The organism is Streptomyces roseochromogenus subsp. oscitans DS 12.976 (assembly GCF_000497445.1).
GTDB classification, from domain to species: domain Bacteria; phylum Actinomycetota; class Actinomycetes; order Streptomycetales; family Streptomycetaceae; genus Streptomyces; species Streptomyces oscitans.
In genome coordinates this window covers 4,572,422-4,624,757 of the sequence record NZ_CM002285.1, presented here as the reverse complement: position 1 = coordinate 4,624,757, position 52,336 = coordinate 4,572,422, and the positions used below count along the sequence as shown (strand labels likewise).

Below are 52,336 nucleotides of genomic sequence, written 5' to 3'. Positions count from 1 at the left end.
GTCTGCGGGTCGGGGGCCGGGCGCTCATCGACCGGGTGCTCACGGCTTGCGCGGGCGCCGGCACCACCGTCGTGGTGGCCGGCCGGCGGCCCACCGCACGACCGGTGCGCTGGACGCGCGAGGAGCCGCCCGGCGCCGGACCGGTCGCCGCGCTGGACGCCGGCTTGCGGCTCACCACCGCCGAGCACACCGTCGTCCTCTCCGCCGACCTGCCCTTTCTCCAGCCGGCCACACTGCGGCGCCTGTTGACGGCCCTGCGCGAGACCGGAGGCGACGGCGCGCTGCTCACCGACGCCGACGGCCGTGACCAGCCGCTCGTGGCCGCCTACCGCACCGCCGCGCTCCGACGCGAGCTGGCCGCCCTCGCCGCCGGGCCCGACGGCCTGACCGGACTGCCCCTGCGCCGGCTGACCGGCGCCCTCAGTCTCACCCGCGTCCCGGACCCGCTCGCGTCCTTCGACTGCGACACCTGGGACGACCTCGTCAGCGCCAGGGCACGCATCAGGGAGCATGGGCACGTGTTGGATGAATGGATCTCCGCAGTCAAGAACGAGCTGGGCATCGACCTGGACGTCGACACCGGCGCGCTGCTCGACCTGGCACGTGACGCCGCACACGGCGTGGCCCGGCCCGCCGCCCCGCTGACCACCTTCCTCGTCGGCTATGCCGCGGCGCAGGGCAAGGGAGGCCCCGAGGCGGTCGCCGAGGCCACCCGCAAGGCGGCCGCGCTCGCGCTGCGCTGGGAGGAAGAGAACAACGGGGGCGGGAAAGAGAACAGCGGGAAAGAGAGCAGCGGGGGCCCGAGCGCCCCGGACGCCGGATGACCGCCCCCGGAACCCGGGCCGCAGCGCCCGCCGAGGACAGCGACGACCTCGACGTCGAGGAGGCCCTGGCCCTCGTGAGGGAAGCCAACGACGACCAACCGGGACAGGTGCCCGCACCGGCGCCCGAAGCACACGGTGAGGAGCACCGGGCCGTCCCATGGCGCCAGGCCCGTGAGATCGCCGCCCGCGCCGCCCGCACCCGCGTCCGTCGTGCCCCCGTCACCGTGCCGCTCGGCGACGCCCTCGGTCTCGTCCTGGCCGCCCCTCTCGACGCGCTGACCGACCTGCCCTCCTTCGACACCTCCGCGATGGACGGCTGGGCGGTCGCCGGGCCCGGCCCCTGGGACGTACGGGACGAGGGCGTGCTCGCCGGACACGCACAGCCGGAGCCGCTCACCGACGGCGAAGCGGTCCGCATCGCCACCGGCGCCCGCATCCCCGCCGACACCACTGCCGTGCTGCGCAGTGAGCACGGCCGCACCGATGCACAGGGCCGGCTCCACACCACCCGGGAGCTGGCACAAGGCCAGGACATCCGCCCACGTGCCCAGGAGTGCCGAGGTGGTGACCAGTTGCTGCCCATCGGCACCGTGGTCACCCCCGCCGTCCTGGGTCTCGCCGCGGCGGCCGGATACGACAGCGTCACCGCCGTACCGCGGCCACGCGCCGAAGTCCTCGTCCTCGGCGACGAATTGCTGACCGAGGGCCTGCCGCACGACGGGCTGATCCGGGACGCGCTCGGCCCCATGCTGCCGCCCTGGCTGCGCGCGCTCGGCGCCGAGGTCGTCGCCGTGCGCCGGATCGGCGACGACGCCGAGGCTCTGCACCAGGCCGTCACCGGCTCCGAAGCCGACCTCGTCGTCACCACCGGCGGCACCGCGGGCGGACCCGTCGACCATGTCCATCCCGTCCTGGAACGCATCGGCGCCGAACTCCTCGTCGACGGCGTCGAGGTGCGTCCCGGCCACCCCATGCTGCTCGCCCGTACCAAGGACGCCCAGCACGTCGTCGGCCTGCCCGGCAACCCCCTCGCCGCCGTCTCGGGTCTGCTCACGCTCGCCGAGCCGCTGCTGCGCACCCTGGCCGCCCACCCGGCCCCCGAGCCATACACGCTGCCGCTCAAGGAGGCGATCCAGGGACACCCGCACGACACCCGGCTTGTCCCGGTGGTACTGCGCGGCGACCGTGCCGCGCCGCTGCACTACAACGGTCCGGCCATGCTCCGCGGGATCGCCGCCGCCGACGCGCTCGCCGTCGTACCGCCCGGCGGGGCCGGGCAGGGTGAGGAGACCGAGCTGCTGGACCTGCCGTGGGCGGCCGCGGGGATCGGGGTGTGTTTCACGTGAAACTTCCGGGCCATGACGCCATCGCCCGCCAGGCGGGCGACCATCTGGTGACCCATCGGGTGAAACTCCCGAAGAAAGTGGTGGAGCGCCCGATCCGCCAGGTCGTCAAACGGCTGCTCATGGCCCTGCTCGTGCTGGTCGCCACCGCACTGGTCGTCTATGCCGACCACGACGGCTACCACGACAACGCGGATGACTCGGTCGATCTGCTCGACGCCTTCTACTACGCCACTGTGACGCTCTCCACCACCGGATACGGCGACATCACCCCGGTCAGCGACGGCGCCCGGCTCACCAACATCTTCGTCATCACACCCCTGCGCGTGCTGTTCCTGATCATCCTGGTCGGCACCACACTGGAGGTCCTCACCGAACGCACCCGGGAGGAATGGCGCCTGAACCGCTGGAGGTCGGCCTTGCGTGACCACACCGTCGTCATCGGCTTCGGCACCAAGGGGCGGTCCGCGATCCAGACCGTCTGTGCGACGGGGCTGAAGCAGGAGCAGGTGGTCGTGGTCGACCCGAGCGCCAAGGCCGTCGACGCGGCCACTGCCGAGGGCTATGCGGGGGTCATGGGCGATGCCACCCGCAGTGACGTGCTCAAACGGGCCGAACTGCACAAGGCCCGCCAGATCATCATCGCTCCCCAGCGCGACGACACCGCTGTCCTCGTCACGCTCACGGCCCGGCAGCTCAACCGGAGCGCGAAGATCGTGGCCGCCGTGCGCGAGGAGGAGAACGCGCCGCTGCTCAAGCAGTCCGGGGCCGACGCCGTCATCACCAGCGCCAGCGCGGCCGGCCGGCTGCTCGGCCTCTCCGTGCTCAGCCCCGCCGCCGGCATGGTCATGGAAGACCTGATCCAGCAGGGCAGCGGGCTGGGCCTTGTGGAACGCCCGGTGGTCCGCGCCGAGGTGGGCAAGCGGACGCGCGAGACCGACGACCTCGTGGTGAGCGTCGTACGTGGGCATCGGGTGCTCGGTTACGACGACCCGGCCGTCGGCACCCTCCAGTTGACCGACCGGCTCATCACGATCGTCCGCGCGTCCCACGGCGCCCAGGTCACCCTGGACAACCGGCCGTTGCCCCGCGACTGACGCGGCGTCCGGAAATCTGGGGTGAGCGGGTCTGCCCCAGACCCGTCATCTGCGGGGAGTAGCGTCACGGGCATGCATGCGATCACGATTCCCGAACCTGGTGGTCCCGAGGCGCTGGTGTGGGCGGAGGTTCCCGATCCGGTGCCCGGCGAGGGCGAGGTGCTGGTCGAGGTGGTGGCCAGCGCCGTCAACCGTGCCGACATCCTGCAGCGGCAGGGCTTCTACAACCCGCCGCCCGGCGCTTCCCCCTACCCCGGCCTGGAGTGTTCCGGCAGGATCGCCGCACTCGGCCCCGGGGTCTCCGGCTGGGCCGTCGGCGACGAGGTGTGCGCGCTGCTCGCGGGCGGCGGGTACGCCGAGAAGGTCGTCGTAGCGGCCGGGCAGTTGCTGCCCGTGCCCGAGGGCGTCGATCTGAAGCAGGCGGCCGCGCTGCCCGAGGTGGTGTGCACGGTCTGGTCCAACGTGTTCATGATCGCCCACCTGAGGCCCGGCGAGACGCTGCTCGTGCACGGGGGGTCCAGCGGCATCGGCACCATGGCGATCCAGCTCGCCAAGGCCGTCGGGGCCAAAGTCGCGGTGACGGCCGGCACGAAGGAGAAGCTGGAGCGCTGTGCCGAGCTGGGCGCGGACATCCTCATCAACTACCGCGAGCAGGACTTCGTCGCCGAGATCAAGCAGGGCACCGGAGGTGCGGGAGCCGATGTGATCCTCGACAACATGGGGGCGAAGTACCTGGACCGCAACATCCAGGCGCTCGCCGTCAGCGGGCGTCTCGCGATCATCGGAATGCAGGGCGGGGCCAAGGGCGAGCTGAACATCGGCACGCTGCTCGGCAAGCGGGCCGCGATCAGTGCGACCTCGCTGCGGGCACGGCCGCTGAGCGAGAAGGCGACGATCGTGGCGGCGGTGCGGGAGCATGTGTGGCCGCTGCTGGCCGGGGGGCATGTACGGCCGGTTGTGGACCGGGAGCTGCCGATGGCCGAGGCGGCCGAGGGGCATCGGGTGGTGGAGGCGAGCGGGCATGTGGGCAAGGTGCTGCTGGTGGCGCCGTAACGCCACAGTGGCGGTGCCCTGTGCTGTGGCTGGGCCCGGGGGCTTGCAGGCGCGTGCAGAGGGCCGCTTCTGTGGGACGGGCGCCGCCTGGGGGTCCCCCAGGCCCTTAAGGCACTGGGGTGGCACGACTGCCCGCAGCTGCGCAGGCTGCACGACGGCCGCTGCGGTTGCCGTTGTCAGTCTTTGCGGAGTTTCAAGCCCAGGAAGGCCAGGGCCAGGCCGAGGCCGATGAGGACCAGGCCGGTGCCCAGCGGGAGGATCTGCAGGACCGGCTCGGTGGCGGTCTCGCCCTGCCGGCCGCCGTTCCGGGCGGGGGGTTGGAGACCGGCCTGGCCGGGGGCGTCCGAGGGTGTCGGGGTCGCGGACGGGAGGTTCGCGGTCTCCGGCTCCTCCGGTCGGCCGGTGCCCCGAGCCTGGGTGGGTACGGGGTCGTCCTCCCCCTCCACCTCGGCCGCGGGCCCGTCCGGCCGACCCGGCCGCATCCGCCCCTCGCCGGCCCGGCTGCCCGCACGGGTCGGCTCGACGGTCGGCACCGGGCGGTACGAGGCGGAGGCCGAATCGGTGGGTATGGGGGTCAGCGAGGGGCTGGTGGCGGGGGAGTCCCAGGGATCGTGGTCGTGGTTGTGGCCGGGGGCTTGGTCATGGGCGTGATCGGCGGGGTCTGCGGGATCGGGGGCGAGGCCGTCCGGGGGGTCGCGGGGCGTGGCCTCGGCGTGGTCCGGGGGGTCCGGGCGGTGCAGGTGTTTCGGCTCGGCTCGGCTTCCGCGGGCGGGGCTTCCCGGGCCGGGGGCGGTGGCGTACGCGGTGGCGGTGTCGTACGCGGGCAGGGTCGTTGCGAGGACGAGGAGCAGCCGTATGCAGCGGAGTGTGATGCGCAGCCATGGAGTCACGTCGGTGACCTCCCGGAGCCCGGATGCCGTGATCGATGGATAACCGACGGAAATAAGCCTCACATTCCATGGCGAACAGGGCATTTCAGATTGCGCCGTAGGGTCTAAACGGTGGATCACCCCCATGAGGGGGCACCACGGTGATGAGGTGTACGGGTGCGAGAGAATGGCGGCATGGAGATGCCGAGGAACGAACGGACGACGGAGAATCCCCAGATCCTCGTCGTGGGCCAGGACGGAATGGCCCTCGGCGGTGGGAACGGGGACCAGGACTCCCGCGAGATCCCGGTGACGGAGCAGGTGGAACAGCCGGCCAAGGTCATGCGGATCGGCAGCATGATCAAGCAGCTCCTGGAGGAGGTGCGCGCGGCTCCTCTGGACGAGGCGAGCCGGGTGCGGCTGAAGGAAATCCACGCCAGCTCGGTGAAGGAGCTGGAGGACGGCCTCGCGCCGGAGCTGGTCGAGGAACTGGAGCGGCTCTCCCTGCCGTTCACCGACGAGGCCACCCCGAGCGACGCGGAACTGCGGATCGCGCAGGCGCAGTTGGTGGGCTGGCTGGAAGGCCTCTTCCACGGGATCCAGACCACACTGTTCGCCCAGCAGATGGCCGCGCGGGCCCAGCTGGAGCAGATGCGCCGCGCGCTCCCGCCGGGCGTGACCGGTCACGAGGGCGGCGACGACCACCGTGCCGCCGGCCGCTCGGGCGGGCCGTACCTGTAACCACCTGGCCGTACCTGTAACCAGCGGAGCAACGAACGGAGCCCGGCACGGAATCGTGCCGGGCTTCCTGTTGCCTGCGGAGGTTTCCTGCGGATGCCGATGGAGACGGCCGGTGTCAGGCGGGGTTGCCCGTCGAGACCGTGAGCTCGATCGTTCCCGGGTTCTTCTTGTCGACGGCCGTGCCCTCGGACGGGAACTGGTCCAGGACGGTGTCCTTGCCCCAGGTGTTGTCGTTCTGCGGCGTGATCTTGTACTGCCAGCCCGCGGCCTGGAAACACGCCTTCACGGAGTCGAGGTCCTTGTACCGGAAGTCGGGCAGCTCGATCTTGGTCTCGTCGTCCCAGGACTTCTCCGGCTCCGTGCACTTGGTCTTGTCGATCACCCGGGTCCGGTCCGGCCCGCGGTAGCCCGCGGGCTGGGAGGACGCCGAGGCGCTCGCGCCACCGCCACCGCCGCCCTGGGTGTCACTGCCGCCGTCGCTCATCGTCAACGCGAGGACCAGGGAGACGACCGCGACGAGCGACACCACGACCGAGCCGATGATCACCGGCTTGTTGCTCTTGCCGCCGCCGGCGCCCGGCCCGGGCTGCGGCGTGGCCGGCTGCGGCGCGACCGCGTACGGCGGCGGGGTCTGCACGCCCTGCGGGCCGTAGCCCACCGGAGGCGTCTGATAGCCGCCCTGCTGCGGGTAGCCGTAGGCCGCCGGGGCGGGCGTCTGCGGTGCGCCGTACGGGCCCGGCTGGTACGGCGTCTGGACCGGGCCCGGGGCCGGCTGGGCGGTCTGGTCGACCGGCGGGAACACCGCGGAGCCGACGCCCGAGCCGCTCTGCGTCGGCGCGGCGCCCGGCACGATGCTCGGCGCGGCCGCGTGGAAGGAGGCGGCGACGCGCAGGCACTCGTCGCGCATGGCCTCCGCGGTCGGAAAACGCTCGTTCGGGTTCTTCTTCAGCGCGCGGGCGACCAGTGCGTCCACTGCGGGCGGCAGGGACCGGTTGATCGACGAAGGAGCCACCGGCTCCTCCTGCACATGCGCGTACGCGATCGCGAGCGGTGAGTCCGCGTCGAACGGCAGCCGCCCGGTGACCAGCTGGAACAGCATGATGCCGACCGAGTACAGATCGGAGCGGGCGTCCACGCCACGGCCGAGGGCCTGCTCCGGCGAGAGGTACTGCGGGGTGCCGACGACCATGCCGGTCTGGGTCATCGACGTCACGCCGGACTGCATGGCGCGGGCGATGCCGAAGTCCATGACCTTGACCACGGCGCGCTTGGTCACCATCACGTTGCCCGGCTTGATGTCGCGGTGGACCAGCCCCATCTCGTGGCTGATCTCCAGCGCGGCCAGTACGTCCGCGGTGACCTTCAGCGCCTTGTCCGCGGGCATCGCGCCGTACTGCCGGATGTCCTCCTCGAGGACCGAGCCCAGCGGGCGGCCCTCGATGTACTCCATGACGATGTACGGCGTCGTCAGACCGCCCAGATCGTCCTCGCCGGTGTCGAAGACGGAGACGATGTTGGTGTGCGTGAGCTTGGCCACGGCCTGGGCCTCGCGGCGAAAGCGCTCACGGAAGGCCTGTTCCCGGCCGAGTTCCGTGTGGAGTGTCTTGATCGCGACCTGACGGTCGAGCACGGCGTCGTACGCCAGGTGCACCGAGGCCATGCCGCCCTCGCCGAGCAGGTCCCGCAGCTGGTAGCGACCGCCGGCCAGCGACTGCCCCGTATACCGGCCGTGTGCGCCGTCCTGGCTCATCTCTCCGTGTCCCCCACTGGCCGTCCGGCGTCTTCGCTCATCGCACGGGCCTTGATCGAATGCGTCATTCCCGGCCAAGTCTGCCCCAGGGCACTGACACGTCAAGCTCGGTGCCCGTTCCGTGACCGTACGCGCAAGAAGCGTCGCGCAAGCGTTACAGGGGGCGTACCAGCGGTCCACAGAATTTGCACGACAGCGCGTGCTAGAGGTTTCATGGCCGGTCTGGCTTCGGCCGGTCCCGGTTCCGGTTCCGAACCGGTGGCTCGCGCGGAGGCTGTAGCGTGGCCGACGGAGACCGTAACAACACCGCGCGCACCGCGGGCAGAAACGACGGCGAGGACTGATGGCACAGACGCAGCGCGCCCAGGGCCCGTCCGACCCCGAGGCGACTGGCGGCGGCATGTCGGACGCGCCGGAGATGTGGGGCAACGGAGGGCTCGTCGGCGACGGCCGGTACCGGCTGACCCACCGGCTCGGCCGGGGCGGCATGGCCGAGGTCTTCGCGGCCGAGGACGTCCGGCTGGGCCGTACCGTCGCGGTCAAACTGCTCCGTGCGGACCTCGCCGAGGACCCCGTCTCCAAGGCACGCTTCACGCGTGAGGCACAGTCGGTCGCCGGCCTCAACCACCACGCGATCGTCGCCGTGTACGACTCCGGCGAGGACTTCGTCGGCGGCCAGTCCGTGCCGTACATCGTGATGGAGCTGGTCGAGGGCCGCACCATCCGCGATCTGCTGATCAACGCCGAGGCGCCCGGCCCCGAGCAGGCCCTGATCATCGTCTCCGGCGTGCTGGAGGCACTCGCCTACTCGCACCAGCACGGCATCGTGCACCGCGACATCAAGCCCGCCAACGTGATCATCACCAACAGCGGTGCCGTCAAGGTGATGGACTTCGGCATCGCCCGCGCCCTGCACGGCGCCTCGACAACGATGACGCAGACCGGCATGGTCATGGGCACGCCGCAGTACCTCTCCCCGGAGCAGGCGCTCGGCAAGGCCGTGGACCACCGCTCCGACCTGTACGCGACCGGCTGCCTGCTGTACGAACTCCTCGCGCTGCGGCCCCCGTTCACCGGTGAGACCCCGCTGTCGGTCGTCTACCAGCACGTCCAGGACATCCCGACCCCGCCCTCCGAGTTCTCCGACGGCTGCCCGCCGGAGCTGGACGGCATGGTCATGCGCTCGCTCGCCAAGGAGCCGGACGACCGGTTCCAGACGGCCGAGGAGATGCGCGGCATGGTCCAGTACGGCCTGCAGATGCTGTACGAGCAGGGCGGCCACACCGGCACCTGGAACACCGGCCCGGTGGCCGCGCACGACGGCCGGCACACCCCGGCGGGCGGTTTCACGGGGACGACCGCGATGCAGCACCCGGGCGAGTACGGCGCCGGGACCGCGCAGATCCCGCAGTCGATCCTGCCGTCCGGTTACGGCAACGGCGACGACGGCGGTTTCGAGGGGCACGGCAACAAGGGCAGCGGCCGCGGCAAGCTGTGGATCCTCGCCGTTCTCGCGGTCATCGCGATCGCGGCGGGTGTCGCGCTGGCCCTCAAGGGCACGGGCGGCGGCACCGGCACCGGATCCGACACCAAGCCGCCGACGACCAGCTCGCAGTCCACGAAGGACGACTCGAATTCCCCGAGCCCGTCGGACAACACCACCGACCAGCCTTCGGACACCGCGACCGGCAACGGCTCGGGCTCGGATTCGGGCGGGTCCGGTTACACGCCGTCGGACCCGCAGACCTCGCCGTCGCAGTCCACAGGTCCGACCGACCAGCCGTCGGACCCGCAGCCCTCGCCGTCGCAGTCCTCGGACCCCACGAGCGGGGGCACGGACGCGGGCACCACGGACGGCGGCACGGACGCGGGCACCACGGACGGCGGTACGGACACCGGCACGACGAACGGCGGCACGAACGCGGGCACCACGAACGCCGGCACCAACGCGGGCACCGCGGCCGGTGCCACGGGTGCCCCGACCGGCTGAAGGACACCCACGCGCCGGTGACGGCCTCTCCCTGAGCCGATCCGCCGGCGCTCACTGTGCGAACGCGTCGCACACCGCGTCGTACTCGCGTGTCCACCACACCACGAGCGCCGACGCGGCCGGGAACTGGCAGTCCGCGCGAGTGTCACCGCGCTCGTAGTGCCAGCGCAGCATCCAGAAGTCGTTCAGGCGCTCCCACCACACCCGGTGCACGGCCGCCGCCAGCTCGGAGGGCGTGGCACCGGCCGCGCGCCGGTACGCGCGCGCGTAGGCGCGCACTTTCAGCAGGTCCAGGGCGCCCGCGGACCGTACGAAGAAGATCGCGGCGGCGCGTACGGCCTCCTCGGCGCGGGGCTGCACACCCAGCCGGTCCCAGTCCACGATGGCCGCCGGGGTGTCGTCCTTGTAGAGCACGTTGAACGGGTGGAAGTCGCCGTGCACCCAGCCCACCGAGCCGCCGGGCGGCGGGCGCCGGTCCGTGTGCTGCTCCACGAGCGCGCGGCGTTCCAGCAGCCGGTGCCTGGCCAGTACGTCGAAGGCGTCGGCCGGGCGGTGCCGGCGTACATGGGCGAGCAGATCGTCGATGAGGGCGAAGGTGTCGACGGGGTCGGCGCTCTCCACCGGGTGGGGGCTCGTGGCCGGGCGTGTGCGCCCCTTGGGTGGCATCACGCGCTCCAGACAGGCGTGCACGGCGCCCAGGAGCGCCCCCAGGCGCGCGCTTTCCCCGCGCGTGAGCTGGCAGCCGTGACGGTGCCTGCCGTCGATCCAGGGGTGCAGGGCATAGGCGTGGCCGCCGACGACGGCGACCGTACGGCCCTCGCGGTGCGCGATCGGCACGGAGACCGGGACGCCGAGGTCGGCCAGGCGCTGGGTGGCGCGGTGCCGGCGCTCGATGGCGGCCGGGTCGGCGGTGTCGGGGTCGAAGTGATGCTTGAGGAAATAGCGGCCGCGGGTGGTGCACAGCCGGTAGCCGCGGTTCAGCAGACCTTGCTCGACCGGCTCACAGGTGAGGGCGGTACCGGCGGCGTACAGGCGGAGCAGAGCGCCCAGAGGGGGCGCATGGGGTACGAGCGGTGGTACACATGAGCGCGGCACGCCGCAGATGTTAGGGCACGAAAAGTTGCTGTGAGCTGGGGCTTGTCACAGGCAGTCGCGGGCGATCGCTTTCGGTCACAGGGCAGGCCGCACGCGGCAGGCTTTATCAAAGATTTCCGTTTCCGCCGCTCTTTTCCGCCTGCATACGGGCCACATAAGCGGCGGCCTGCGAGCGGCGCTGCATACCGAGTTTGGAAAGCAGACTCGAAACGTAATTCTTGATCGTCTTCTCGGCGAGATGCAAACGCTCGCCGATCTGCCGGTTGGTGAGCCCTTCGCCGATCAGTTCGAGGATTTTCCGCTCCTGCTCGGTGAGCTGCGCGAGCTTGTCGTCCGTCCGCGCGCCGCCGCCGTCGCGCAGCCGCTGCAGCACGCGCGCGGTGGCGACCGGGTCCAGCAAGGACTTCCCGGCGGCCACGTCCCGTACCGCCTGCAGCAGTTCATTGCCGCGGATCGCCTTCAGGACGTACCCCGAGGCACCCGCCATGATCGCGTCGAACAGCGCCTCGTCGTCCGCGAACGAGGTCAGCATCAGGCACCGCACCGTCTCGTCCTGGGAGCGGACCTCCCGGCACACCTCGACCCCGCTGCCGTCCGGCAGCCGCACGTCCAGCACCGCCACGTCGGGGCGGGTGGCCGGAATGCGCACCAGCGCGTCGGCCGCCGTGCCGGCCTCGCCGACCACCTCGATGTCCGGCTCGACGGAGAGCATCTCGTGGACGCCTCGGCGGACCACCTCATGATCGTCGAGGAGAAATACGCTGATTTTTCCTGGTTCGCGCACGAAAGCAGTCTCACACACAAACTCTTCCCGTGACCTGGGTCAGCGGGATAACGTGCGGTTGCTCCGGCCTTTCGCAAGGCTGTGACCAGCGCGCTTCGAGACCTTCTCGATTTACTTGGAAATCCAAGCAAAATCGCAGGTCAGATGAGGTTTCACAGAAATGTGGAGCACTGGGTAACGTGATGGTTGCAGGGCGCTCGCCGGGGCACCTGTCACGCCTGTTCCCGGCCGAGTGGCACCCACCCCGTGCCCGGTGGTCGAAACAGGTGAGCCGCACTGGCCTACCGGCAACCCCGGGGGCCGGAACGACGGAGGAGCACACGTGACCGTGGACAGCAGTGCCGCGCGCAAGCCGCGACGCAGCGCCGCAGGCAAAGCCGGCACCACCGGCAGCAAGACCGGCACCACCGGAACGAAGACCGGCACGGCCGGAAACACGTCCGGAGCCACCGGCACCAAACGCACCACCCGCACCACCCGCGCCGCGGCGAAGAAGAGCACCGAGCCGGAGCTCGTCCAGCTGCTGACGCCCGAGGGCAAGCGGGTCAAGAACGCCGAGTACGACGCATTCGTCGCCGGCGTCACCCCCGAAGACCTGCGCGGGCTGTACCGCGACATGGTGCTCACCCGTCGCTTCGACGCCGAGGCCACCGCCCTGCAGCGCCAGGGCGAGCTGGGCCTGTGGGCCTCTCTGCTCGGGCAGGAGGCAGCCCAGATCGGCTCCGGCCGGGCCCTGCGCGACGACGACTATGTCTTCCCGACCTACCGCGAGCACGGCGTCGCCTGGTGCCGCGGGGTCGACCCGACCAATCTGCTCGGCATGTTCCGCGGCGTGAACAACGGCGGCTGGGACCCGAACAGCAACAACTTCCACCTGTACACGATCGTCATCGGCTCCCAGACGCTGCACGCCACCGGCTACGCGATGGGCATCGCCAAGGACGGCGCGGACAGCGCGGTGATCGCCTACTTCGGCGACGGCGCGAGCAGCCAGGGCGACGTCGCCGAGTCGTTCACCTTCTCCGCGGTCTACAACGCCCCCGTGGTGTTCTTCTGCCAGAACAACCAGTGGGCGATCTCCGAGCCGACCGAGAAGCAGAGCCGGGTACCGCTTTACCAGCGCGCCCAGGGCTTCGGCTTCCCCGGCGTCCGCGTGGACGGCAACGACGTGCTGGCCTGCCTGGCGGTCACCCGCTGGGCGCTGGAGCGCGCCCGCAATGGCGAGGGCCCGACCCTGGTCGAGGCGTACACGTACCGCATGGGCGCCCACACCACCTCCGACGACCCCACCCGCTACCGGGGCGACGACGAGCGCGCCGCCTGGGAGGCCAAGGACCCGATCCTGCGCCTTCGCCGGTACCTGGAGGCCTCAAACCACACGGACGACGGATTCTTCGCGGAACTCGAGGCCGAGTCCGAGGCGTTGGGCAAACGAGTGCGCGAAGTGGTCCGTGCGATGCCCGACCCGGATCATTTCGCGATCTTCGAGAACGCGTATGCGGACGGGCATGCGCTCGTCGACGAGGAGCGCGCTCAGTTCGCCGCCTACCAGGCGACGTTCGCGACCGGGTCCGACAGCGGCTTCGCCGCGGGTGAAGGGGGTCACTGACATGGCCGAGAAGATGGCGATGGCCAAGGCCATCAACGAGTCGCTGCGCCGTGCCCTGGAGACCGACCCCAAGGTCCTGGTCATGGGTGAGGACGTCGGCAAGCTCGGTGGCGTCTTCCGTGTGACGGACGGCCTGCAGAAGGACTTCGGCGAGAGCCGGGTGATCGACACCCCGCTGGCGGAGTCGGGCATCGTCGGCACCGCGATCGGCCTCGCGCTCCGCGGCTACCGCCCGGTGGTGGAGATCCAGTTCGACGGCTTCGTCTTCCCGGCGTACGACCAGATCGTCACCCAGCTTGCGAAGATGCACGCGCGGTCGCTGGGCAAGGTGAAGATGCCGGTCGTGATCCGCATCCCGTACGGCGGCGGGATCGGAGCGGTGGAGCACCACTCGGAGTCCCCGGAGGCGCTGTTCGCGCATGTGGCGGGTCTGAAGGTCGTGTCTCCGTCGAATGCGTCGGATGCGTACTGGATGATGCAGCAGGCGATCCAGAGCGATGACCCGGTGATCTATTTCGAGCCGAAGCGCCGTTACTGGGACAAGGCCGAGGTCGATGCCGAAGCGATCCCGGCCCCGCTCCACAAGGCGCAGGTGGTCCGCGAGGGCACGGACCTGACGCTGGCCGCGTACGGCCCGATGGTGAAGCTGTGCCGGGAGGTGGCGGACGCGGCGGCCGAGGAGGGCAAGTCCCTTGAGATCGTGGACCTGCGTTCGGTGTCCCCCCTGGACTTCGACACCGTTCAGGCGTCGGTGGAGAAGACCCGCCGCCTGGTCGTCGTCCACGAGGCACCGGTGTTCTTCGGCTCCGGCGCGGAGATCGCCGCCCGGATCACCGAGCGCTGCTTCTACCACCTGGAGGCCCCGGTCCTGCGGGTAGGCGGATACCACGCCCCCTACCCCCCGGCCCGCCTGGAGGAGGAGTACCTGCCGGACCTGGACCGCGTGCTCGACGCCGTCGACCGCTCGCTGGCGTACTGAGGGAGAGGTTCGTGACGACGATGACGGAAGCGTCCGTACGCGAGTTCAAGATGCCGGACGTCGGCGAGGGACTCACCGAGGCCGAGATCCTCAAGTGGTACGTCCAGCCCGGTGACACGGTCACCGACGGCCAGGTGGTGTGCGAGGTCGAGACCGCCAAGGCGGCCGTCGAACTGCCCATCCCGTACGACGGTGTGGTCCGGTCCCTGCACTTCCCCGAGGGCACCACGGTCGACGTGGGCACCGCCATCATCGCCGTGGACGTGGCGGGCGGCGCGGCGGTGCCCGCGGAGGCGGCGCCTGTTGCGGCCGCCGAGGCCCCCGCCGAGGAGCCGAAGCCGCAGGGCCGCCAGCCGGTCCTGGTGGGCTACGGCGTGGCAACGTCCTCCACCAAGCGCCGCCCCCGCAAGGGCCCCGAGGTCACCGTCCCGGCGGTGGCCCAGGCGATCCAGACCGAGCTGAACGGCCACGGCCACGGCACGGTCGCCGAGAAGCCCCGCCCGCTCGCGAAGCCACCGGTGCGGAAGCTGGCCAAGGACCTGGGTGTCGACCTGGCCACGGTCATCCCGACCGGCCCGGACGGCATCATCACCCGCGACGACGTCCACGCGGCGGCCACGCCGAAGCCGGCGGAGCCGGTCGCCCCGGCCGCGGCCCCCGCCGCGCCCATGACGCCGGCGCCGGTGGCCTCGTACGACGGCACACGCGAGACCCGTATCCCGGTCAAGGGTGTGCGCAAGGCGACGGCGTCGGCGATGGTGGGTTCGGCGTTCACGGCGCCGCATGTCACGGAGTTCGTGACGGTGGACGTGACCCGGACGATGAAGCTGGTCGAGGAGCTGAAGCAGGACAAGGAGATGCAGGGGCTGCGGGTGAACCCGCTGCTGCTGATCGCCAAGGCCCTGCTGGTCGCGATCAAGCGGAACCCGGACATCAACGCGTCCTGGGACGAGACGGCCCAGGAGATCGTGCTCAAGCACTACGTCAACCTGGGCATCGCGGCGGCCACCCCGCGCGGTCTGATCGTGCCGAACATCAAGGACGCGCACGCGAAGACGCTCCCGCAGCTGGCCGAGGCGTTGGGCGAGCTGGTGTCGACGGCCCGGGAAGGCAAGACGTCGCCGGCGGCGATGCAGGGCGGCACGGTGACGATCACCAACGTCGGCGTCTTCGGCGTCGACACGGGAACTCCGATCCTCAACCCTGGCGAGTCGGCGATCCTCGCGGTCGGCGCGATCAAGCTCCAGCCGTGGGTGCACAAGGGCAAGGTCAAGCCGCGTCAGGTCACCACCCTGGCGTTGAGCTTCGACCACCGGCTGGTCGACGGCGAGCTGGGTTCGAAGGTGCTGGCCGACGTGGCGGCGATTCTGGAACAGCCGAAGCGGTTGATCACCTGGGCGTGACGGCTCGGGGGGTAACCTCGAAGCCGTGAGGGGCGGCCGCAAATACGAGTTGCGACCGCCCCTCTCCATCGGGGTCTTTCAGGCGCGTTCAGGAGTGGTTCAGCACATACACCGGCGCCCCGTCCTCGGCTCCGCCTCGGGAGCGGATGCAGGCGTGCTTGCGCAGCAGCCGCAGGCATTCATTGACGCGGTGCACCGAAAGTCCCGTACGGGCCGCGATGGATTCAAGCGGCTCGCGAAGCTCGCCCTTCTCGACGAGGACCGGGGCGATCACTACGGCCACGGCCCAGACGTCCTCCGTCACGGACAGCCGCTGCCGCCAGTCGGACAGTACGGATTCGGTGGTGGGCAGCACCATGGTGTGTCGCACAGGCATCCGACGGTCCAGTACGAGGGCGTCGAACCGGTCCGCGATGCGTTCCATCGCCCGGACCATGGCCTGTTGTACGGCGAGGGTGGCCTTCTGCGTGGCCAGTGTCTCTCCCTGGATGGCCAGCATCTCCCGCTGCAGCGCGATCGATTCGCGCTGCCCCTGCGCCAGTTCCTCGTCCAGCTGAAGGTTGTGCGCCTCAAGCCGGACGATGGCCTCGGCGACCTGCTCGGGCATGGCGTAGGCGACGGGCGCGCCGGGGTCGGCGGGCTGTACCTCGGCCTCTTCCAGAGTGTAGGAACCGTCCCTCTGAACCGTCTCGACAACCTCGGCGGCCCACTGCTTGAAGGGGGCGCAGGCGGGTTTGGTGCAGGCGTTGACGAGGAGGATGAGACCTTGGAGAGAGATGACATTCAGGTCTCGCCGCCACTCTCTACCTGCGGGAACCTTGAGACCGTAACCTCCAGTTAGGGTCTCGAGAGACTCTCGGTGTTCTGCGGGCACATGGTCGGAGAGTGCCTTTTGCGGGTTGGTGTGCCCGAGTTCCTTGCACACATCCACCGCCGGAAACCAATGACTCCCATCCGGCATGGTCAGCCTTCGCACCCGGGCCCCGGTCGCCGCGTACACGAAGTCGCTGATGTCGATCGCCTCGTGCCGTTCCGCGCCGCTCCTTGTCTCCCTGCAACTGCCGTAGATTTACGGCATGGTGGCGGGGGCGAGGACCGCGGCTCGGCAGGCAAAGCCTCCGGCTGCGGCGCGCGGTGGGGTCGGGCGGGCCTCTGTGCTCATGGCCGGCGGGACCGTCGTATCGCGGGCCGGCGGGCTGATCCGGCAGGTCCTGCAAGCGGCCGCCCTCGGGACGGGGCTGCTGGCGACGACGTACAACACGGCGAACACCGTGCCGACCAGCCTGTACACCTTGCTGATCGGCGGTGCGCTGAACGCCGTGCTGGTGCCGCAGCTGGTGCGGGCGTACGAACAGCGGCTCGTGACCCTCGTCGTCAGCGTGCCGGCCATCCGACGGATTCCGGGCCTCGGCTGACACCTGCCGTGCCATCTCTGCCGGTCCCTGACGTTGTATCAGGGGGCGCTCAGGGTGGGGTCCGGGATGTCACGGATGGTGGTGGAGTGGCTACGGCGGCACGCTGGTGACATGACCTTCAAGACCTACGACCAGCTCCCGACGAAGGGCGACGACAGGTGACAGTAAGGAGGGAACCCGGACGTCCGTGCCCGGCTCAGTCCCGCGGCCGTAGCGCGTTCAGCAGGGCCGCGCCCCGCTCGGCGTCGTCCACGCTCACCGCGAAGTCCGTACGGCGGCCCTGCGGGCGTACGACCAGACAGTCGCCGGCGCGGAGCATGACCGTGGTGCCGAGACCGCTGAGGCGGTAGCCCCAGCCGCCGACCTGGGACGGCAGCCGGTGCTCGGCGCGGGCGGACTCGATGGCGGCCGGGGACCAGCGGCGGGCGGGCCAGCCGAGCGGGCCGAACGACACCTCCAGGCCCGCTTCCGACACCTTCGCCTGGACCGAGGAGAAGGCGGCACCGGCGAGCGTGGCGATGGCGCAGACCACGCACACGGGCCACAGCGCGGCGGGGTCGGCCAGGCCGACGGTCAGGGCCACCAGGGCGCCGACGGTGACCAGGCCGGTCAGCGCGGCCTGCAGTTGCAGCCAGGGGTTGGCCGCGCGGGAGAACCACACCAGGCGCTCGCCCTCGGGCAGGTGCAGCGCAGGGGTGGCGAGGGCCGGTGTGGCGGTGGGGTGGGAGCTCCAGCGCCAGGCCGCCACGCCAGCGACCGCCGCCGATGCCAGGATCAGCACGATGTCCAGGCCCGGTTCGCGCGCCTCGTGCCAGTCGGCGCGGTCGAGGTTCGCGTGGACGATGGATGTCTGCGCGCCGATGAGCAGGGCCGCCGTCGGCGCCAGTGCTATCGCTCGCCAGGGGCGTACGGCAGGCCAGGAGCGGCGCCGGCGGACGCTCACCGCGAGGGCGACGAGCAGCCAGATGCCGGCCGGGAACAGGGAGGCCGCCCACAGCGGCATGGAGCCGTCGGGGGTGTCACCGCCGCTCCAGTGGGTCGCCAGCCGGTCGGGCAGCCGGTCGTGCGCGGCCCAGGGCAGGCCCGCGAGCAGTGCGGCGACGGACGCCGTGCATCCCGCGCGTCCCCAGAGCGCGGCCCGGCTCCGGCCTCCTGTCCCGTTGTCCCCGTTCGTCATCGCGTTATGTCCCCGTCCGTCATGTCGTCGTCCCCCGGATCATGTCGATGAGGTCGGTGCGGCTGTAGCCGAGCCGGGAGGCCTCCGCGATCAGCTCGCGCACCCTGATCTGCAGTCCGGAGCGCTGGGCCGCGCCCTCGGCGACGGTGATCCCACGGCCCCGGCGGAACTCCAGCAGGCCCTCGTCCCGCAGTTCGCGCAGGCCACGCAGGACGGTGTTGACGTTGATGTCCAGGGCCGTGGAGAGATCGCGGGCCGAGGGCAGCCGGTCGCCGGCGTGGCACTCGCCCTCGGCGACGGCCCGCCGGATCGCCGCAGCGACCTGCTCGTGCAGGGGGCGGGTGTCGGTCTTGTCCAGACGCAGCAGCATGGTGCCAATGAAACTATCACCATCAGCTTTATTGCACAGCGAGCGGGCAGCAGAAAGGGCCCGCCGCTTGTCGCGACGGGCCCGTTCTGCTGTCCGCCGGTGTGTCAGCCGAGCTTGGCGAAGCCGTAGTCGAGGAGCTTCGTGGCGTCTGTCGCGCGCTGTGCGTACGAGGTGGAGGCCAGAACCGTGCCGATGACCGTCTTGCCGTTGCGGGTGGCCGCGAAGACGAGGCAGGCACCGGCCTCGGGGCCGGAACCGGTCTTCACGCCGATGGTGCCGCTGTAGCTGGAGAGCAGCGTGTTCGTGTTGGTCCACGTCTGCATGGTGCGGATGCTGCCCGTCCTGGTGATCGTCTTCGCGGTGTACGACGTCGTCTTGACGATCGTGCGGAACGTGGAGTTCTTCATCGCGCTGCTGGCGATCTTCGTCAGATCGCGCGGCGTCGACCAGTTGTTGCCGTTGCCGATGCCGTCGAACGAATCGAAGTGGGTGTTCTTCAGGCCCAGGCTGGTGGCGGCTGCGTTCATCTTGCCGATGAAGTTCTTCACGCGCGCGTCGCGGGTGGAACCGGAGCCGTAGGTGTCGGCGAGCGCGTAGGCGGCGTCGCAGCCGGACGGCAGCATCAGGCCGTACAGCAGCTGACGGACGGTGACCTTGTCGCCGACGATCAGGTGCGCCTGGGAGGCGTTGTTCTTGACGACGTAGTCGCTGTACGCCTTCTGGATCGTCACCTGCTTGTCGAGGTTGAGGTTCGACTGGGCGAGTACGACCTTGGCGGTCATGATCTTGGTGGTGGAGCCGGTGGAGCGCTGGGTGTCCGCCGCCTTGGTGTACAGCGTCGAACCGCTCGTGTTGCTCATCACGTAGCCGCCCTTGGCCACGATAGAGGGCGCGGTGACGGCCTGGGCGGGCGCCGCGGTGAGGGCAGCGGTCGCAAGCAGCGCGCCGGAGGTGACGGAGACGGCGGCGGCTCTGCGGATACGTGTGGTGCGGGTGCCCTTAATGCCGGTAATCAAAGTGATGTACCCCGATTGTGTTGAATGCCCCTGAGTGCGGCCGAGTTGAGGTGGCGAGAGCAGGGGGCCGCACGTGTGAGACACGTAAGTAGCACAGAAAGTTGTGCCGATGCTGCCGACGAATTCCGTCACGTCCGGATGCTGGACGTCGCTGCCGCTTGCGTACGTGTTGTATCTATCCTGTGGGCATGAAGACGGCCGTACCGCAGACCGCCCGCCCGCACGAGAAGCCGCAGCCCGCCGCCGACCGGGTGTACGCCCATGTCAAACAGGGCGTCCTGGACCGCCGCTATGAGGGCGGCACGCTGCTCACCGAGGGCGAGCTGGCCGAGGCCGTCGGGGTCTCGCGCACGCCCGTCCGGGAGGCGCTGCTACGGCTGGAGGTCGAGGGCCTGATCCGGCTCTACCCGAAGAAGGGCGCCCTGGTGCTGCCCGTCTCCGCGCAGGAGATCGCCGATGTGGTGGAGACCCGCCAGCTGGTCGAGGAACACGCCGCCCGCAAGGCCGTACCGGCCCCGCCCGGTCTGCTGGAGCGGCTGACCGAGCTGCTGGAGCTGCAGAAGGCGCAGGCCGCCGCGGGTGATCTGGCCGCGGCCGCGGTCACCGACCGCTCCTTCCACGCCGAGATCGTGCGCAGCGGCGGCAACGAGATCCTGTCCCGGCTCTACGACCAACTGCGCGACCGGCAGCTGCGGATGGGCGTTGCCGTCATGCACTCCCACCCCGACCGGATCGCCAAGACGCTCACCGAGCACGAGGAGATACTGGACGCGCTGCGCGCCGGGGACGCGGAGGCGGCCGTCGAGGTCGTGCACCGGCATGTGAGCTGGTTCGAGCACCTCGCCCGGGGTGAGGTCCGATGAGCGGTCCGACGCGGAACGTCACCCTTCCGGGTGATCCGCCGGGCGGCCGGCGTGCCATCACCGTGTGGTCCATAGGTGTCGCCGTCTACTTCGTCGCCGTCATCTTCCGTACGTCACTGGGTGTGGCGGGACTGGACGCGGCGGACCGCTTCCATGTGAACGCCTCCGCCCTGTCGACGTTCTCCATCCTCCAGCTGCTGGTCTACGCAGGCATGCAGATACCCGTCGGCCTGCTGGTCGACCGGCTCGGCACGAAGAAGGTCCTCAGCATCGGAGCGGTCCTCTTCACCGCCGGGCAGCTGGGCTTCGCCTTCTCGCCGTCATACGGCACCGCCCTCGCCTCCCGCGCCCTGCTGGGCTGCGGGGACGCGATGACCTTCATCAGCGTGCTACGGCTCGGCACCCGCTGGTTCCCGGCCCGGCGTGGGCCGCTGGTCGCACAGCTCGCTGGGCTCGTGGGCATGGCGGGCAACCTGGTCTCCACCCTGGTCCTCGCCCGGCTGCTGCACGGCATCGGCTGGACCCCGGCGTTCGCCGGCAGCGCGCTCGCGGGTGCCGTCGTCCTCGTCCTGACGCTGTTGTTCCTGAAGGATCACCCCGAGGGGTTCGAGCCGGCGCCGTCCCCGCACCAGGGCGCGGCCTATGTCCGCCGGCAGATCGCGGCGGCGTGGCGGGAGCCGGGTACGCGCCTCGGGCTGTGGGTGCACTTCACCACCCAGTTTCCGGCGATGGTGTTCCTGCTGCTGTGGGGTCTGCCGTTCCTGGTCCAGGCCCAGGGACTCAGCCGGGCCACGGCCGGTGAACTGCTCACGCTCGTCGTGCTGTCCAACATGGTGATCGGTCTGGTCTACGGCCAGATCGTCGCCCGGCACCATGCGGCGCGGCTGCCGCTGGCGTTGGGCACGGTGGGGGCGACCGCGCTGCTGTGGGCCTCGACGCTGGCGTACCCGGGCGCGCATGCGCCGATGTGGCTGCTGGTGGTGCTGTGCGCGGTGCTGGGGGCGTGTGGGCCGGCCTCGATGATCGGGTTCGACTTCGCGCGGCCGGCCAACCCGCCCGAGCGACAGGGGACCGCGTCCGGTATCACCAACATGGGTGGATTCATCGCCTCGATGACGACGTTGTTCGCGGTCGGGGTGTTGCTGGATGCGACGGGGGACGACTACGACGTGGCGTTCAGCGCCGTGTTCGTGCTGCAGGCGCTCGGGATGTCGCAGATTCTGCGGCTTCGTGGGCGGGCCGCGCGGCGTGAGCGCGAGCGGTTGGTGGCCAGCCGAGTGGAGACGGTGCACGTTCCGGCGGTGTAGCCGAGTTCTCCCACCCGCGCTCTGCCCGTTGCAAGTTGGCCGGGAGCGCTTCGCCTACGGCGTCACCGCGAAGTTGTTCAGGATTGCCGTTGTCAGGGCGGGGTCGCCCTCGGTCTTGATGCGGTCTGTCACTGTCTCCGGGGTGACGCGGCCGCAGGCCAGGCGGACGTAGGTCTCCCAGTCGAGGGTGAGGGTGGCGGCGGGGCCGAGGGCCGGGGCGGTTTCCAGGGTGCCGCGGCCCTGGATGTCGACGCGGATCGTGCGCAGGAACTCCACCGGGCCGTGCACGTCGAACACGATCGCCGAACTGCGTGGCGCGTCCGCGTCCTTCGCCACGACCTTGGGCAGAGCTTCCAGCAGGACGTCCCGGACCACATGCGCGCCCGGAGAGTCCAGGTTGCCGGGGCGGCCGAGGGCCGTGCGCAGGTCCTGTTCGTGCACCCACACGTCGAAGGCGCGGGTGCGGTAGGCCTGTTCCACCGTGACGTCGGTGCCCAGCGGGCCGCGCACCGTGGTGCCGGGGTCGCGGGACTCGTTGCGCAGCTGGCGGTTGCGGCGGATGACCGTGTACTCCAGCTCGGCCGTCATCTCCGGGGCCGTGTGGTGGCGGCGGCTGTCGACCTGCATCTCCATGTACCGCTGGTGCTCGGTCTTGACGTGGAAGAGGTCGCGGGGCAGGGAGTGGATGGGGCGCGGGTCGCCGAGCATCTCGCAGTCCAGGCCGATGACATGCGACACGATGTCCCGGACCGACCAGCCGGGGCAGGGGGTCCGCTGGTTCCACTCGCCCTCGACGAGCGGCTGCACCATCTCGGATATCGCTTCGATGGAGTGCGTCCAGGCGTCGGCGTAGGGCTGGAGGGTGGGATGCAGACTCACGGAACGGGACCCCTCGGCGGTCGGTACACGGGCAGGTTGTGGCGGCGTTGCCAGCGGGTGGCGGCACGGCGGCGGGTGTCTGAGTGGCTAAGTTACGCTGCTTGGAGGCACCCCGGCAGTGCTTTCGTGTGACGATCGTAGGCCTGTGTGGACGACTCGAATGCCAGGACGGTGGTAGTGTGCGCGCCTCGCTGATTCAGATCGCCGTGAACGAGGATGAATCGGTCGACTCCCGGCGGAAGCGGGTGGCCGCGCTGGTCCGGCAGCAGTCCGGGGCCGACCTTGTCGTCCTGCCCGAGCTGTGGACGACCGGTGCGTTCGCCTACGAGGAGTTCGGCCGGGAGGCAGAGCCGCTCGAAGGACCGACGTACGAGGTCATGGCCAAGGCCGCGAGTGACACGGGTGTGTGGCTGCACGCGGGATCCATCCCCGAACGGACAGCACCCGACAGCGGCTCCGCCGCGGGTGACGGAACTCTCTACAACACCTCTCTCATCTTCTCCCCCTCCGGTGAGCTGGCTGCCGCCTACCGCAAGATCCATCGCTTCGGCTTCGACAAGGGTGAGGCCGTGCTGATGGGCGCCGGGCGGGACCTGGTGACGGTCCGGCTGCCCGGGACCACGCTCGGCGTGGCCACCTGTTACGACCTCCGTTTCCCCGAACTCTTCCGCTCACTGGTCGACGCAGGTGCCGAGACGCTGGTGATCCCGGCGGGCTGGCCCGAGCGGCGACGCGCGCACTGGACGCTGCTGGCTCAGGCGCGGGCGGTGGAGAACCAGGCGTTCGTGCTTGCGTGTGGAACGGCCGGGACCCATGCGGGAGTTCCGCAGGCGGGTCACTCGATCGTGGTGGATCCATGGGGCGAGGTACTTGCCGAGGCGGGCCCGGACGAGCAGATCCTCACCGTCGACTTCGACCCGGCGAAGGTGGCGACAACGCGGGAACAGTTCCCGGCGCTGAAGGACCGCGTACTGGGCCTGGAGCCACCGCGCCGCTGAACACACCACCCGGGGGCGGGCCTAGTCGTCCTCCCGCTCCCTCTGCGCCAGGTGGATCACGCACACCGCCACCGCGATGAGCAGGGCCGGGTCCGCGTCGTCGCGCACGATGTCGACGCCGTAGGTGTCCCTCAGGTGCAGCCAGCGGCGGGAGATCACCGCGAGGAGTTCGCCGTCGTACTCGATGGCGAACTCGTGGTCGAGGATCTTGCCGCTGACGTCCAGCACGGTGCCGTCGGCCAGGGACACCCGGTAGTGGTTGCGCAGCAGGGACAGCCGTTTGCGCTTGATGGTGGCAAGGCCCTCGCCGTCCCGCTCGATCACCATGGTGTCGCGCAGGGCGAACATCTTCTGGTGGATGTCGATCAGGACGCGTCCGTGGGCGTCCTTGAGCTGGAAGGTGTCCCGCAGCCGCATGGCCTTGCCGTCGACGAGGAACACCTTCCGGCCGTGCTCGTCCTCGATCCAGTAGTCGTCACCGATACCGAGGAGCCGGTCGCGTACGAGGAGTCTCATGCGGTTAACCGTTCCCCGTCGCGCCGCGATCATCACAGAGCCGTAAGGCGGTCTCACGGCGCCGGAAGGAGGGAGGACCGGGGGCCGAAACGCCTGCGGTAGTCCGAGTGGCTCAGCCCCGTCTCCCGGCGCAGCCGGGCCCGCAGATTGGCCGCCGTACCCAGGCCGCAGCGGGTCGCGACGACGTCCAGGCGCTCCTCGCCCCGTTCGATCAGCCGGCACGCCAGTGCCACGCGCTCGCCGGTGAGCCAGGCCAGTGGCGTCGTCCCCAGCTGGGCGCGGAAGCGGCGGTGCAGGGTGGCGGGGCTGACGGCCGCGCGGGCGGCGAGGTCCGCCACCGCCAGCGGCTCGCCGAGCCGTTCCTGCGCCCAGGCCAGCAGCGGGCCGAGCGACTCGTCGGGTACGTCGGGCACCGGACGCTCCACGAACTGCCGCTGGCCGCCGTCCCGGTGGGCGGCGAAGACGAGGCGCCGCGAGACGGCGTTCGCGAGTTCCGCGCCGTGGTCGCGGCGCCAGAGGTGCAGGCCGAGATCGAGCGCGGCCGCGCTGCCGGCGGCGGTGAGGATCTCGCCCTCGTCCACGAACAGCACATCCGGCTCCAGCAGCACCTGGGGATGCAGTTCCCGGAAGGTGTCCGCCCACATCCAGTGCGTGGCGGCGCGTCGTCCGTCGAGCAGCCCGGCCTCGGCCAGGGCGAAGCTGCCCGTGCAGAAGCTGATGATGCGAGCCCCGCGCGCGTGGGCGCGCCGAATGGCGTCCAGGACGTCGGCACCGCGCGGTACGACGTTGTCGGGGCGGCCCGGTACGACCAGGGTGTCGGCCTTGTCCACCGCCTCCAGGCCGGGCACACCGTCCAGGGTGAAGAAGCCGTGGTTCATCCGCACCCCGGGGGTGGGCGTGCACAGTGTCACCTCGTACAGCCGTCCCTGAAGGCCCAGTTCGGGCCTGGGCAGCCCGAACAGCTCGGTGGCGACCCCGACTTCGAAGGGATTGGTGCCCTCGTCGACGATCACGGCGACCCGATGGGCCCGATGCGGGTGCTGGTGAGAGGATTCTTGCGGCATGTGCGATTCCTAGCACTCGTACGACGGCCCCGGCCACCCGCACGATGAATCCATGGAACCCATCTTCGAACCCGGGCAGCCGATCTCTCTCGACCAGGCCCTCGCGTCCTTCACCGAGCAGTGGAGCCCGCGCATCGTGACCACCGTCAACGACTACGACGTGCGCGTGGCGAAGGTGGAGGGCGAACATCTCTGGCACGTCCATGACCACACCGACGAGTTCTTCCTGGTCCTCGACGGCGAACTGCGGATCGGTCTGCGCGAGCCGGCCGGAGAGCGCACGGTCGTACTGCCCAAGGGCTCGGTGTTCACCGTCCCGCGCGGGACCGAGCACAAGCCGTACGCGCGCGTGCCCACCGAGATCCTCGTCCTCGAGCCCAGCGGCACCCTGTCGGTCGGCGACCGGCACGAGGAGGTGCCGGACCACGTCGACGCCACCACCGGTCACGCCCTGAACTGACGGTTCGCCGGACCTGAACCGGTGGTCGACCCGAACCTGAACCGGTTGTCGGCGGTTGTCCACAGGCGCCGAAGCGGCTGTCGGAGTCGGGTGGCACCCTTGGGGCCATGACCGAATCCGCACCCCGACGCGTCCGCGTCCGCGCCCCCGAGCTGATCGGCAAGGGCGGCTGGCTGAACACGGGCGACACCCCGTACACCCTCGCCGAGCTGCGCGGACGCATCGTCGTCCTGGACTTCTGGACCTTCTGCTGCATCAACTGTCTGCATGTCCTGGACGAGCTGCGCGAGCTGGAGGAGAAGCACCGGGACACGGTGGTGGTCATCGGCGTGCACTCCCCGAAGTTCGTGCACGAGGCGGAGCACCGGGCGGTCGTCGACGCGGTGGAGCGCTACGGCGTGGCGCACCCGGTGCTGGACGACCCGGAGCTGGCCACCTGGAAGCAGTACGCGGTGCGGGCCTGGCCGACGCTCGTCGTGATCGACCCGGAGGGCTACGTCGTCGCCCAGCACGCGGGCGAGGGCCACGCCCACGCCATCGAGCGGCTGGTCGAGGAGCTGGAGGCCGAGCACGAGGCGAAGGGCACCCTGCGCCGCGGCGACGGGCCCTATGTGGCGCCGGAGCCCGAGCCGACCACTCTCCGCTTCCCGGGCAAGGCGCTGCCGCTGCCCGGCGGGACCTTCCTGGTCAGCGACACCACCCGGCACCAGCTGGTGGAGCTGGCCGAGGACGCCGAGACCGTCGTACGGCGCATCGGCTCCGGCATGCGCGGGTTCACGGACGGCGGTCCCGCGGAGGCGTCCTTCAGCGAGCCGCAGGGCCTCGCCCTCCTCGACGAAGGCTCGGTGGCGGTGGCCGACACCGTCAACCACGCCCTGCGCCGCCTGGACCTCGCCACCGGCGCGGTGACCACCCTGGCCGGCACCGGCAGACAGTGGTGGCAGGGGTCCCCGACCTCCGGCCCGGCCCGCGAGGTCGGCCTCTCCTCCCCCTGGGACGTGGCGGTCTTCGGCGGCAAGGTGTGGATCGCCATGGCGGGCGTCCACCAGCTGTGGACGTACGACCCCGCCACCGAGACCGTCGCCGTGGCCGCGGGCACCACCAACGAAGGCCTGGTCGACGGCCCCGGTGCGGAGGCCTGGTTCGCCCAGCCCTCCGGCCTCGCGGCCACCGCCGAGCGGCTCTGGCTCGCGGACTCCGAGACGTCCGCCCTGCGCTGGGTGGACCTCGACGGACAGGTCCATACGGCGGTCGGCACCGGCCTGTTCGACTTCGGCCACCGCGACGGCGCCGCCGGCCAGGCGCTGTTCCAGCACCCGCTGGGCGTTACCGCCCTGCCGGACGGCTCGGTGGCGATCGCGGACACCTACAACCACGCCCTGCGCCGCTACGACCCGGCGACCGGGGAGGTCACGACGCTGGCAACCGATCTGCGCGAGCCCAGTGACGCCGTCCTCGCCGGCGAGGACATCGTGGTCGTGGAGTCGGCCCGGCACCGGCTGACCCGGCTGCGGCTGCCCGAGGAGGCGGTGCGCGTGGAGTCGGTCGCGCACCGCACCCAGCGCGCGGCGACCGAGGTCGCCCCTGGTCGGCTGAAGCTGGACGTGATCTTCCAGGCCCCGCCCGGGCAGAAGCTCGACAACAGCTACGGCCCCTCGACCCGACTGCTGGTCTCCGCCACCCCGCCCGAGCTGCTGCTCAAGGGCGAGGGTGCGGACACGGACCTCGCGCGCGAGCTGGAGCTGAACCCGGCCGTCCCGGAAGGCGTCCTGCATGTCTCAGCGATGGCCGCCTCCTGCGACACGCCAACCGATAGCGGCTCCGCCGCGAGCCCGGCGAACGAGTACCCGGCCTGCCACGTCCACCAGCAGGACTGGGGCGTCCCGATCCGCCTCACCGAGGGAGCGACGGACCGGTTGCCGCTGGTGCTCGCGGGGATGGACGAGTAGAACTCTCCGGGAAGGCCCTCAACTAGCCCTCCAGAAAAGCCACCAGCGCGTTCGCCAGGAGGAACGGGTCGTCGGCGCCGCACAGTTCGCGGACGCTGTGCATGGAGAGGATCGCCACGCCGATGTCCACGGTCCGGATGCCGTGCCGGGCCGCGGTGATCGGGCCGATCGTGGTGCCGCACGGCATGGAGTTGTTGGAGACGAACGACTGGAAGGGCACGTCCGCCTTCTCGCACGCCGCGGCGAAGACCGCGCGGCCCGAACCGTCCGTGGCATAGCGGTTGTTGACGTTGACCTTGAGGATCGGGCCGCCGTTGACGCGCGGGTGGTGCGTCGGGTCGTGCCGCTCCGCGTAGTTGGGGTGGACGGCGTGGCCGGTGTCGGAGGACAGGCACACCGTGCCGGCGAAGGCGCGGGCCCGGTCCTCGTACGAGCCGCCGCGGGCGAACACCGAGCGCTCCAGGACCGATCCGAGCAACGGGCCGTCCGCGCCGGTGTCCGACTGGGAGCCGTTCTCCTCGTGGTCGAAGGCGGCCAGGACGGGGATCCGGGTGAGCGGCGCGCCGGAGGTGGCGACGGCGGCCAGCGCGGCCACGCCCGCGTGCACCGACAGCAGGTTGTCCATCCGCGGACCGGCGACCAGGTCCCGGTCCCGGCCGAGGTAGGCCGGGGCCTCCACCGGGTGCGTCATCAGGTCCCAGCCGGTGACCGAGCCGGCCGCGAGCCCGGCCTCCTGCTCCAGGAAGGCGATCAGATCGCCGTCCCGCACATCGTCGCCGAGGCCCCAGACCGGCTGCAGATGGCGCTGCTTGTCGAGCTTGAGCCCCTCGCTGCTGACCGAACGGTCCAGGTGGATGGCGAGCTGGGGCACGCGCAGCAGCGGCCGGTCCACGTTGACCAGCGCCGTGGAGCCGTCACGCAGGCTCAGCCGGCCGACCAGGCCCAGGTCGCGGTCGAGCCAGGAGTTCATCAGCGGGCCGCCGTAGATCTCCACGGCGACCTGGCGCCAGCCGTGCGCCCCGCTGTCCGGCCGCGGCTTGATCCTGAGGTTCGGGGAGTCGGTGTGCGCGCCGACGATGTGGAACGGCGTGTGCGCCTCGGCGCCCTCGGGGACGTACCACGCGATGATCGCGCCGCCGCGCAGCACGTACCTGCCGCCGGCCGACCCGTCCCAGGCGTCCGTCTCGGCGACCTGCCGGAAGCCCGCCTTCTCCAGCCGCTCGGCGGCGACTGCCACCGCGTGGTACGGCGACGGGCTGGCCGCCAGGAAGGACATCAGGTCGTCGGTGTGGCCGCGGTCGAAGCGGGCTGGTGCGCTCATGGGATTCACCTTAACGACGTGCACGGGCCCGCTCCCGGAAAGGGAGCGGGCCCGCACAGGGTATCTACAAGGGTGTTCTAGAACGCGGCCTCGTCCAGCTTCATCAGGTCCAGCTCGACGCCCTCGGAGACCTTGCGGGCGAGCGTGACCCCCGGCAGGACGTTCGCCGCGAAGAACTTCGCCGCGGCGATCTTGCCGGTGTAGAACGCCTGGTCCTTGGCGGAGGCCGTGGCGAGCTTCTCGGCGGCGATCGCGGCGCCCTTCAGCAGCAGGTAGCCGACGACGACGTCACCGGAGGCCAGCAGCAGGCGGGTGGTGTTCAGGCCCACCTTGTAGATGTTCTTGGTGTCCTGCTCGGTGGCGGCGAGGTCGGTCAGCATCAGGCCGACGATCGCCTCCAGCTCCACGGCCGCCTTGGCCAGGTGCTCACGGGCGCCGGCCAGCTCCTCGCCACCGGTGCCGAGCGCCAGGAACTTCTTGATGTCCTCGGCGAGGGAGTTCAGCGCGGCGCCCTGGTTGCGGACGATCTTGCGGAAGAAGAAGTCCTGGCCCTGGATCGCGGTGGTGCCCTCGTACAGGGTGTCGATCTTGGAGTCCCGGATGTACTGCTCGATCGGGTACTCCTGCAGGAAGCCGGAGCCGCCGAAGGTCTGCAGCGACTGGGCGAGCTGCTCGTAGCCCTTCTCGGAGCCGTAGCCCTTGACGATCGGCAGCAGCAGGTCGTTCAGCGCGTTCTCGGCGGAGGCGTCCTCGCCGGCCGCCTCCTTGATCTGGATCGCGTCCTGGACCGAGGCCGTGTACAGCACCAGGGCGCGCATGCCCTCCGCGTACGCCTTCTGCGTCATCAGCGAGCGGCGCACGTCCGGGTGGTGGGTGATGGTGACCTTGGGCGCGGTCTTGTCCAGGAAGTTCGCCAGGTCCGGGCCCTGGACCCGCTCCTTGGCGTACTCCAGCGCGTTCAGGTAGCCGGTGGACAGCGTGGAGATCGCCTTCGTGCCGACCATCATGCGGGCGAACTCGATGATGCGGAACATCTGGCGGATGCCGTCGTGCTTGTCACCGATGAGCCAGCCCTTGGCGGGGTGCTGGTCGCCGAAGGTCATCTCGCAGGTGTTGGAGGCCTTCAGGCCCATCTTGTGCTCGACGTTGGTGGCGTAGACGCCGTTGCGCTCGCCCAGCTCGCCGGTCTCGAAGTCGAAGTTGTACTTCGGGACGAGGAAGAGGGAGAGGCCCTTGGTGCCCGGACCTGCACCCTCCGGACGCGCGAGCACGTAGTGGAGGATGTTCTCCGACATGTCGTGCTCACCGGAGGTGATGAAGCGCTTCACGCCCTCGATGTGCCAGGAGCCGTCCTCCTGCTGGATCGCCTTGGTACGGCCCGCGCCCACGTCGGAGCCCGCGTCGGGCTCGGTGAGCACCATCGTGGAGCCCCACTGCTTCTCCACGGCGATCTTGGCGATGTGCTTCTGGACCTCGTTGCCCTCCTCGAAGAGGATGCCGGCGAACGCCGGGCCCGAGGAGTACATCCACACGGCCGGGTTGGCACCCAGGATCAGCTCGGCGTAGGCCCAGATCAGGGAGCGCGGCGAGGTGGTGCCGCCGATCTCCTCGGGCAGGCCGAGCCGCCAGTACTCGGAGTCCATGAAGGCCTGGTAGCTCTTCTTGAAGGACGCCGGGACCGGCGCGGTGTTGGTCTCCGGGTCGAAGACCGGCGGGTTGCGGTCGGCGTCGGCGAAGGACTCGGCCAGCTCGTTCTCCGAGAGGCGGGTCATCTCCTCCAGGATGCTCTTGGCGGTGTCGACGTCCATCTCCTCGAACGGGCCGGTGCCGTACACCTTGTCGCGCCCCAGTACTTCGAAGAGGTTGAACTCGATGTCGCGGAGATTCGACTTGTAGTGCCCCATGGCCACGGCTCCGTAGAGGGATCGGCGAGGCACTGACTCCTCGCACCTAGTTCACGTACCAACAAGTAGCTACGATGATGCTACCCGTCGGTAATAAGAAGCAACCCCTTCGGCCCGAGTGTGAGAAGGGTCTACTCCTCCCTTAGTTTTTCGCGGCCGCCACGGCGCGGCTCTCGCTCGGTACGCTTGCGCCCATGTACGGATACGGCCAGCCCATGGATGGTGGCGCTGCTCAGCAGTACGGCCCGTCGCAGCAGCAGATGCCGGGCGGTGTCGGCGGGTACGGCCAGCAGCCCCCGCTCTACCCGGAGCCGTCCCCGCCCTCGCTCGCGGACGCGGTGCGCGCCTTCACCACCGGGCAGATGTCCGCCGAGGACTTCCAGCAGATCTTCGCCACGTCGAAGGTGTACTGCCCGCGCGGCGACACTCCCGGCTTCCTCGCCCTGCACAACACGCAGCAGCCGGTGATCCCGATGTTCACCTCGCTCAAGGAACTGCGCCGGTACGCGGGCAAGGAGTCCAAGTACTTCGTGATCACCGGTGCGGAGGTGATCGACCTGCTGCCCACCGGCTACGGCTTCGTCCTGGACATGGAGGGCGAGCACCGGATGGTCTTCGACGCGAAGGCGGTCGAGCAGATGGTCGACTTCGCGATGCGGCGGATGTACGGCTGACCGGTTCATCGCGCCTGTGCGGGCCCGGAGGGAATTCCCTCCGGGCTCTTTCTGTTGGGAATGGCAGAAAGTTCAACGCTCAACTAAAGTGGCCACACCAAGGAGGTACCGACCATGCCTGCAGTGACCGTCGAGAACCCGTTGACGCTGCCCCGGGTGACCGCTCCCGCCGACGCCGTGGCGCGTCCCGTGCTCGCCGTCACGACCGCTCCGAGCGGTTTCGAGGGCGAGGGTTTCCCGGTGCGCCGGGCGTTCGCGGGGATCAACTACCGCCATCTCGACCCGTTCATCATGATGGACCAGATGGGCGAGGTGGAGTACGCGCCGGGCGAGCCCAAGGACTCTACCAGTTGGGGGAGTATCCCGACGGATGCTCGCTGACCTGCAGAAACTTCCACCTAGAGGAGAGTCGGACCCATGCCTGCTGTAACTGTCGACAACCCCTTGACGCTGCCGCGCGTGGCCGCGCCGGCCGATGCCGTGGCGCGTCCCGTGCTGGCCGTGACGACCGCTCCGAGCGGTTTCGAGGGTGAGGGTTTCCCCGTCCGTCGTGCGTTCGCGGGGATCCACTACCGCCATCTCGACCCGTTCATCATGATGGACCAGATGGGTGAGGTGGAGTATCAGCCCGGGGAGCCAAAAGGGACCCCGTGGCATCCGCACCGGGGCTTCGAGACTGTCACCTACATCATCGACGGCATCTTCGACCACCAGGACTCCAACGGTGGCGGCGGCACCATCACCAACGGCGACACGCAGTGGATGACGGCGGGCTCGGGCCTGCTGCACATCGAGGCTCCGCCGGAGTCCCTCGTCGTGTCCGGAGGTCTCTTCCATGGGCTGCAGCTGTGGGTGAACCTCCCGGCCAGGGACAAGATGATGGCCCCGCGCTACCAGGACATCCGCGGCGGCAACGTGCAGCTGCTGACGTCTCCCGACGGCGGCGCGCTGCTCCGCGTCATCGCAGGTGAGCTGGATGGCCACGCTGGTCCCGGCATCACGCACACGCCGATCACGATGATCCACGCGACGCTGGCGCCGGGTGCGGAGATCACCCTGCCGTGGCGCGAGGACTTCAACGGCCTGGCGTACGTCCTGGCGGGGCGCGGTGCGGTCGGGGCCGAGCGGCGTCCGGTCCACCTGGGCCAGACCGCCGTGTTCGGCGCCGGGTCCGCGCTGACCGTCCGCGCGGACGAGAAGCAGGACGGCCACACCCCGGACCTGGAGGTCGTCCTCCTCGGCGGACAGCCGATCCGTGAGCCCATGGCGCACTACGGCCCGTTCGTGATGAACACCCGGGAGGAGCTGCAGCAGGCTTTCGAGGACTTCCAGAAGGGCCGGCTGGGGACGATCCCGGCGGTGCACGGGATGTCGGAGGGCGGGCTGTAAGGCGCGCTGAAACCGAAATGGCGGACGAGGCCCGTCCCTGTCCGGACAGGTCGCGTCCGCCACTGCTGGCGTCAGAGGGTCAGGATTCGAGCGACGCCGAGAGCAGTCCGCTCCTCGAAGATCGGCTTGTTCGAGCTCCGCGCAAGGGGAGGCAGTGCTCGTGTGCCCGATTAGCGATGTGCTCCAGGTCCCCAGTACGAGTGCTTGACGTGCTGCTGCAAGGCCATGTGGTACTTCGCCAGTGAGTACTGCAGCGGGGATAAGGGTCGGCTCCTCTCGGAATCGGCCCCTGACCTTGACAGTCAGTGCTGCTGTTCGCCGTGGCGGACAGCAGCACTGTGGACGCCTCCAGCCGCGCGTTCAAATGCTGAGGGAAGTGGCCAGGCACGCCCAGATCGTGAGGCGTGGAAGCCATCAGGAGATTGATGGCGACTTCTGCGTCATCTGCGCTCGGCCTCAAGTGTCGCGATGCTGTTGGCGGCTCCCCGCTGGCTGGGAACCACGAGAGATTGGCTCGATGCAACCTCTGGAAGGGGTACTACGCGTGCCCTGGTCAGGCCGATCAGCGCGATCGCCACTGCCACCAATACAGCAGCGGCGAGGGGTCCCCCGGGAGCTGTCGCCCACACAGGGGCACGTGAGTTGAGGGGTCCGCTAGAGGTCAGGGCAGGGAGGCAGGCCAGGAACCCTGCACCGGCAACCCAGCGCCGCCGTACTCGGTAACCGGATCCTGTCGCGGCAGCAAGGGCGGCGAGGATGAAGGCAGCGAGCATGGCCGCGCCAAACGAGTGAACGTTCCAGGCTGGTTGGAGGGCCGACAACAGACTCAACTCCAGGGCTCCGAAGAAGGCGAATACGGCACCAATCGCCAGCGCCAGTGTTGCAGAGGTTCTGTGCTCGGGGGCCACGATATTGATTGGCGGCATCGGCTGCGGCTCGCCTCGCAGTTCGGTGTCGAGCATGGCAACGAGCTTCCGGTGGCTCTTCCGGCCTCGCCAGGTAAATATGGCGCTGAGTGCCACTGTCGCTACCGCAAGCGGCTGCCAGCTCCCGATGACCGCTTCGACGATGGTAGCTCCGCGCGCTATTCGCGGGATTAGAACAGCAGAAGCCACCCATAGAATGAGCACTGCTTGAAAGCAACGCCGTCGGTCATGTTGCTTCCGCAGGGCTCGTTCGTATCGGGCGACTGTCTCCGACCACCGTTGCGTTATGAGGCTTGCACGTGTTGGGGAATCAACGTCAGCAAGCAGCATGGCCGCTAGGCGGCGTGAGAGAAGTCCGTTGTTGTCGAAGTAGTTGGTGTGGTCACCGAGCGGGTGGCCGAGTACGGGTGTGGCCTCTTGCTCCACATTCTGCGGGAGTGTGGGCAGCAGCATCCTGCCCACCGCGTCGTGCTGGCTGCTATATTCCTCCCACTCCAGCGGCTTCGAGTCGCTCGGCGTCGGCAAGGCAAAAGGTGCCTTTGCCTCGGGGTGGATGCGGAACCTGACGATCAGCCCGCACGCGATGGTCAGCATCGTACTTACCACGATGGCGGTCCACCGTTCCCAGGGCATGTCACCCACGAGGAGAAGGCTAGACTGTGTCCGCTCCATCGATTGGGCCATGTCGTGCAGCATGGCTGTGACGAACTCGGGGGACTGCACGGCCAGTGGCAATGCCAGAGTAGGTGTGGTGGCCTTCAACTGCATCAGCATGGCTGCCGCTACCTGTGAATTGCTCGGTTCGATGAGAGGCGACGTCCCCCAAGCCAGACAGAGGGAAGCGATGGGCAGCATCCATGCCACTGCCCCAACGAGCGGACGTCTGATCTGCTGGAGAAACCAGATGGGCTTGAGGCCCGATCCGACACCCATCAATCGAATCACCTTCGACTGATTGCGACCTCCGTGGCGAGCCATGAGCTGGTGGGCCAGGAAGCCTCCTTGCGAGTGAGCGATGATGACGATCTCGTCGCAGTGCCCTCGCATCCAGCGCAGCCGCTCTTCCAAGAAGTCGAGCAGCCTCTCTCGTTCCTGGTCTCGTGCAGCAGCCGTGATCACATGGTCTGCGAGGTTCAGCCGTGTGCACAGCAGGAAGACCAGGGCGCCTGCACCGCCGGCGGTCCACCAAGGGTGCTTCATGAGTAGCGTCATGAATGCGGCCAGGAGTACGAGCAGAGTCAGAAACCGCCACCCCATGCGGGCCAAGTGACGAAAGTCCGGACTGATGAGGAAGAAGCCGGGCCGTAGGCCGTCACGGAGGGAACTCAGGAAGGTGCGCTTGAACGAGGTCTCGGTGGGTGCCCAGAAGCTGCGGTCGCGGCGGTCTGGGCCGATCAGCAGGAGCACTGCAGGCAGGCTTAGCAGGACATAGCCCAGGGTCCACAGCCACCGGAGGTACCACGCTGGTCGGTGGAAGCGGTCTGCCCATACTGCCTCCGCGATGAGCACCGTCCTCGCTGGTCGTTCAGGAACGGTGATTCCGACAGCCGCGTGGGCCGGGGTCCCGAAAGGCCACTGGGCAGAGCTTTCCGTGCACTCAGGAGTCTCGGTCCACGTCACCGATGACGCACCGTGTGCCTTGGCGATCGGGTCCACAATGCTCCGGCCCATGTGGTGCAGCACGGAACGCCCCGAGCCGATGTGCCGGTGCTGGTTACCGATCCCATGCACTACGAGGTAGCCGACACGGATCTTGTCGGCGTTTCGGGTGCTCGGCTCTGGGACGGGCTTTGCCCGCGCCGCCGTATGTCCTACCTTGCCTGCACGACGCCGCTGTGACCGCTTCACTTTGCCCTCCTCGCCGTTCGGGCTCTACAGGAGCGATCATGCAGCCCGCTGGGGGGTCAGCTGCATCCGTACAGATACTCAAAGCAATATGTGGCGTTGGTCCGGCGGGAGGGCCATGGGGGAGCGGGATTCGGTCAATCCTCGTTCCGCCCGGGAGAGTTGAGTGCATTGTCGCGTTTGCGATCTGGTGGTTTTCGAAGTTCACCGTGAGGATGCCCGCCGTATCGACGAACGGGGGGCGGAATGGCGTTGGGGTGGGGGCTGCGTGCTCGGGACCGGTCCGAGAGAGGGGTGGTCGAGGGGCCAGCGGTGCCGATTCAGGCTGCCCCTGCGGCCTCCGGTGCGAGTATCCCCGGCGAGGTGGACCCAGCCTCTTCGGAAGTGACGAGGCTGCTATGCCAAGCCGTGTACACGCGCCCAGACCGGGTCAAAGCCGTCAAAGCGTGGTGGCGCAAGTTCAGAGGCAGGGGCAAGAAGCCAGACAAACCCCGCCGCAGTACCCGCAGGCGCATCTATCTGGAAGGCAGCGACGACTGCCCGCCCTTGGGCGAGCCCATGGCGCAGTGGGTTGTGGATCACGTCCTGCACGGACCGCCGCTGCCCGTCCCGTCGTACGCATTCGACCTCGTACCAGTGGTGGCGCACAGTCTGCGTGCCCGGCGACGCCGGTGGGCCCGACGTGTGGCGGGGCTGCTCCTGGCTGCCCTCGTGGTGTACGCGGCACCCTGGCCGGCCGCTGTCTGGGGAGCGGTCGTCTTGGTGGCTCTCTTGATGCGATGGGCCGCCTACCGGGCGTTGCGTAAGGGCAGGACGTCGAGGCTGGTGAGGTCGCCCCGTGTGGCATATCTCGTGCTGTGCGTGCCGTGGCTGCTCGCGGTCGTGCCATACCAGCCCGTCGGTGGCGAGGCCGTCGCGCTGCGGATCGGGCTGCTGCTGTTGCCGTTCGCGCTGCTGCTCGGAGCCGCGCTGGTGTGTGTCGGCGACCGGCTCGCGGCGCGGGCAGCGTTGGCCCGGCTCGTCCGGGAGGGCGTGTCGTCCGATCGGTTGCCTTGGGCCGCCCCGAAAGGCCGGCACCGGATGGTGCGCATAGGCAAGGAACAGTCCTGGCAGGAGCTGCCGTACGACGAGCCCGAGCGTTTCGTAGGAGCCGGGCGCGATGTATGGGGCGCCGCAGACATCGCCATCCCTTTGAAGCCGAAGGATCCGGACGAGTCGGTAAAGTCGTTCGGGGAGGCGGAGCTGCTGCGCCGGATGGGCGGGGCGGTGCGGGGGCTGGGGCGTGGGGCTCGGGAGATCACTGATCCGCTGCCCGGTCTGACCGTGACCGACGTGCAAGGGTTGCCGGCGGCACTGTGGCTGCAACGCACCCGCGCGGCGAAGCTGGAGCTGCCGGACCTGCGCGGCCGGGGGCGCCGGTCACCGTCCGGCGTGCCGGACCGGCTGTATCTGCGGGCGCAGTGTGTCAGCTGGGACGGGCAGGTCGTGGTCAGCGTGTTCGTGCACGCCGCGCTGGAGGCGGGCGAACTACGGCTGACCGTACGCCCGCAGGTGATGACGCCCCTGTACAACGAACTGCGGGTGACCGACGCGCCAGTCACCAAGCATGGGACCCGGCTGCTCGGCTGGATCGTGACGCAGTCGCTCCTGGACGCTGCCGTGGGCCCCCTCGCCCTGTGGCGCTTCGTGGCACGGCTCGGGCTCGGTGAGCAGGCGGAGGAAGACCGCGCCGAGGAGAAGGATCCGGTCAGCCTGCGCGATCGGTACTCCACCGAAGAGGTCACCGACATGCACCAGAGCGATGACGCCAAACGGCACGTCGTGCTGATGCAGACCTGCATCTTCCGGACCGTCGCCCAGTATCTCGATGAACTGGGTGTGGACACCGCTCAGTACGAGCGCCAAGTGGCCGCGGTCATCACCAACATCCAGGTGTACGGCGACAACAACGCACCTATCCAGAACGTTGCGGGCAGTGACATCCGCAATGTGGGCCAGGGCAACGGCAACCAGGGAGGCAAGTGATGGTGTTTGGACGGCGTCGTCCCGAGCCGGAGCACGGGCACGACTCGGGCATCAGCATCGGTGGCAACAACAACGCCCCGAACCAGAACGTTGTGGGGCAGAACATCTCCCACGTGCACCAATCTGCCTCCGTCCAGGGCGCGGTCGACATCGACACCGTACGAGAGCTGCTCGCTTCCTTCCGCGCCGACGTAGATCGCAACGAGGTGGGCCTCGCCAACGCTGTGGTGCTGCGCGCCATGGCGGACACTGTCGACACCTCGCTGGCGGCGCCCGACGCGCAGGCCGGCGGACTTCGGCAGATCGCCCAGGCGCTTCCCGCCTTGGTGGCGGGAACCGTGGTGCAACAGGGCGGTGAAGCGCTCGCCCACGCCATTGCCGGATGGCTGAGTTGATGCGTCGAACGCCGCCCAGGGGGCACGGCGGATACGGGATACGGCGTTCCGGCCGTCGTCCGCCGTGTACGCGGATACAGTGCTGCAACCAGTGGGGGAGACAACACAGATGGACGAAATGACCTTCGCCGTGACGACAGTGGCTGCGGCGCTGCTGGGTGAGGCATCACAGGACGCCTACGTGAGGGCCCGGGACATCATCCGGCGTGTGTTGCACCGGGGCGGCCGACCGGATGCCCAGACCGTCCTTGATCGCCTCGACCAGGACCGGGCGAGAGTGGCGCTGTGTTCCCCACCGGAGCGCGGTGAAGCGGCGCGCGTCGCCGCAGCCGAGTGGGCCTCCGCCCTGGAACAGCTCGTACAGACAGACCCTGCGGCCTACGTGGAGTTGCGCGCCCTGACTGGACTCGATCGGCCGACCTCCGTGACCAATCAGCACAACCACGGCCCGGGCACCTTCATCAACGGCAACGTCGAGGGCGGGCTCACGATCAATCACGACACGGCGCATGACAGAGACACCTGAGCCGCGGAGAGAAGGAGACCAGCACAACCACGGTCCTGGGATCTTCATCGCCGGCAATGTCATCGGCGACGTCCACCATCATGCTCAGCCCTCACCTGGCGGGCGTACCGGCGAGTCTCCTGTGGAAGCAGGTGCCCACGGCGGTGGAGAGGCAACTCCGGGTGGAGAACCGACGGAGGGCGAGGAAGATGGCCCACTCTGGTCACTGCTCGGCTATGCCTGGTGCACCCTCATGCTCTTCGGGATGGCCGGCTACGTGCTGAAGGCTGCGTTCACGTCGGAGGTGCCGACGACAGAGCGTGTTATGTCGGTACCCACGGCAGCCGGTCTGGCCCTGGGCGGCCTCGTGGTCCTAGCGTTCACGTTCGCATCCCTCGCCGAGATCTGCGCCGCAGGTGCGGTCAACGCGGCCGGCTCGGCTCGCAGACGAGGGCAGGAAGGCCGCCGCGCCGCCGCGCGGATGAACCTCCGACATGCCCGCATTGCGGCCCGCTGGGCTCACAACAGCGCTGTACTCGCTGGCGTCGTCGCGGCACTCATGGGTTTCCTGGCCGTAAGCAAAAAGGCGGCAGACCGTGCCCAAGAGGCCCGGCAGTGCGCCGATTCCGAGGTCGCGAAGGCTCACACAGCACTGAGCGGTCAGAGCCCGGCCAGACACGGCAACTGAGGTTCCTGCCTCGCCAGGATCCGAATCGGCCTGAGCTGTTCCGCTCCTGGACTGATGCGAGCCAGCCGTGGCGGTGGATACGAGATTCGAACTCGTGAGGGGTTGCCCCCAACACGCTTTCCAAATGTTCGTCTGGGGGTTCGGGGAAGATCGTGAGCGTTCTGACCTGCGGCGGAGCCGTTGGTCGTCGGGCCTCTGAACCATCCCGGACGTAGGTGAATGAGACCAGAACTGAGACCACGGAGCCTGAGCCTTCTGCCAGGTCTCGACGACGGCCGAACCCTGGTTCTGGATCACTTTCAGTGCCGGAGCCAGCGTTCAGCCGCCGCCGACGCCAGGCCAGCGGCCCGATTCTGCAGCTGGTCTCGGGTCTGCGGTGACCAGATCGGCGGTTCTCGGCTCGCGCACGGCTTCTTACTGACAGTGAGGTATTTGTGAAACTCCCGAGGGCATAGGGACTTGCGATGGGGCTGAGCCCACGAGGTTCCGGAGGGGGAGAATGTGTCGAAAGCCGAGTTTGGTGCGCTGATCTTCGCTGCTTGGACAATGTCGATATGGGCCTTGACCATGACGGCAACGTCGCAGCGCCGAGGTAACAGAACGCTCTTGGAACGGATCTGCTGGGCTCACGGGAGGGCACACGCAAGACGGCGCCGTGCTCACCTGGTACGCCAGATCCGCGACAGCTCCTTGGCGACGCGTCCAGACCATTTGACGCTGGACTACTTGCAGCGCGAAGACGTCCTCTATCAGGTGTCCAGGAGGGCGCTCGCCATCAAGGTGATCGTCCCCGTCGTGACATCCTTCTCAGCAGGTGGCGCCCTTGCAGCAGCCGTCGAACGCACACGCTGGCACATCTGGCGCGACGCCCTCGCTGTGGGGGCCATGATGATGCCCATATTGATCACTGCCGTGATCGCCTCGCTTGTCACAAATCAAGGCATGCAACGGTGGACAACCGAGGCTGTGACGGTCACGGTACGTAGGGCCTATGAGGCACTCCTCCAGCCTTTGGAGGTAACGGGGAAGGAGCCTCCGACGGCATCGCCCTTCAACTCCCCACACGTTGCGGCAGTCCGAGCGTTGGAAGACTTCGCCATCGCGCTGGAGAGGTATGCCATGCAACGTGCGCTTCCTGACGGCCGCAACCCCATGCCCCAGGTCGTGGCCCGGTTCTCAGTAGCCGCTGCCCTCGTGCGTGAGCTTCGGGACGGGGTTGAACTTGACCGCATCGACGGTGCGAAGCGCGCTCTGCTCGAAGTGGAGCGGATTCTGAAAGTCCTCGCCACGGGCCAGCTGCACGATCTCGCACCCGGAGATATATCCGCTGATGGGCTGTTGCACAGCCACCGGGAGCGCAGAGCCTGGCGGCAGCAGGTGCTGCGAGGCTCTGCGTTTACCCTCTGTCTCGCTGGCATCGTCTTCGCCCTGGCTTCGTCAGCTGTGGGCGTCGCCCTGGCCACGGCTGCCGCTGCAGGGCTAGTAGCTACTTGGGACAAGATCCTTCGTCTCTCCACCAGCTCGGACGCGAATAGGTCAGCGAGCAGCTGACCGCTGATGGTCGACTCAGATCGGGGGAAGTCAGCCTGAGCACCCAATGCCCGCTAGTGGGTAGTGGCGCTTGCACCCTGGTCAGCCCTCTGTTTCTGGCGTGTTCCCGTGTTCCAGGTAGGCAGTCACGCCGTTGGCGCGAGCCTCGATACCGGCAGTGATACGGCGTACGAGGCGGGGGATGGTGAGTTCCGGCAGCTCTCCAGCGTCATGGAAGGCGTAGCCGCGGAGCTCGTTGGCCTGTAGTGCGATGTGCTGGCATTCGTCCGCGGTGAGGTGACCGCCGTCGAATAGGTAGAGGACCTTGTCCCCCTCCCCCGGATTCGGCGCCCAGTCCACCACGAGCAAGTGGCTGATGGCGGGCTTGATGCCCAGCTCCTCGTGGACTTCGCGCACGCAGGCTTGCAGGGGTGACTCCCCGTGCTCGACGTATCCGCCAGGGATGTCGCGGTAGTCCTTGTACGAGGGTTCGACGAGCAGGATCCGGTCGGCGTCGTCGAAGAAGAGGGCGCCGGCTGCCATGCGCGGGCGGGCCATCTTCGCTTCGTGCTCGTTCTCGCTCACGGGACTGACTCTAACCGCCGACGACGCCGAGCCTGCGGGCCAAGTCCGCCACAGACTGGGACGGCCGGCCTCGGGTGCCGCGGATCCAGCCGATGGTCAGTTCCCGGCTCAGGTAGTGGTGGCGCACCTGTTCGGGGGCGTCCCGTTCGGCGTCCAACAGTGTGGCCAGGGCTTCATCGGTCCGGTTCCAGGCGCTGAGCGCTCGGGCGACCTCCAGGCTATGCCTCACGCGCCGTTCCACGGGCAGGCCGCTGGTGTCGATGCGTTGCCCGAGGTCTGCCGCGATCTGGATGTCCCCGAGTTCGCCGGCGGTGGCGACGCAGTGGATGGCCACGTTGGTCGGGCCGAAGGCAGTCCACAGGTGGTTGGCGTCGGCGCCAAGCCGCCGCGCGGCTTCGTCGGCTTCCCGGAGGAAGGTCTGCGTAGTCGTCCGGTCCTCCGCTCGGGCGGCCGCCATGGCGCCAGCGAGGAAGAGCGTGCCGTAGACCGAGAGGTACTCGTCGTTCGCGGTGCCCAGGCCGGGCTGCATGACTGCCGCCGCGTCGTTCACCAGCTGGATCGCTGCGGTGAAGCGGCCGGTGGCCATCAGGCAGTGCGTGACCGCCCGGAAGAGCGAGCCCGTCACCGTGCTCTGGCCGCATCGCTGCGCGGCAGCCAGGCCACGGTCGGCGGCGATCCATGCCAGTTCCGACTCCCCGACCTTGCCCAGCACGAGTGCCGCACCGTGGTAGGCCAAGGCGAGCTGGGCATGCGCCTCCTCACCTTCGCGCCCTGAGTACGCGCGGGATGCGACAAGAGCATCGGCCAGGACGAGGGGAAGACGTCGCGTGGCGAAGCCGTAGCGGGACGCCTGGTAGGCGTCGAGTACCTCCTTCACATTGGCCCGAAGGTCATTCAGGGCGGGTGGTTCGTCATCGGGTGGGGATCCCAGCAGGGGTGTGAGCTGCTTGTAGTCCATGAGGGCTTCGCGCAGGGCTGGGACCGTGCGTCGGCCGCTGTCGTTCGACCACTCCATGAGGGTCGGCTCGGCGAGCAGGTCTCCCAGGGAGACGTCGAGGGCCTCGGCGAGTGAGGTGATCACCGAGAGGCGGTCGAGTTCGATCCGGTTGTTCTCCGCTTTGCTCAGCCAGTCTGTGGTGCGCCCTACAAGCCCGGCTAGGACCTCCTGGGAGAGGCCACGTCGGCGGCGGTACCAGGCGACGCGTTCACCGATGGTCAGATGCTCTGTCATCTCTCGCATGTCCTGAGCATCACCTCGTGGCCGAAAGGGACCCCGGAAGGATTTTCCGGGGTGCTGTGGGACTCCTTGCCTACTGTCGCAGGAGACCGAGAAAGCCGGCGGGCAAATGTCATCAACTTCCCTTTCCTCGGCTGGCTTTGACGCTCGGCTCTGCTTCTCAAGCGGGAGTGGGGCACGGCCCGCGGAATGGAGGTGTAGAGGGTGCGCAGTTCTGGACTGCCATCAAACCCCCAGAGAACGGCCGTAGTGCCAGCTTGACGCACGGTCGCTCTACGCAGGTCAGGACCAGGGTGTAGGGGGGGTGCACGTAGGAGTGCACGAGTGCACCCCCAAGTGCACGCTCCCGACGTTGCCGTCACGGCGCCACAGTTGAAGCACCGCCGCAAGATCATCACGGTCACCTTGATCTGGTGGCAGCCCACTCTCCTTCGTCTATTGGACGCCTCTATGAGGCGCCTCCGGGTCGTGGAAGCCCAGCCAGCCGGAGATTCCGGTTCTGCACGGATCACCGATCTACTTATGGAGCCTCACCATGCGCTATCCGCCGACGTGCGCCCCCCTGTCGATGGGGACGTCCGCGATCGCTACACGCCCAGTGGGTGATGTGGTGATTGCGGCCAGGCTGGCCGTTCCCAGCGATGCGTCCTCTGGCATCGCCGAGACGCGGAGCCGTAGGGACCTCGCGCCCCACTCCGACGCTGGCGCGTACAGCCGCCGGCTGGGGGCGGTGAAGCCCGACCGTCGGCTCTTCCGGGCGGTTCTCCGAGAAGTCGGTGACGCCCCATGGCCGACCCTCTCCTGCGGCGATGGCGGTGGCGGTGGCGACGAGCTGGCCGGGAGGATGCCATGAGGAGTCAACCGCAGCTGCAACGCCAATCGCCGGGACGGACGCTGCTGCTGGACGCCTGCGGAGTCCTGTTGGGTGAACCCATGGAGCCGTTGTTCCGTGCCGTCGCCGCTTCCAGCGGGCTGCGCCCTGCTGCGGTCGCCGAGCTGTTCAGGCAGCGGTTCCGCGACGATCTGTGGGCCGGACGCATGGATGAGACGTCTTTCTGGAGCTCCCTGGCCACGGCCTGCGGGCTGGAGCGCGCTCCAGCGGTGTGGCGTTCGGTCGTCGACCAGTCCATGCGGGCTATGCCTGTGGTTCACCGGCTCCCCTCCTGGGGTCGGCAGGCCCGGCTGGTCCTGATCTCGAACCATCGGCACGAGTGGCTAGTACCGCGACTGGAGGCTCTCGCCCTGACCAGCCATTTCTCGGAAGTGTCGATCTCCAGCATCACGGGAGCGGTCAAGCCTGATCAGGCGGCGTACGACCGAGTGCTCGGCAGCACTGACCGGGCCCAGACCCTCTACGTGGACGACAAGCTGGCGAACGTCGCTGCCGCCAGGTCGCTTGGTGTCACGAGCCTGCTGGCCGATGCCGACGGCCGATGGACGAATGAGGTGGACGCGTGGCTGGAATGCTGACCGGTCCGACGGAAAAGGCGATCAGTCAGGACTTCGTCGACGGGATCCCCGATCTCATCGCCTTGCTGGAACCGGCCGTGGCCGACATTGCTCGCGAGGGTCGGCAGTGGGTCTTCTATGGCAGCCTGCCGCTCGGCCAGGGGCGCGAGGGCAGCGATCTCGACGCGTTTCTCCTCCATGACGGCAGCGCCAGTAGTGCTCCGCACCGGCGAAGTGCCTGGTGGGGTGGGACACCCGTGACGATCTACGTGCTGTCGCACGGAGACCTGGCTGACGACGGACTGAGACGCCAGTTCGGCGGATACTTCACGCTGAAGCTGTTCGGTCCCTTCGTAACGAACCAGCCCGAGCGTGATCTATCGCTTTCGCAGCACACCGCCCGGTTCCTGGCGCCCCTCGGTGAGTTGCTCGCCCTGGGGCAGCCGGACACGCCCTGGAGCGCTGACCAGCTGCTCGCACACGCGCATCTGGCATTCCTCGACCTCTACCCGGACGCTGCGGGCTACCTGGCCAGGCTCCTTCGTAACCCCCAGCTGATGGCCCGAGTGTGGAGGCACCAGCGCCACACGTACCTCGAAGCACTGCGGGCCGCGGGGTACATCGCCCCCGCGGGCGCTCACGGGGGCTGGGTATACACCGGGCTGACACCAGTCGATGACGCCGACCGAGAACGCGCACGCTGCACGGCTCGGTTCTGGGCTTTCGGGGCCGTGTGCCACGAAGCGGACCCCAGCTTCCCCGATGTGTATTTCGGCAAAACGGACGCTCATGCAACGCCACACGAGCAGCACTCGGCTCTGGCGTTCCTCCACGGCATCGCCGAGGGGGGAGGTGCGCCATGACCATGACCCTGGCGGCGTGGCACGCGGCATGCAACCAGCAGACCGCCGCTCTCGAAGGGCACCGTTCACGCCAGTTCGGTCTCCGGCCGCTCGTCGGTTCCGTTGTCGGGGCGCAGGGCACAAGAGAGTCGGTGCTGCCCGGCGAGGTCTGGGCGACCCAGACGTTCGGTGGTTCACAACCGTCTCCCCACTCGGTCGGCTCTCCGAACTCGGTCGGCTCTCCGATCCGCGTGGGGTTCGCCGGCCGGCGCCTGCACCTGGGCCACCTCGGGCTAGCACGTACGGCAGCTCAGATGGCCGACGGCGGTGCACAACTTCTGCTGTTCGACGCCTCGGTCGATTCCACATCCATCGTCGATTGCTTCCGCACCGCGGTCTGTCACTACGCAGGAGCCTCTATACCCGGCCAGCTCATCGAATACGGCCCCGACCTGCGGCGGTGGCAGAACCAGGCGCTGTCCGGGCTGAGGCTGGACAAGATGCGCCGCCTCTACGGCTGGGACAGCAGTACGCCAGCGAGTGCACTGACCGACCTGGAAGCCATGATCAGCTTCTTCCTCTACACCCCGCAAGGCATGGAGGGGGGAGGCGCCGCCCTGGTCGACGCCATGCAAGCACCGCACTCGGCCCTGCTTCCCCAAGCCGCACGGGCTGTCGATGCCAAGCTTCCGGAGCTGCTCTACCGCCGGCTCTTCCCAAGCCTTCGGCGGGGAGGCGAGCGGGGCAGTGTCCGCGAGCCGTCCTCGGTGGTCTTCGCGGACGACGACGAGGCGACGGTCCAGCGTAAGTTTCTGCGCTCACGGACCGGTGGCCGGGCGAGCGTCGAGGAGCAGCGTGCCCTCGGTGGGGACGCGACGCGATGCTCGGCGTTCGCGATGATCGAGCTGCTGTGCCCACCGGAGACCGCCCAACGGGCGCTGGACGGCTGCCTGTCGGGGCGGAGCTGCGGGGACTGCAAGGCGGAGCATATGGCCGGAGTGGTCTCCGGGCTCCGCGCCGCTACCAGGACGCCCCTACGCGCGGGCACCTCCTCTCAAGTGGGACTCACCGTCAGCCGGGCCGCAGGCGGACTGCACCGCCCGCCGCCCCGCGACGCCACGGACCTGGAGGCTGCCATCGCGGAACGGTCTGGAGTACACCCCGACCAGGTTGTGGTGGGCCACGGCTCCACGGAGGTCATGGACTGGCTTTTCCGTATCCAAGCCGGCTCCGGTGGAAAGGTGGTCGCAACAGAGCCGACTTTCGATCTGTACCAAGAGCTCGCTGAGCGCCACCACCTGCGGTATGCGGCTGCTGCGTGGGACCCGCGCACCTTCAATCATGACGCTGCGGCCTTGGTCCGCCTGGCCGACCGGGACACGGCCCTGTGCATCATCGACGTCCCGCACTCCGTCTCCGGAGCCGTCGGCCAGGTCACCGAGCTGCTCGACCGCCTCTTCGAGGCTCTGCCTGATGACGCGGTCGTACTGCTCGACCTCGTCTACGCCGACTTCATGAACATACCAATCGAACCGGCCTCGCGACTGCTCAGCCGGTATCCCCGCACCGTGCTGTTCGGGTCGATGTCCAAGGCTCACTGCCTGCTCGGCGCCCGAGTCGGGTACGCACTCGCAGCTACCCCCTTGGCCGATCGGCTGCGCTCCCACCGGCTGCCGTACGCGATGGACTCGCTGGCGCTCACCGCGGCTCACAGCGCGCTGATGGACGACGAGTCGCGTCAGCGGACCGTACAGGCCAGCCATGAAGCCCGGGCACGGATCACGGCCACCCTCCAGGGCCTCGGCATCGCGTACGTGCAGACCGAGGCGAACTTCCTCCTGATGGATCTCGGCACCCGCTTCGCACCGGTCGCTCGCCGCCTGCGGGCCGGTGGGACGTCGTTCCGAGATGGCCGGCGCTGGTGTATGCCCGGCTGGATGCAGATCCATCTGATCGATGTGCCGTTCATCGAACCCTTTATCGAGGCGCTTCGGCAGGACACGACCGGCGAGAATGGGACCTCATCTCACCGTCCGTGGTTACTCCACAAGGAAATTGAAGGGCCATCAGTTCCATGACTGACCAGCGCATGCTCACTGGAGACCGACCCACCGGAAAGCTGCACCTCGGCCACTACGTGGGCAGCATCGCCAATCGGGTGCAGCTCCAGCACAAGTACGAGACGTTCCTGATCATCGCCGACCTGCATATGCTCACCACCAAGAACACCCGGGAGGACATCGCCAAGGTCTCCACCAACGCCCGGGACATGGTCCTGGACTCCCTCGCGGCTGGCATCGACCCGGCCCGGGCGACCTTCTACCTGCAATCGGCGATCCCCGAGGTCAGCGAGCTCAACACCCTGTTCCAGAACCTGGTGACCGTACCGCGCCTGGAACGTGTGCCCAGCCTGAAGGACATGGCTCGGGACTCGGGCAAGGAGGAGATGCCGTACGGCCTGCTTGGCTACCCCGTGCTCCAGGCGGCCGACATCCTCTGCGTCAAGGCGCACGTCGTACCCGTCGGCAAGGACAACCACGCCCACGTGGAGGTCACCCGGGAGATCGCCCGCCGGTTCAACCACCTCTATGGGGAGACCTTCCCCGTCCCCGAGCTCGTCGAGAGCGACGTGCCCACGCTGGTGGGCACCGACGGCCAGGGGAAGATGAGCAAGTCCATCGGCAACGTCATCTACCTCTCCGACAGCGCCGAGGACGTCCGCAAGCGGGTAGCTGGTATGTACACCGACCCCAACCGGGTCCGCGCGGACATTCCCGGCACTGTGGAAGGCAATCCCGTCTTCGTCTATCACGACGTCTTCAACGACAACGCGGCGGAGGTCGCCGACCTCAAGGAACGCTACCGAGCGGGCAAGGTCGGCGACGTAGAGGTCAAGGACAAGCTGGCCGCCGCCATCAACCGCTTCCTCGACCCGATGCGGGCGCGCCGAGCACGCTACGAGGAACAGAGCGGCCTCGTCGACGAAATCATCGTCGAAGGCACCGAACGCACCCGCCGCGAAGTGCAGCAGGTCGTCTTTGAAGCCCGCAAGGCGATGGGCCTGACCGCCGCTTACAACCAGCTGCGCCGCAAGGCCGAGCGAGCCCGCAAGAGCAGGGAAAACACAGCCCCCTGAAGAGCACAGGGATACCCATGCCTTTTGGTATATCGGTGCGGGAGCGGCCCTTAAGCTCCCGCACCGCCCACACCGTCCGCATCGTCCGCACCGGCTCCTCGGGAGCCCTCGTCCGCATCGTCCAACGACCTGACGGCTCGCTCGTGGCCGTCAAGACCGCAAGAAACCCGCGAGTGTCCGCCGCCCAGCAGGCCCGCGCCCGGGACACCATCGCCCCCTACTTCGGCGCCAGGCTTCCTGAGGTTCTCTTCGCCGGCCACCACCACGGCAGCGACACCCTGATCACTCGCTGTCCCTCGGTAACCACCCTGGCGGACGCCGCCCTCGGCCCCCGGCCCACCAGCCAGGCAGCCGCCGCATGGACCGAGGTCACTGAGGCACTCTGCCGGGTGTGGCTCCAGTCCGCACGGCCCGGCTTCGAACCCGCCCTGGCCACCAGAAAACACTCACTACGACTGGAACGTGCCCGCCACGGCTTACATCACGCCGGGCACCGCCTGCGACTTCCAATCGACGGCGGGCACCACATCATCGTCAACGGCACGGACCACGGCCCCCTGGACCGGATACTGCATCGACTGGCAGCCCTCCGACCACCCACGATTCGCGTTGCCTGCCACGGAGACCCGCAACCTCGCAACATCCTGCTCGACCACGCGAACCAGTGGCACCTGGTGGACTGGGAGTGGTCCGGCCACCACCAGGACTGGCGCATGATGACCAGCCACCTCGTCGGCTGGTGGTACGTCGAGAGCCTCCTGGCCGGTACGCACGGCCGCCTCACACCTGCACGCTCCGCACTCGACCTCAGTTACACCACCCCGTGCCCGGCCAGTGTCTCAAGGTGGACCGCTCCGGCGGTCAGTGCCTTCCGGCGGATGAGCCGGCCCGGCGAACTCGAACAGGACCTCGGCGCGCTCGCTGCTCACACCGCGATGCTCCTGCTCCGGGAAATACCCCAGGTCATCGTGGACGGAAGACACCAGCTATTCGCTCCGCTGCTTGGCGAGGCGGCCCGGATCCTCGGCTCCTCCCACTCCGACCGTCCGCACCCGCTGCTGGAGCCCTTCACCGATCCGCGGCAGACCGACGGGAGCTCAGTGTGATCACGATCGGCCTGGCACTGCCGCACTACGACGGTCTCTTCCCCACTCCAGGAGTCACCGGAGCACACCGGACACGCAAGGCACTGGCCTACGCACAAAGAGCCGAGCAGGCAGGGCTGCACCAGGTCTGGGTATCGGACCATCTCTGGCTCGATGTCGCCCCTCAGGACCGTCGCCGCTCCCCGGACTGCTGGACTCTCTTGGCCGCGATCGCAGCGACCACCCGCCGCATCCGGATCGGATCCTTGGTCACCCCCGCACCGCTGCGCGCCCCCGAACTGCTGGTCCATCAGATCGCCACAGTCGCCGATCTCGCCGGAGAACGCGTCGACATCGGCCTCGGGGCTGGCTGGAACGCCGACGAATTCGCAGCGGCAGGCCGCCGGTTCCCCGCGGTTGCCGACCGGCTCGCCAGCGTGGAAAGAACCGCCGCCCTGATCCGCGCAGAGTTGGGTCCTATGGCACCGCAGGTCTGGGTAGGAGGCAAACGCAGCGGGATTCTGGGCGTCGCCGCACGTATCGCCGATGGCTGGAACCTGGCCTGGAACCCCACTCCTGCCGACTACCGACGATGTCTCGGCCGGCTGAACACAGCACAGCCATCGGCACGGAGAAGCACCGTGCCGATCCTCCGCTCCGTCGGGCTCACCACCGTCATCGGAACCGACGAAGCTGATCTCCACCAACGATGGACCAGGCTGCGCCGCTGGGTGCCCGGCGGCCACCTCGACGGGCTCAGCTTCGACGCATGGCGCAGCCGGGGGCTGATCGGCACCCCAGACGAGGTGCACAACCGGCTCACCGCATGGAAGAGCCTCGGGGTCGACCACGTCGTGTGCGCCCTCGGCATGCCCTTCGGTCTGTTCGACGACGAGCAGGTCGATCTGCTCACAGCCGCAGCGCGCCGGGCTGGAGCCGCTACCACCGCCAAGCCAATCACTCAGGAGGGAACAACATGATCGATCTTCCCGATCCGGCCGCAGCATTCCAGCACGAACAGGACTTCCTCCTGTCCTGCGGCCCCAGCCGCATCGGCAAGATCCTCGCGCTCTACGACATCTACCAGCGGATTCGCCCAGTCCCCGGTGCGATCGTCGAGTGCGGCGTCTTCCGCGGGGGATCCTTCACCATGTGGGCGATGCTGCGACACCTGCTGGAGTCCGAGCACACCCGGCCCCTCATCGGCTTCGACACATTCGGGGAATTCCCCCGTACCCACGCCGAATCCGACCAACGCATCGTCGACCACATCCAGCAGGTCGCCGGCCTCGACTGCATCGGAGTAGAGCAGCTCCTTGAGACCCTGGGCCGACGGGACCGCGGGCTCGAAGCGAACACGACGCTGGTCCCGGGCGACGTCTGCGAAACGGTCCCCCAGTACGTCGCCAACCATCCCGAGCTCGCCATCTCGCTGCTCGTGATCGACACCGACCTCTACGAGCCAGCCGTCACCTGCCTCAACGAACTCGTTCCCCTGGTGTCCCCGGGCGGCATTGTGATCGTCGACAACTACGGGGTCTTTCCCGGCGAGACCCGGGCGTTCCGCGAGTACCTGGCAGCCCACCCGGGCACCCGGCTGGAGCAGCCCGCCCACACCGGGCACCTCATGCACTTCTGCCCGTCCGTAGCAGCCGCTCTGCCGAACTAGCCATTTCCCGAAGAGCAGGCTGCCCGGGATTCAGCAGTGAGGCACAGCCGCGTCGGCCGGTAGCCCAGGAGAACTCACGAGTTTGGTGTACCGCCTTGTCCGCCTGTCGTCTCCAGACGCCGAGGCGGACAAGGTGCAAGCGCTGGTCGAGGAGGCGCTCGGAGAGTTCCCCGCCCTCACTGACGAGCCGGACTCCGACAGGATTGTGCTGAGCTGATGATGAAGCGGACGCTAGGAGAGGTCTCTGCGGAGTGCCAGAAGCGCCTGATCACGCACTATGGTCCCGAGGTCTCCTGGTGGCTCGACACCGTTCCCGCTCTGTTTGCCCAGGCGGCGGAGCGCTGGAATCTCACGCTCGGGGGGTACCACGACGCTGGATGCGCCTCCGTGATCGCCACGGCCGGCACCCTCGACGGGCGTCCGCTGCTCCTCAAAGCGTGGGCCGATCCCGCCCGGTTCCGCAACGAGGTGATCGCCCTGCGTCTTTGGGCGCGCGGTCCCATTGCGGACGTGGTCGAGGTGGCGGATGACCTCGCCGTGGCGGCTCTGGAGATTATCGGCGGCCGGCCAGGCGGCGACGAACGACCGCCACGGGAGCTGCAGACGGTGGCCGCTGCCCTCCATGGTCTCCACACCTTCGGCCGTCGCCGTCACCGACCGCGTGGCCTCCCATCTCTGGCCGCATACCTGCACCAGGAAATACGCCCGCGGGTGTGGCGCAGGCTGGAAGTGCTCGACCTTGGCCCATGGCGCGACCTCGTCAGCGCGATCTTCCCCGAACTCCTGGTCTTGGAGGAGGACGACGGCCGCGCGACGGTCCTGCACACGGACCTCTACCGCGAGAACGTGCTTTTTGACTGGCTGGGACACCCACGGTTCATCGATCCCCTTCCGATGGTGGGCGACGCCGCCTTCGACTGGGCGTTCTGGACTGTGTACTACGACCTCGGGCACGACACCGGCACTCGCCTGGCTACAGCCGCCCGGGTTGCCCATATCCCCGTCCCCGTGCTCGCGCCGTGGTGCCGAGCCCTGGCGGTGGACGGTCTCCTCCACTACCTCGAAACCGCCGACCCACGCGCACGACGGATGGCCGACCTCCTCGCGTGGCTGTCCGCGCCAGCCCCAGGGAACCGGCCATGACGACTTAGGTCCTCCCCATGAGCGGGCTCGCTCGGGCGTTTCCGAAGCCAAGACTGCCGTCGGCGACAGCATGTAACTCGCCGACTATCTGCGCACCTACGGGCGGATGCTGGCGAGGCTGAAGAAGAGAGCCGTCATGCGCTTGCGCCAGGAGCGCCTCGCGTCAGGCTGTCAAAGCCGGTCGTGCCGAACGCGGTGGCTCAGACCCGGCTGATCTGGGACGACTCGGTTAGCTGGCAAGGATCGGCGCCGACTGGGTTCGATGGCAACGGACACAGTTCTGTCCTTTGACATCCAACCCAGTCGTTGACGCGCCGTCTGACCTTGGGTGGACTAACTTGGATGTCAAGTTCCCGAGTGCGCCGGTGGCCGCTTCAGCGCTCGCTGTGGAGCTGAGGGCGGGTCGAGAGGGTCAAGGTCGCTGCTCGTCGCGACTG

General features: G+C 68.9%; 46 protein-coding genes and 1 pseudogene. 31 read left to right on the top strand and 16 right to left on the bottom strand.

All coding sequences use genetic code 11. The features are described 5' to 3' along the window. The 4 genes from M878_RS69580 to M878_RS69565 all read left to right on the top strand — a co-directional run. The coding region (locus M878_RS69580) for a DUF6457 domain-containing protein (protein ID WP_023548364.1) at positions 1-824 on the top strand (824 nt) is incomplete at its 5' end. Continuing rightward, a complete protein-coding gene (locus M878_RS69575) occupies positions 821-2,170 on the top strand; it encodes a molybdopterin molybdotransferase MoeA (RefSeq protein WP_023548362.1) in 1,350 nt (449 codons plus the stop codon). The genes M878_RS69580 and M878_RS69575, both read left to right, overlap by 4 nt. Continuing rightward, positions 2,167-3,264, top strand: coding sequence for a potassium channel family protein (locus tag M878_RS69570; RefSeq protein WP_031225336.1), 1,098 nt, complete (start codon positions 2,167-2,169; stop codon positions 3,262-3,264). Before M878_RS69575 ends, M878_RS69570 begins: the two co-directional genes overlap by 4 nt. Positions 3,265-3,336: 72 nt before the next feature. Next, on the top strand, positions 3,337-4,317 hold the full coding sequence (locus tag M878_RS69565) for an NAD(P)H-quinone oxidoreductase (RefSeq protein ID WP_023548359.1): 981 nt from the start codon (positions 3,337-3,339) through the stop codon (positions 4,315-4,317). Positions 4,318-4,493: 176 nt separating this feature from the next. Here the strand turns inward: M878_RS69565 and M878_RS69560 are convergent, their stop codons facing one another. After that, positions 4,494-5,207 (bottom strand): hypothetical protein, encoded by a 714-nt coding sequence (locus tag M878_RS69560; protein WP_023548357.1) that lies wholly within the window; start codon positions 5,205-5,207, stop codon positions 4,494-4,496. Positions 5,208-5,381: 174 nt separating this feature from the next. Between M878_RS69560 and M878_RS69555 the strand changes: the two genes are divergently transcribed. Further along, on the top strand, positions 5,382-5,927 hold the full coding sequence (locus M878_RS69555; RefSeq protein ID WP_023548355.1) for a bacterial proteasome activator family protein: 546 nt from the start codon (positions 5,382-5,384) through the stop codon (positions 5,925-5,927). A 115-nt stretch (positions 5,928-6,042) separates the two neighbouring features. Here M878_RS69555 and M878_RS69550 read toward each other — a convergent pair whose 3' ends face one another. Then, the gene (locus M878_RS69550; RefSeq protein WP_023548353.1) at positions 6,043-7,677 is read right to left on the bottom strand and encodes a Stk1 family PASTA domain-containing Ser/Thr kinase; all 1,635 of its coding nucleotides are present in this window, start codon (positions 7,675-7,677) and stop codon (positions 6,043-6,045) included. 343 nt (positions 7,678-8,020) lie between these two features. On the opposite strand from M878_RS69550, the gene M878_RS69545 reads away from it, so the two are divergent. After that, positions 8,021-9,667 carry a protein kinase domain-containing protein gene (locus M878_RS69545; RefSeq protein ID WP_023548351.1) on the top strand — a complete coding sequence of 549 codons (1,647 nt, stop codon included), beginning with the start codon at positions 8,021-8,023 and terminating at the stop codon, positions 9,665-9,667. 51 nt (positions 9,668-9,718) lie between these two features. Here the strand turns inward: M878_RS69545 and M878_RS69540 are convergent, their stop codons facing one another. After that, complete coding sequence (locus M878_RS69540; protein WP_023548349.1) at positions 9,719-10,762, bottom strand: phosphotransferase; 1,044 nt, start codon at positions 10,760-10,762, stop codon at positions 9,719-9,721. A gap of 106 nt (positions 10,763-10,868) precedes the next feature. Continuing rightward, positions 10,869-11,546, bottom strand: a complete 678-nt coding sequence (locus M878_RS69535) for a response regulator (protein WP_031225334.1) — start codon at positions 11,544-11,546, stop codon at positions 10,869-10,871. A gap of 322 nt (positions 11,547-11,868) precedes the next feature. On the opposite strand from M878_RS69535, the gene pdhA reads away from it, so the two are divergent. From pdhA to M878_RS69520, 3 genes are read left to right on the top strand one after another with little or no spacing between them, the layout of a single operon-like run. Then, positions 11,869-13,155 carry a pyruvate dehydrogenase (acetyl-transferring) E1 component subunit alpha gene (gene pdhA / locus M878_RS69530; protein ID WP_023548343.1) on the top strand — a complete coding sequence of 429 codons (1,287 nt, stop codon included), beginning with the start codon at positions 11,869-11,871 and terminating at the stop codon, positions 13,153-13,155. A gap of 1 nt (position 13,156) precedes the next feature. Then, complete coding sequence (locus M878_RS69525) at positions 13,157-14,134, top strand: alpha-ketoacid dehydrogenase subunit beta (RefSeq protein ID WP_023548341.1); 978 nt, start codon at positions 13,157-13,159, stop codon at positions 14,132-14,134. 11 nt (positions 14,135-14,145) lie between these two features. Further along, positions 14,146-15,537 carry a dihydrolipoamide acetyltransferase family protein gene (locus M878_RS69520; protein ID WP_023548339.1) on the top strand — a complete coding sequence of 464 codons (1,392 nt, stop codon included), beginning with the start codon at positions 14,146-14,148 and terminating at the stop codon, positions 15,535-15,537. Positions 15,538-15,625: 88 nt separating this feature from the next. Here M878_RS69520 and M878_RS69515 read toward each other — a convergent pair whose 3' ends face one another. Further along, the gene (locus tag M878_RS69515; protein WP_023548337.1) at positions 15,626-16,468 is read right to left on the bottom strand and encodes a BRO-N domain-containing protein; all 843 of its coding nucleotides are present in this window, start codon (positions 16,466-16,468) and stop codon (positions 15,626-15,628) included. 145 nt (positions 16,469-16,613) lie between these two features. Here M878_RS69515 and M878_RS69510 point away from each other — a divergent pair. Continuing rightward, positions 16,614-16,919, top strand: a pseudogene (locus M878_RS69510) (lipid II flippase MurJ); the annotation flags it as partial. Between the two features lie 229 nt (positions 16,920-17,148). On the opposite strand, the gene M878_RS69505 reads toward M878_RS69510, so the two are convergent. The 3 genes from M878_RS69505 to M878_RS69495 all read right to left on the bottom strand — a co-directional run bounded on the left by M878_RS69505 (position 17,149) and on the right by M878_RS69495 (position 19,515). Beyond that, complete coding sequence (locus M878_RS69505; RefSeq protein WP_023548331.1) at positions 17,149-18,129, bottom strand: SdpI family protein; 981 nt, start codon at positions 18,127-18,129, stop codon at positions 17,149-17,151. A 19-nt stretch (positions 18,130-18,148) separates the two neighbouring features. Continuing rightward, a complete protein-coding gene (locus M878_RS69500; protein WP_023548330.1) occupies positions 18,149-18,499 on the bottom strand; it encodes a GntR family transcriptional regulator in 351 nt (116 codons plus the stop codon). Positions 18,500-18,603: 104 nt separating this feature from the next. After that, positions 18,604-19,515: a D-alanyl-D-alanine carboxypeptidase family protein gene (locus tag M878_RS69495; protein ID WP_023548328.1), complete on the bottom strand. Its 912-nt coding sequence runs from the start codon at positions 19,513-19,515 to the stop codon at positions 18,604-18,606. 188 nt (positions 19,516-19,703) lie between these two features. On the opposite strand from M878_RS69495, the gene M878_RS69490 reads away from it, so the two are divergent. Continuing rightward, positions 19,704-20,378 carry a GntR family transcriptional regulator gene (locus M878_RS69490; RefSeq protein ID WP_031225330.1) on the top strand — a complete coding sequence of 225 codons (675 nt, stop codon included), beginning with the start codon at positions 19,704-19,706 and terminating at the stop codon, positions 20,376-20,378. Beyond that, positions 20,375-21,685, top strand: coding sequence for an MFS transporter (locus M878_RS69485; protein ID WP_023548319.1), 1,311 nt, complete (start codon positions 20,375-20,377; stop codon positions 21,683-21,685). The genes M878_RS69490 and M878_RS69485 overlap by 4 nt, the downstream gene beginning before the upstream one ends. A 54-nt stretch (positions 21,686-21,739) precedes the next feature. Here the strand turns inward: M878_RS69485 and M878_RS69480 are convergent, their stop codons facing one another. Next, the gene (locus M878_RS69480; protein ID WP_023548318.1) at positions 21,740-22,564 is read right to left on the bottom strand and encodes a maleylpyruvate isomerase family mycothiol-dependent enzyme; all 825 of its coding nucleotides are present in this window, start codon (positions 22,562-22,564) and stop codon (positions 21,740-21,742) included. A gap of 179 nt (positions 22,565-22,743) precedes the next feature. On the opposite strand from M878_RS69480, the gene M878_RS69475 reads away from it, so the two are divergent. Beyond that, the gene (locus M878_RS69475) at positions 22,744-23,562 is read left to right on the top strand and encodes a carbon-nitrogen family hydrolase (RefSeq protein ID WP_023548316.1); all 819 of its coding nucleotides are present in this window, start codon (positions 22,744-22,746) and stop codon (positions 23,560-23,562) included. A gap of 21 nt (positions 23,563-23,583) precedes the next feature. Here M878_RS69475 and M878_RS69470 read toward each other — a convergent pair whose 3' ends face one another. Then, positions 23,584-24,078, bottom strand: a complete 495-nt coding sequence (locus M878_RS69470) for an LURP-one-related/scramblase family protein (RefSeq protein ID WP_023548314.1) — start codon at positions 24,076-24,078, stop codon at positions 23,584-23,586. A 53-nt stretch (positions 24,079-24,131) separates the two neighbouring features. Then, on the bottom strand, positions 24,132-25,142 hold the full coding sequence (locus M878_RS69465) for a helix-turn-helix domain-containing protein (RefSeq protein ID WP_023548312.1): 1,011 nt from the start codon (positions 25,140-25,142) through the stop codon (positions 24,132-24,134). Positions 25,143-25,194: 52 nt separating this feature from the next. On the opposite strand from M878_RS69465, the gene M878_RS69460 reads away from it, so the two are divergent. Further along, positions 25,195-25,602, top strand: a complete 408-nt coding sequence (locus M878_RS69460; RefSeq protein WP_023548311.1) for a cupin domain-containing protein — start codon at positions 25,195-25,197, stop codon at positions 25,600-25,602. 107 nt (positions 25,603-25,709) lie between these two features. Continuing rightward, a complete protein-coding gene (locus tag M878_RS69455; protein ID WP_023548309.1) occupies positions 25,710-27,551 on the top strand; it encodes a thioredoxin-like domain-containing protein in 1,842 nt (613 codons plus the stop codon). A 22-nt stretch (positions 27,552-27,573) separates the two neighbouring features. Here the strand turns inward: M878_RS69455 and M878_RS69450 are convergent, their stop codons facing one another. Together M878_RS69450 and M878_RS69445 are read right to left on the bottom strand one after the other, a co-directional pair. After that, positions 27,574-28,872 (bottom strand): M18 family aminopeptidase, encoded by a 1,299-nt coding sequence (locus M878_RS69450; RefSeq protein WP_023548307.1) that lies wholly within the window; start codon positions 28,870-28,872, stop codon positions 27,574-27,576. A 77-nt stretch (positions 28,873-28,949) separates the two neighbouring features. Next, a complete protein-coding gene (locus tag M878_RS69445; protein WP_023548304.1) occupies positions 28,950-30,776 on the bottom strand; it encodes an acyl-CoA dehydrogenase in 1,827 nt (608 codons plus the stop codon). 194 nt (positions 30,777-30,970) lie between these two features. Between M878_RS69445 and M878_RS69440 the strand changes: the two genes are divergently transcribed. The 3 genes from M878_RS69440 (at position 30,971) to M878_RS69430 (ending at position 32,839) form a co-directional block, all read left to right on the top strand. After that, positions 30,971-31,450 (top strand): SseB family protein, encoded by a 480-nt coding sequence (locus M878_RS69440; RefSeq protein WP_031225329.1) that lies wholly within the window; start codon positions 30,971-30,973, stop codon positions 31,448-31,450. A 114-nt stretch (positions 31,451-31,564) separates the two neighbouring features. Further along, positions 31,565-31,831, top strand: coding sequence for a hypothetical protein (locus M878_RS69435; protein ID WP_023548301.1), 267 nt, complete (start codon positions 31,565-31,567; stop codon positions 31,829-31,831). A gap of 36 nt (positions 31,832-31,867) precedes the next feature. Further along, on the top strand, positions 31,868-32,839 hold the full coding sequence (locus tag M878_RS69430; RefSeq protein WP_031225328.1) for a pirin family protein: 972 nt from the start codon (positions 31,868-31,870) through the stop codon (positions 32,837-32,839). A 440-nt stretch (positions 32,840-33,279) separates the two neighbouring features. On the opposite strand, the gene M878_RS69425 is transcribed toward M878_RS69430, so the two are convergent. Further along, positions 33,280-35,172, bottom strand: a complete 1,893-nt coding sequence (locus M878_RS69425) for a lipase family protein (protein ID WP_158692719.1) — start codon at positions 35,170-35,172, stop codon at positions 33,280-33,282. 1,278 nt (positions 35,173-36,450) lie between these two features. On the opposite strand from M878_RS69425, the gene M878_RS98405 reads away from it, so the two are divergent. The 5 genes from M878_RS98405 (at position 36,451) to M878_RS48320 (ending at position 40,774) form a co-directional block, all read left to right on the top strand. Beyond that, positions 36,451-37,635, top strand: a complete 1,185-nt coding sequence (locus M878_RS98405) for a hypothetical protein (protein WP_023548295.1) — start codon at positions 36,451-36,453, stop codon at positions 37,633-37,635. Beyond that, entirely contained in the window at positions 37,635-38,030 is a 396-nt protein-coding gene (locus M878_RS69415) for a hypothetical protein (protein ID WP_023548293.1), read from the top strand. The genes M878_RS98405 and M878_RS69415 overlap by 1 nt, the downstream gene beginning before the upstream one ends. Before the next feature lie 109 nt (positions 38,031-38,139). After that, on the top strand, positions 38,140-38,556 hold the full coding sequence (locus M878_RS69410) for a hypothetical protein (RefSeq protein WP_023548291.1): 417 nt from the start codon (positions 38,140-38,142) through the stop codon (positions 38,554-38,556). Between the two features lie 244 nt (positions 38,557-38,800). Then, positions 38,801-39,223 carry a hypothetical protein gene (locus M878_RS69405; RefSeq protein ID WP_158692718.1) on the top strand — a complete coding sequence of 141 codons (423 nt, stop codon included), beginning with the start codon at positions 38,801-38,803 and terminating at the stop codon, positions 39,221-39,223. Between the two features lie 726 nt (positions 39,224-39,949). Then, entirely contained in the window at positions 39,950-40,774 is an 825-nt protein-coding gene (locus tag M878_RS48320; RefSeq protein WP_245238152.1) for a hypothetical protein, read from the top strand. A gap of 81 nt (positions 40,775-40,855) precedes the next feature. Here the strand turns inward: M878_RS48320 and M878_RS69400 are convergent, their stop codons facing one another. Both M878_RS69400 and M878_RS69395 read right to left on the bottom strand, forming a co-directional pair. Continuing rightward, positions 40,856-41,338 carry an NUDIX domain-containing protein gene (locus M878_RS69400; protein ID WP_023548286.1) on the bottom strand — a complete coding sequence of 161 codons (483 nt, stop codon included), beginning with the start codon at positions 41,336-41,338 and terminating at the stop codon, positions 40,856-40,858. A gap of 10 nt (positions 41,339-41,348) precedes the next feature. Next, on the bottom strand, positions 41,349-42,569 hold the full coding sequence (locus M878_RS69395; protein WP_023548284.1) for a helix-turn-helix domain-containing protein: 1,221 nt from the start codon (positions 42,567-42,569) through the stop codon (positions 41,349-41,351). A gap of 855 nt (positions 42,570-43,424) precedes the next feature. Between M878_RS69395 and M878_RS69385 the strand changes: the two genes are divergently transcribed. The 8 genes from M878_RS69385 (at position 43,425) to M878_RS69350 (ending at position 51,899) form a co-directional block, all read left to right on the top strand. Continuing rightward, positions 43,425-44,045, top strand: a complete 621-nt coding sequence (locus M878_RS69385; protein WP_023548280.1) for an HAD hydrolase-like protein — start codon at positions 43,425-43,427, stop codon at positions 44,043-44,045. Continuing rightward, positions 44,030-44,887 carry a hypothetical protein gene (locus M878_RS69380; RefSeq protein WP_158692717.1) on the top strand — a complete coding sequence of 286 codons (858 nt, stop codon included), beginning with the start codon at positions 44,030-44,032 and terminating at the stop codon, positions 44,885-44,887. Before M878_RS69385 ends, M878_RS69380 begins: the two co-directional genes overlap by 16 nt. A 293-nt stretch (positions 44,888-45,180) precedes the next feature. After that, a complete protein-coding gene (locus M878_RS69375) occupies positions 45,181-46,944 on the top strand; it encodes an aminotransferase class I/II-fold pyridoxal phosphate-dependent enzyme (protein WP_158692716.1) in 1,764 nt (587 codons plus the stop codon). Beyond that, a complete protein-coding gene (gene trpS, locus M878_RS69370; protein WP_023548274.1) occupies positions 46,941-48,002 on the top strand; it encodes a tryptophan--tRNA ligase in 1,062 nt (353 codons plus the stop codon). Before M878_RS69375 ends, trpS begins: the two co-directional genes overlap by 4 nt. Positions 48,003-48,019: 17 nt before the next feature. Further along, entirely contained in the window at positions 48,020-49,108 is a 1,089-nt protein-coding gene (locus M878_RS96515; RefSeq protein ID WP_106962732.1) for a phosphotransferase, read from the top strand. Next, the gene (locus M878_RS94520; protein WP_023548271.1) at positions 49,105-50,067 is read left to right on the top strand and encodes an LLM class flavin-dependent oxidoreductase; all 963 of its coding nucleotides are present in this window, start codon (positions 49,105-49,107) and stop codon (positions 50,065-50,067) included. Before M878_RS96515 ends, M878_RS94520 begins: the two co-directional genes overlap by 4 nt. After that, a complete protein-coding gene (locus tag M878_RS69355; RefSeq protein ID WP_023548269.1) occupies positions 50,064-50,756 on the top strand; it encodes a TylF/MycF/NovP-related O-methyltransferase in 693 nt (230 codons plus the stop codon). Before M878_RS94520 ends, M878_RS69355 begins: the two co-directional genes overlap by 4 nt. Positions 50,757-50,972: 216 nt before the next feature. Continuing rightward, complete coding sequence (locus M878_RS69350) at positions 50,973-51,899, top strand: phosphotransferase (RefSeq protein ID WP_023548265.1); 927 nt, start codon at positions 50,973-50,975, stop codon at positions 51,897-51,899. Positions 51,900-52,336 lie beyond the last annotated feature (437 nt).

Coding starts and splice junctions, on each gene's coding strand:
- M878_RS69415 (WP_023548293.1), top strand. CDS start 37,635: ATGGTGTTTGGACGGCGTCGTCCCGAGCCGGAGCACGGGCACGACTCG.
- M878_RS69470 (WP_023548314.1), bottom strand. CDS start 24,078: ATGAGACTCCTCGTACGCGACCGGCTCCTCGGTATCGGTGACGACTAC.
- M878_RS69440 (WP_031225329.1), top strand. CDS start 30,971: ATGTACGGATACGGCCAGCCCATGGATGGTGGCGCTGCTCAGCAGTAC.
- M878_RS69450 (WP_023548307.1), bottom strand. CDS start 28,872: ATGAGCGCACCAGCCCGCTTCGACCGCGGCCACACCGACGACCTGATG.
- M878_RS69445 (WP_023548304.1), bottom strand. CDS start 30,776: ATGGGGCACTACAAGTCGAATCTCCGCGACATCGAGTTCAACCTCTTC.
- M878_RS69455 (WP_023548309.1), top strand. CDS start 25,710: ATGACCGAATCCGCACCCCGACGCGTCCGCGTCCGCGCCCCCGAGCTG.
- M878_RS69375 (WP_158692716.1), top strand. CDS start 45,181: ATGGCCGACGGCGGTGCACAACTTCTGCTGTTCGACGCCTCGGTCGAT.
- M878_RS69505 (WP_023548331.1), bottom strand. CDS start 18,129: ATGACGAACGGGGACAACGGGACAGGAGGCCGGAGCCGGGCCGCGCTC.
- M878_RS69485 (WP_023548319.1), top strand. CDS start 20,375: ATGAGCGGTCCGACGCGGAACGTCACCCTTCCGGGTGATCCGCCGGGC.
- M878_RS69410 (WP_023548291.1), top strand. CDS start 38,140: ATGGACGAAATGACCTTCGCCGTGACGACAGTGGCTGCGGCGCTGCTG.
- M878_RS69355 (WP_023548269.1), top strand. CDS start 50,064: ATGATCGATCTTCCCGATCCGGCCGCAGCATTCCAGCACGAACAGGAC.
- M878_RS69575 (WP_023548362.1), top strand. CDS start 821: ATGACCGCCCCCGGAACCCGGGCCGCAGCGCCCGCCGAGGACAGCGAC.
- trpS (WP_023548274.1), top strand. CDS start 46,941: ATGACTGACCAGCGCATGCTCACTGGAGACCGACCCACCGGAAAGCTG.
- M878_RS69385 (WP_023548280.1), top strand. CDS start 43,425: ATGAGGAGTCAACCGCAGCTGCAACGCCAATCGCCGGGACGGACGCTG.
- M878_RS69525 (WP_023548341.1), top strand. CDS start 13,157: ATGGCCGAGAAGATGGCGATGGCCAAGGCCATCAACGAGTCGCTGCGC.
- M878_RS69545 (WP_023548351.1), top strand. CDS start 8,021: ATGGCACAGACGCAGCGCGCCCAGGGCCCGTCCGACCCCGAGGCGACT.
- M878_RS69405 (WP_158692718.1), top strand. CDS start 38,801: ATGGCCGGCTACGTGCTGAAGGCTGCGTTCACGTCGGAGGTGCCGACG.
- M878_RS69350 (WP_023548265.1), top strand. CDS start 50,973: ATGATGAAGCGGACGCTAGGAGAGGTCTCTGCGGAGTGCCAGAAGCGC.
- M878_RS69465 (WP_023548312.1), bottom strand. CDS start 25,142: ATGCCGCAAGAATCCTCTCACCAGCACCCGCATCGGGCCCATCGGGTC.
- M878_RS69550 (WP_023548353.1), bottom strand. CDS start 7,677: ATGAGCCAGGACGGCGCACACGGCCGGTATACGGGGCAGTCGCTGGCC.
- M878_RS69435 (WP_023548301.1), top strand. CDS start 31,565: ATGCCTGCAGTGACCGTCGAGAACCCGTTGACGCTGCCCCGGGTGACC.
- M878_RS69555 (WP_023548355.1), top strand. CDS start 5,382: ATGGAGATGCCGAGGAACGAACGGACGACGGAGAATCCCCAGATCCTC.
- M878_RS69460 (WP_023548311.1), top strand. CDS start 25,195: ATGGAACCCATCTTCGAACCCGGGCAGCCGATCTCTCTCGACCAGGCC.
- M878_RS69490 (WP_031225330.1), top strand. CDS start 19,704: ATGAAGACGGCCGTACCGCAGACCGCCCGCCCGCACGAGAAGCCGCAG.
- M878_RS96515 (WP_106962732.1), top strand. CDS start 48,020: ATGCCTTTTGGTATATCGGTGCGGGAGCGGCCCTTAAGCTCCCGCACC.
- M878_RS69565 (WP_023548359.1), top strand. CDS start 3,337: ATGCATGCGATCACGATTCCCGAACCTGGTGGTCCCGAGGCGCTGGTG.
- M878_RS69500 (WP_023548330.1), bottom strand. CDS start 18,499: ATGCTGCTGCGTCTGGACAAGACCGACACCCGCCCCCTGCACGAGCAG.
- M878_RS69430 (WP_031225328.1), top strand. CDS start 31,868: ATGCCTGCTGTAACTGTCGACAACCCCTTGACGCTGCCGCGCGTGGCC.
- M878_RS69395 (WP_023548284.1), bottom strand. CDS start 42,569: ATGACAGAGCATCTGACCATCGGTGAACGCGTCGCCTGGTACCGCCGC.